Source organism: Eionea flava, from assembly GCF_055393785.1.
Genome location: NZ_AP036018.1, coordinates 2,042,501 through 2,100,171 on the forward strand (window position 1 = coordinate 2,042,501; position 57,671 = coordinate 2,100,171).

Here is a 57,671-nt window from a genome sequence, read left to right on the forward strand (position 1 = left end):
CCATGATCAAACTCTTCAGTTTAATATCATGTTTGATGGCTCGCGCTGCTTTAATTGTTGCAATCTTACGACCACAACCTCAAAGTCAGCACCATCTAATTTTGCTCAATACTAAAACGTAACATCATTTAAATGAATTAATGAGTCACTTGTATTGATAATTTTTTACTTATCATCCACAAGTGCCCACACGCATTGCTTGTTTTATGTTGTTAAATAGCCCGATAACGCGCGGTTATCGGTGTTGCAATCTAGCCACTTGAGCTAGATGCGGGAGGCGAATTATACGCTCCGTTTTGTTTTTGTAAAGCTTTTATTTGATTATTTTTTTGTGCTTCAGCACCTAAAAACTCTCAACCTCACAACAACATTTCCTCGTCGTTCCCGACAAGCGAGGCGCGCATAATACGCTCCTCAGATCATTTGTAAACCCTTAATTTTGTTAAATTTTAAATTAATTTAAATCCAACAAAACAAGTATAAAAAAACACATTACAAACGCTCTTTCTCTGCCATTCCTGACAAGCGAGGCGCGCATTATACGGACTAAACGCATTACCGCAACTCTTTTTTTAAGTTTTAAAAAAATAATTACTTAATCCCTTTAAAACCTCAGAAGTAGACCAGAACCAGTCAACAAAAGCATATGGGGCGAGGGACAACTAGGCGGCATCGAACTCAAAACAAGAGGGAGGGAGTGAAGGCAGGTTAAGCTTAAAAGAAATCAGATAAAACACAAAAAGACTATAGCCTGATATCTCTACAAAATGCCAAGCTATAACCAAACGCAACTAGGGCGACTAATTTTTTTTGAGGCCCGCTTTTGAAAAGAGCCTGCAACCCCAAAGTACCGGACCCGACAATCCATAAATCAAGACAATAGCTAACAAGACCGTTGGTGGATTGCTAGCAATTAGTACAAAGATAAAAATCACTAACAGCAGCACAGCAAAAGGCACCCTCCCCTTGAGGTCTACACCTTTAAAACTATTGTATTTAAAATTAGAGACCATCAACAACCCCAAAAACACCATGCCAACCGCCATAGCAATGGCAAAAACAGGAGCAACAACTGCATCGTGCCAAACCCAAACCACTGAAGCCACAATAGCGGCGGCAGCTGGGCTCGCTAAACCAATAAAGAAGCGATTATCGGTAAATTCTGTTTGCGTATTAAACCTCGCCAGCCTAAGAGCAACACAAGCGACGTACGCAAAAGATGCCGCCCAAGCGAATTTATTATCTAGCGACAACAACCCCCAATTGAGAGCAACGATAGCCGGAGCCACGCCAAATGACACCATATCGGCCAAGCTATCGTATTGAAGACCAAAGGAGCTAGTCGTATTCGTTAGACGCGCGACACGACCATCTAGCCCATCCAAGATCATGGATGCAAAGATGGCGATGGCCGCTGCCTCGAACTGACCCGACATGCTAACAACTATGGCGTAAAAACCACTAAACAACGCACCCGTGGTAAACAGGTTAGGCAATAAATAAATACCTTTATGCCTGACCTTTTTACCGCCTTCCGACACCTCCTCTACGTGCTCATCAATTAACTCGTCAATAATGGGCAAGCTTTCGCGAGCCGATGGGTTGCCTTCTTTTTTATCTTCTTTTGAGGTTGTATTACTCATACGATTATATGACGCTTCCTAAAATAACGAGGGTGTGGCTTGTGCCTTATTTGATTAGCAATGATACGCGATAGTATGGACGTGTAAAGACTTCGACACTTTTCAGAAACGCGCTACATAAAACAAACGACCGTCATGAGACGGAAGCTCGCTAAAGACCACATTATGGTAACGCTGCAGTCATTTGCCGAACAAACCTGCCCTCACCACCAGCCATCAAAGATGTAATCGCACCACCTTCAATTACTAAATTAACCGCAATAACACTTGGTGAAGGTACTGCCATAAAATTGCCCTGCTCTATAACAAACGTTTCTTTGGGCATGCTGAGCCGATCACGCAGCAAGCAAGCCAATGGCCCTGCGGCCATGCCGGTAGCAGCTTCCTCGTTAATACCGTATCGAGGGGCAAACATACGCGCACCCGCATCACGACCGTCTACCTTGGCTTCAGTAGTAAATACGTAGAAACCGATAAGATCATATTTATCAGAAATTGTGCTAATTTGGTCTTGATTAGGCTGTATTTCCGACAAGGTTGCTTCACTATCAACGCTAACAAGAATGAAAGAATTACCGGTATTCACCAACGTGGGGGCCGTTATCAATTGATCTGGCGTAAGCCCGAGTGATGCCAAGATAGCCGCTTGGTCATCTTCGACGTTTTCATAGCGGGGGGCTGATTGCTCCATATAGGCTTGATCTTTTTGAATCAAAATATCGCGCGGTCCGTCAATCGTTTGCTTAGAAGAGCGTCCGGTAAAACCAAGTCCCGTACCGACGAGGCCCTTCTGCGAAAGGTAACTAAATGTGGCGACGGTTGCATGACCACAGTGGGCTATTTGTCGCGTAGGCGTATAAAAATCGAGTGTAAAATCAGCAATAGTTGATTCAGACACAAACGCGGTTTCCGACAAACCGACTTGCTGAGCAATGGATAGCTTATCTTCGTGGTTTAATGTATCTGCATTAAGAACAACCCCTGCGGGGTTACCACCTGTATCGCCGTCAATAAAAGCACTAACAATAGCTACATCTACGCTTTTCTCTCTATTTACCATAATCTTTACCCTCTAACGTTAATTAATGTGAGTAAAACCATGGTAAAACATTCGAGTACACTCTAAGGCAAGCATTTTTTGAAAAGAAATTAATGATTGATCTTTGACCGCAAGGTGCGGAGCTTATTTTGCGTCACCTCAACGTAATGCTTGATATCTTTTTGCTGCTGAAACAATTTCTCTAAGTGCAAATTTAACAGCTCCGTCTGCGCTTCAGTATCTGAATACCGCTCAACTTGCACGTAGCACTTAATCGCATCAAGAGTCATACCTGATTTTTTCAAACACGCAATCCAGTTAAGCAGCTCAAGATCGTCGCTACTGTAATTGCGGTAACCTGCGCTATCTTTTTCCGGCTCTATAAAGCCCAGCTTTTCATAATATCGTAAGGTATACGCGCTCAACCCCGTTTCTTTGCTAACCCGACTAATTTTCATAAATCTCCTCTCTGGAAAATAGCGATTTATGCAAAAATAACGAATGACAATGCATAAAGTAAATCCTTATTTTATTTCATCGAACGCTCAAAAACTAACCCATTGACTGCGGGGATCATGCATACTCGTTATAGATTTATATTATTTACAAGCCCATAACGCAAAAAGCCGAAGACGGTTATCCGCCTTCGGCTTTTTATCGACCCCAACAAAAAGGAATTAGTTTTTGTCTTTGTCGATAATTTTTGAATCGGTGATCCAAGGCATCATTGCACGTAGCTCTGCACCCACTTTTTCAATACCGTGTGCCGCATTGTTACGACGATAAGCCGTCATTGATGGGTAATTAGTTGCGCCTTCGGTGATGAACATTTTTGCGTATTCGCCGTTTTGAATACGCGTTAACGCGTTCTTCATTGCCGCACGTGATTCCGCATTGATGACTTCAGGACCGGTAACGTACTCACCATATTCAGCATTGTTAGAGATTGAGTAGTTCATATCTGCAATACCGCCTTGGTACATTAGATCAACAATCAATTTCAACTCATGCAAACATTCAAAGTAAGCCATTTCTGGAGCGTAACCGCCCTCTACTAATGTGTCGAAGCCGGCTTTTACTAATTCAACCGCGCCACCACAAAGTACTGCTTGCTCACCGAACAAGTCTGTTTCTGTTTCATCTTTAAATGTGGTTTCGATGATACCCGTACGACCACCGCCAACACCTGAAGCGTAAGACAAAGCAACATTTTTTGCTTGGCCCGATGCATCTTGGAATACAGCGATAAGATCAGGAATACCACCACCGTTAACAAATTCGCTACGTACAGTATGACCCGGCGCTTTAGGTGCAATCATGATAACGTCCAAGTCAGCACGTGGTACTACTTGGTTGTAATGAATAGCAAAACCGTGAGCAAACGCTAAAGTTGCACCCTGCTTGATATTTGGCTCAATTTCTTCTCTGTAAAGCTGACCTTGAAATTCGTCAGGCGTTAAGATCATGACTACATCTGCAGAGGCAACAGCAGCAGCCACTTCAGCCACCTTCAAGCCGTGCGCTTGGGCTTTAGCAACCGATGATGAGTTTGCACGTAAACCTACAGTAACATCAACACCGGAGTCTTTTAGGTTACAGGCGTGAGCATGGCCTTGTGAACCATAACCAATAATAGATACTTTTTTGCCCTTGATGATCGATAGATCACAATCTTTATCGTAAAACACTTTCATGCGTTGCCCCTTTAGACATTTGAAGAGAGACTAAAGCACATAAACTTTAGCTCCAGATTTTAATTGGCGAACATTATAGAGAATGCCGACTATTGCGTAAAATGATATATTAGCAAAATACTATTCTTCAAAATGCAATACCAAGTTATCGCACGATCAACAGCACGACTCTCGGAAGCCTCTTATGGATAATCGCCCCTTACAATTATTTTTACACCTATGCGAGACGCTACACTTTGGTCGCACCAGCCAAGCGATGCATATTAGCCCGTCCGCCTTAACTCGCAACATTCAACAGTTAGAAGAATCATTAGGTACACCACTATTTGAACGCGATAACCGATCGGTACAACTCACAAAAGAAGGGCGACTATTTCAGGCTTACGCCAAACAATCGCTCAATTTATGGCAAGGCTTTAAACAATCATTAATGCAAGAAACACAAGAACTTCAAGGTGAAATTAGTATTTACTGCTCGGTCACTGCCAGCTACAGTTTTTTATACACTATTTTGAGCGAATTTCGCAAAGCTCACCCTAAAATAGCAATTACTTTACGTACCGGAGACTCTGAAGATGCCATCAACAATGTACTTAAAGACAGCGATGACCTTGCCATCGGCGCAAGGCCAGACAAACTACCCAACAAGTTAGACTTTAAGCGTATAGCCACATCACCGCTAGTGATGATTGCACCCAACGATGCCGACAATGACAAAGTTTGGGAACGTATGCCGCTAATCGTTTCAGAAAAAGGCTTAATCAGAAAACGAGTAGACACGTGGTTTCAGCAGAAAAACCTCAAGCCAACAATTTATGCGCAAGTATCTGGTAACGAGGCGATTGTGAGCATGGTAAGTTTAGGATTTGGGATAGGCATAGTCCCTAAAATTGTGCTGGATAACAGCCCTCTGGTAAGGCAAGTCAAAGAAGTCGATCACCAACCGCTCTTCACCCCCATTGATGTTGGCTTATGTGCGCAAAAAAAACGTTTACAGAATCCTGTGGTGAAAGCCTTATGGGATTCGTTAACGCCGTAATCCCACAAACGACTTCTTGATTATCTCTTATAGGCTAACGTAATACCGTCAGCCATAGATAACATACTAATATCTACCCGCTGATCCAATTTTATTTTTTTATTCAGTGCCTTAATCGCTTCAACATCGTCAACACTCAGCATTTTTTGCAGTGCATCACTCAATAGAGAAAAATCTATGACCGAGCCAAATAGCAATACATTATCTATTGCAATCAAACCACCAGAGCGTAGCAACTGCAGTGATAACTCGTAATAATGATCATAATTCTTTTTATCTGCATCAATAAATACAAAATCAAATGTACCCCCCTGCCCAGCATCGACTAACGACTGCAACGTATTGAGCGCCGGCGCAATACGCAAATCAATCTTTTCATTCACGCCTGCAGCCTTCCAGTACTTTTGCGCAATTGCCGTCCATTCTTCATTCATATCACACGCTACGGTATAGCTATCATCCGGTAATGCCTGCGCAACACATAATGCGCTGTAGCCCGTATAAACACCAATTTCAATTGTTTTTTTAGCGTCCATTAACTTAACAAGCAAAGCCATTAACTGCCCTTGCTCCGCGGGGATTTGCATAATAGCGGCGGGGTCTTTGGCGGTTTCTATACGCAACTGCTGTAATACGTTGGACTCACGCAAGGAGTTATCCGATATATATTGATTAACATGACTGTCGACGGTTAATTGATCTTTTTTCATTAGCACTCCGTTAATAGATTAAAATAATTATAAATACCACTGAACAACAGCGCTTAAATTGCCTACTTCTAATTCATAGCCTTTATTCACCCACAAATCACCCACCGCAACCAATTCATCATCTGCATAAATTAATGGCACACGATCACGCAGCCATGTTTCTAGTTGATATTCTTGCAATAGCTTTTTCACTGTTTGAGAATGCTGTCGATCTGCTGGGGTGCAGCGTTCACCGCCTTGTCGCCAACGTATCTGATAGGCTTGAGCTGTCAGGCTAATGCCGTTTGATGTCGTTTTTTCATGCGTTTTTTGATATGCACAATCAACATCAGACGGCTTATTAACGACGCGTAACATCCCCGCTCCTTGAAGATCCACATCACTTATTCCATCCCACTCTATTTCTGGCGGCGCAATAAATTTAGGGAGCGCTATCATTAAATATAAGCGGCCAGAGAAATAACGTACCTCGCAACGACCCCAAGAAACACAAGCCTTAGCGGGAGATACTTTACTAGTCACTATCGATGCTTTCAGTTCATCCAATTCGCACGGTGCTTCTGGTAACTCTACATCAAAAAATTGCTGGTTGAGCGCTGATAATTGCTCATTCGTCGGCAAACTAACATCATGCCGCTCGCACCAATAACGCAGCACATTGTTTCTACGCGGCAATGACAAGGCCGCTAACGCCTGAAGATTAACGCTAAATCCTGTGCGTGCTTTTTTTTCATCTACGCGTGAGAAATCTTCCTTGGCAAATTCTGTTAACAACGCTTGCGTCTGTGCCATTGTGATTGCGGTTGTCGACAACTGCGAAACTAACGAAGACCAACGTTGCTGTAAAAGCGGTATGGCTTGGTGACGTAAAAAATTTCGATCATATTGATCATCAACATTGCTATGATCATCCACCCACGTTAATTGATGCTGCTGCGCATACTGCACAATTGCTTGTTGGCTTACTTCCAACAGCGGGCGATATAAAACGGCACAGCCCAGCGCACGACTGGCTGGCATAGCCGCCAAGCCTTTAACGCCCGCACCACGACAGAGCCGAAACAACAGTGTTTCTGCTTGGTCTTGCTGATGATGCCCTAGCACTAAGCAATCACTGGGTTGTAAATAGTCTTCAAAAATCGCATAGCGCGCCGTTCGCGCCGCCGCTTCAATGCCTTGCCCACCATTTTTAATAGCAACGGTTTGACTGTAGTAAGTCACTCCTAATTGCTGTGCAAATTGCTCACAATGTTGCTGCCATTGATCCGCCTGTGGTGATAACTGATGATTAATATGCAAGGCGACAATGGAAGAGATATTAATAGGGATTAAAGACTGACGAGCCGCTGCTACTAAGCCATGCAACAACACACTAGAATCCACGCCACCACTATAGGCAACCACCACTCGCTGAGCAGTCTGCCCTGTGGCTTGTAGTAGTCGGCATTGAGAAATATGCGCTAGAATGGAATTATCAATAGACACGGGTGGCCTCACCTAGTTAAGAACAAACATTTTACGGTATCCCATGACGAAAACCCAATCGACAGATAGCACAGATAAAGAAACAGCCTATGGCGCATGGCCATCAAACATTAGCAGTGAGCAACTCACCACAAACGCTGTACGCCTTGGCGAGCCCTGCTTAGACAATGGCCATTGCTACTGGCTGGAACAGCGCCCTGAAGAACAAGGTCGCTGCGTTGTTGTCTGTCAGCCCGCCGACCTTGAGCAAGCCACTATTGAAATCACTCCAACCTCTATGAGTGTGCGCAGTAAAGTGCACGAATATGGTGGTGGAAGTTATTGTGTAAAAGATGACACCATCTATTTTGTGAACGCTAAAGACCAGCGGGTGTATTCAATGCCTATTGACTTCACCGCTACGACGTCCGAGAGGGAAGCACAAACACCACAAGTGCTATCACCGGAAAACAGCGCACAAGTAGACTATCGTTATGCGGACTTATACATTGACACACACCGACAACAACTCATCGCCGTGTGTGAAATACACCGTCATGGAGAAACACCCAAAGAACCCGAAAACACGATTGTTAGCTTACGGCTAGATGGGTCATCAATTATCGGTTTTAATGTACTAGTATTTGGTAACGACTTTTATTCAAATCCTAGTATTTCTCCCGATCATGAGAAGCTCGCATGGCTAACATGGAACCACCCCGACATGCCGTGGGATAACAGCGAGTGTTGGATTGCTGATTTTACGCATGCGGGCATGCTCAACAAGCATCGTAAAGTCGCAGGGGGAGTATCGAGTCAACATCCATCGGGCGAGTCTGTTTTTCAGCCTCAGTGGTCACCCACTGGAGATTTACTCTTCGTTTCTGATCGCAATAATTGGTGGAATATTTACTCGTACAACACTTACAATAAATACACCGAAACCTTAGTCGATATGCCCGCCGAATTTGCCACACCGCAATGGATTTTTGGGATGTCGACATACGGCTTTCTTAATAGCTATACCTTGTTTTGCACCTATACACAAAAAGGCAAATGGCATTTAGCAACGATTGATTTACTATCGCATACCTTCACCCCACATGACTCCCCTTTTACCGATATTCATGGTATCGCCTGTCAAGATGATAACGACACCGCATTATTTATTGGTGCCAATAGTCAACAAAGTGATGCATTAATTTATTGGACAAAAGAACACTGGCAAATCATTGAAAAAAGTCAGAACGCTACACTACCCAACGGACAGTTATCTTTCCCTGAAAGCATCACATTTGAAAATAGCCAAGGGCAGGAGGTACACGGACTTTATTACCCACCAAAAAACGACCGTGTGAGCTTGCCCAATAATACAGAAAGCAAGCCTCCTCTACTGGTGATGTGTCATGGCGGCCCAACCGGTGCAACCAGTACAGGCTTAAACTTAAAAATTCAATATTGGACAAGTCGCGGATTTAGCGTTTTTGATATTAATTACAGCGGCAGCACAGGATACGGCCGAGATTATCGCCGCCGCCTCTATCAGCAGTGGGGAGTATTGGATGTTGATGATTTATGTAGTGGCGCGCAGTTCTTAATCGACCAAGGCACTGTCGATGCGGATAAAATGGCGATTCGTGGTAGCAGTGCCGGCGGTTACTCCGTACTTGCTGCGCTCACGTTTACGAATACATTTAAAGCTGGCGCCAGCTTATATGGTATTGGTGATTTATCTGCACTGGCCGAGGATACACATAAATTTGAATCGCGCTACTGTGACCAATTGGTCGGTATTTCTCTTGAAAAAGACAAGCTCAGAGAACAATCCCTCTATAACGCACGCTCTCCTCTACAACATATCGAAAAGCTCAATTGCCCCGTCATTTTTTTACAGGGCCTCGACGATAAAGTTGTGCCCCCCAATCAAGCAGAAGCGATGGTGAACGCGCTCTGCGAAAAAAATATTCCCGTCGCTTATGTCACCTTTGAAAACGAAGGGCATGGCTTTCGCCAAGCTCAGAATATCCGCTATGCCATCGATGTAGAATACGCTTTTTACGCTAACATATTCGAGCTACCTATCGATCAATCAAGCATTAGTGTTCCCTTTGTCACAACATTGGTGACGAAAATCGCAACGGATGACAACCACTAATGGGACGCTGGCGACCACCGAGAGAAAAGGGCTCACCGTATATCACGGCCGAAGGCGCTGAACGTCTAAATGCAGAACTCAAACACCTGTGGAAGGTTGAGCGGCCGCAAGTGACGGATGCCGTGCATGAGGCGGCAAAAAATGGTGACCGTTCTGAGAACGGCGATTACATTTACGGAAAAAAACGCTTAAGAGAAATAGATAGCCGCGTACGCTTTTTAACGAAACGCTTAGAAGTGCTAACCATTGTTGATCGTATTCCCGCCGATATAGAGACGGTTTATTTTGGCGCGTGGGTCACGCTGCTAGATGACGATGAAGAAACTCGCCGTTATCAGATTGTGGGGCCGGATGAGTTCGACATTAAGAAAAACAAAGTCAGTATGGATTCTCCTATTGCTAAAGCGTTACTCAAAAAGCAACTCGGTGATGAAGTCACGATTCAAACACCTAACGGCGAGCAGAACTTTCTTATCGAACACATCGATTATGGTCAATCTATCACCCACCAATCAGGTAATAATAATGACGACGAACACACTTAAATTTCACAACTTTAGTAATGGGCCAGATAAAATTGCGCCTTTTTCTCATGCGGTAGAGGTTAATGGCTGGATTGAAGTGACGGGGCAAATGCCTATGGATCCAGAAGACAATAGCCGCCCCATGCCAGAAGGTATTGAAGCACAAACGCACCAAGTAATGAGCAATCTACATAACGTACTCACAAACTTGCAATTGGGCTGGGAACACGTTGTGCGGGCAAGAATTTACTTGACTCATTTTAATCGTGATTATGATGCAATGAATCAGACGTATAAGAGCTACTTCCCTGCGGATCGCTTACCGGCTAGAACATGTGTAGGTACTAATGGCCTAGCAGGCAATGCATTGGTGGAGATAGATTTACAAGTATTTAGACCTGAGAAATAGCTTGATATTCCTCGAACCACTGTGGCTCACAAGCGTCAGGCGCGGCATTCGCATACACGCTATTCAAAATAGCAACCAGACGCTTTGATGAGTAAGTATTAGTAAAATATTTATTCGCATACTGATAGGCTTGCTCCGCGTACTCGGACGCATCTTGATTACTGCGTAAAAAATTAATCGCTTTTTTTACGGCAACATGATCGCCAATAGGCACCGACACGCCATGTACACTATCAACAAAATATTCTTTCACTACTGAGACATCAGAAATTATTTGTGGTTTCTTCATTAGCATCGAGGCCACGATAGTAATATGTCCGGCTCCACGCTCATCATCATTGACAAGTACAACATTAATGACTGCATGTCGCATGCAACTAATACAGGCATCCATATTAAGATCATAATGAAGCTCAACATTATCGGGCACTGAAAATTTCGGTGCATTGTTTTTAGAAGTAATCACAACCCCATCAATATCAAGGCCTTTTATCGCTTCACAAAAAGTATGTATATCCCTATTATTTCTGCCGACAAATGATAAATAAGGTTTATCTTTGCCAGAAAAAAAATCTTCTTTAATCTTCGGTAAATCAAAACCCCAATGTGAAAAAACAAATTTTTTCTGATCTATATCATGCACCTGATGAAAAAGTCTCATTTCTGCCCGTGAATGTGTTACAACCCAATCGGCTTGATTGAATATTTTACTAATCAAACGATTTAAAAGAGTATTGGAAAAACGTAACAATCTCGCACTTTGATTTAAACCATAAATGATATGCTTAACTTTTTTCCCGAATAGAAATAAACGCAGATTAATAGCAAAAGCGAGAAAATACTCAGTCGTTACAATCGCATCATACTTTTTTTGATCGAGAGGAGTGGTCAGTGCAGACAAAAAAACCGATCGCTTACCTTTGTGATTAGGTATAGAACGTGCGGTCACATCAATATTCGACTTTTTTGCTTCTGCATCAAAAAAAGCAGATTTTTTCTCGCCTTTTTTACCTAAATATAAAAACAGTACTTTCATGATTGTCACTTTTGACTGATGGTTATAACTGATATTTACGATAACATACTTAAGGAACTTCTGAATCTGTCTGAGTGAGATTTTCGGTGGAATAAAATGAGTGTATTTGAGACGAATATTGAAGGTAATAGCGAGCTATTGGCGAAATATTCAACGAAAAATACGCTGTGTTAGCCAGCGAAAAACTACGCATGACTTGTTCAGAGGCTCCTTAACTGTATAGCTTTCATACTACAAAACCGACAACAAAGACTCGACAACGTACGGCATATTCGTTTCGCTTAAACCCGCAACACTAATGCGGCTAGAATTAACCATATAAACACTGTGTTGCTGCTTTAAGCGCTGCACCTGCTCGGGTGAAATACCCAAAAATGAAAACATGCCTTTTTCATGTTGAATATAATCGAAACGCGAACCCGCACCCGCCGCCTGCAATTGCTTAACCAAATCGACACGCAGGCCTGAAATACGTTCACGCATAACGGTTAGCTCTGTTTGCCATTGCAGTTTAAGCGCAGAATTTGCCAAAATAATATTGACTAATGCGGCGCCATAATTAGGTGGCATAGAGTAAATACCTCTTGCAATGCTCAACAGTTGCCCCTTACTCGTATCGGCAGCCACCGAATTTTTAGCGATAACCAGCACAACGCCAACGCGCTCACGGTATAAACCAAAATTTTTTGAGCAAGAGCTGGCAATAATCATTTCTGGACACTGTTCAGCAAGGTGTCGCATACCCCACGCATCCTCATCTAAGCCATCACCCAACCCTTGATAAGCCACATCCACAAAAGGAATAGCGCCTTTCGTATTTAAAAAAGTAGCCAATGTACGCCACTGCTCATGATTAAGATCAGCCCCTGATGGGTTATGGCAACAACCGTGTAATAAGACAATATCCCCTTCTTTTATTGCTGACAGGCCTTCCATCATTGCATCAAAATCAATGCCCTGCTTTTCGCCATCATAATAAGGATACTCTTGTAAATGTAAGCCACAACTACCCAACAAAGGAATGTGATTCGCCCATGTCGGAGTAGAAATCCATACTGTCGCCGGTGTTGGCCGCTGCTGGTTACAACGCTGAATTAAATGACCGGCAATATTAAGCGCACCACATCCACCGGGTGCTTGTACACCAACAACGCGCTTATCTCTGATCGCAGGGTGAGATTCTCCCAACAATAAATCGATCATTGCATCATTAAAGCCAACCAAGCCCGCAGGGCTAATATAAGTTTTTGTCGTTTCTTGCTCCAACCAATAGGATTGGGCCGCCTGAACAGCCGACATAATAGGCGTATGGCCTTGCTCATTTTTATAAACACCAGCACCCAAATCGACTTTATTCGGGTTATTGTCTGCATTGCATTCAACAACAAGATTCAAAATAGGGTCTGCAGGCAATGGGTTTAAGACATTAAACATCGTTCGATCACTCATTATTAATACATTGATAAGAATATTTATATTTTAGCAATATATGGAAGCACATAGATAGCTACGGTGATTTGTTCATACTTTGTTAAGAAACGCTTACGTAAGCTCTAACCATAAAAATGTTGGAACCCGCCATTATGTACAACTTATCACGACGCCAGTTTATACAACAAAGTGCTATGGGCTTAGGGGCTATCGGAATAGCGGGCACATCGCCTACTCTTAGTGCGCAATCTTCACGTGGCATTAAAGGCGTCTCTGCACCTGAATTACGAATTGGCCAATGGATTAATGGCGATGGGAAAACGCAAGATGCATTTTCTGTGGCCGCACATAAAGGCAAATGGATTTATCTCAAATGCTTTCAAGAGTGGTGCCCTGCCTGCCATTCCGTTAGTTTTCCTAATCTGCAAAAGTTAGTATCGGCGTTTCCTAATAATGATCTTATTGTTCCTGTCGCCATTCAAACCACATTTGAGGGGTTTTCAAGTAACACTAGCGATGCATTGCGTAAAAATCAGTTACGTTATGAATTAAACATCCCCTTTGGGCATGATCCCGGCAATGTCGATCTTCCCAGAGACAACCCTGCGCGCTATCCCACTACCATGCAATCTTACCGAACGGGGGGCACACCTTGGATTATTGTGATCGACCCTGATGGCATGGTGGTATTTAACGACTTTCATATCGACATGGATAAACTCATCAATTTTTTGCATACGCAGTCTGTTTAGCGTCGTTAATTTTTTGGCTCTCGCCACCCAATCACATACTGACTTAATAATATAGAAGCCATTACTACATCATGAAAAAAAATAAGAAGACTCACAAAAAACATAAAAACACACACAAAAACCTCTACAAGAAATGGAAGAATTTTTTCCAAAAAAGTATTTTCTATATTTTATTACTCAGCTTACTCGCCGGCACTTTTTGGTTTTACATGTCGTTTAATAAAGTGCAATACGACTTATCTGTCGTCGGTAACGGAACCCCTACTGTCGTACAAGTACATGACCAAAACTGCCGTCTATGTCGACAATTAAAAAGCAACCTCGATAGCGTTAAAACAGGCTTTAAGGATAAGATTCAGTTTAAAACAGCGAATATTTTATCGAAGAAGGGAGCTAACTTCGCACAACAATACCAAGTTCCTCACGTCACGCTACTATTTTTTGATAAGCAGGGACGGCGAACAAATACATTACAAGGTGTATCATCAAAAGAAGATATTAGGGTTGCTTTAGAACAACTAGAAAGACAGCGATAGCCAAATATAATCGGCTATCAAAAAACATAAATAGGCACTAAAAAGGGCGTATCGAATAACATTCGGTACGCCCTTAATTGACTCTATCACTCAAAACATTAGTGGCTCACTATAAGCTAAGTACCTTATCGCCACGGCTAATGCCAGAAATACCGGTTCTGACCACTTCTAATACAACCGCCTCACCCACTGCTTGTATAAAAGCTGTCAATTTAGCGTTGTCACCGACTAATTGCACTGTGTAGATATTAGGTGTTACATCAATGATTTGACCACGAAAAATATCAACACTACGCTTGAGCTCTTCTCGCATATTTCCCGTTGCTTTTACTTTAATCATCATCAGCTCACGCTCTACATATGAGCTTTCAGACAATTCGATGAGCTTAATAACATCAACGATCTTATTGAGGTTTTTAGTAATTTGCTCAATTTTTTGATCATTACCCAGCGTGGTAAGCGTTAGACGAGAAATGGTTTCATCTTCCGTTGGCGCTACACTGAGAGATTCAATATTGTATCCACGTTGAGAAAATAACCCAACTACACGAGATAGGGCTCCAGGAGCATTTTCCATTAGGATGGAGATAATACGTTTATTCATGAGGTACGCTCCGTCTTACTTAAAAACATATCGCCAACAGATTGCAGGGGTATTTGCATTGGGTATACGTGTTCATTTTGATCAACATAAATATCCATAAATACCACGCGATCCTTCATAGCAAAACACTCTTCCAGCTTCTGCTCTAACTCTTCACGCTTGGTCACCTTAATGCCGACATGACCATAAGCTTCCGCCAACTTAATAAAATCTGGCAACGAGTCTTCATACAAGGTTTCTGCATAGCGACTTTCGTAATTCATATCTTGCCACTGCCTAACCATACCAAGTGCTTGGTTATTAATATTAATAATTTTAATCGGCAACTTATATTGCGTGCAGGTTGATAATTCTTGAATACACATTTGCACACTACCTTCACCGGTAAAACAAACAACGGTCGCATCAGGATCTGCAAATTGCGCGCCCATCGCGGCAGGAATACCAAAGCCCATGGTGCCCAGTCCACCGGATGTCACCCACTTTCTTGCTTGATCAAACAGGTAGTATTGAGCAGAAAACATTTGGTGTTGCCCCACATCAGTGGTAACAATAGCCTTACCCTGTGTTACTTTGTGAACCGCTTGCACGACTTCTTGAGGCTTCAGCATATCGCCCGACGTATCAAAACGGTTTTTGGTATATAAACCGTGTTTTTCTCGCCAATCGTTAATTTCATCCCACCACGCTTGCAACGCCTCTTGATCGAGTTGTAACTTTGACTGATCCACCGCTTTTATCATGTCAGTTATGACCGATTCAACAGAGCCCACAATGGGGATGTGTGCAGCAATGGTTTTAGAGATAGAAGCAGGATCAATATCAATGTGAATAATTTTTGCATAAGGGCAAAACTTATCTAATGCATTCGTCACACGATCATCAAACCGGGCGCCTACCGCTAAAATAAGATCGCTGTTGTGCATAGCGGTATTCGCTTCGTACGTGCCATGCATGCCGAGCATACCAATAAATTGCTTGTCGGTACTTGGGTAAGCCCCTAAGCCCATTAAAGTACTGGTAATCGGTAAATTAAGTTGTTTAACGAGCTGCGTGACTAACTCAGGGCCTTTGCCAGCAATAGCGCCGCCACCGATATACACCACGGGCTTTTTCGATTCGAGTAAAGCCGCCGCCGCTTTGCGAATTTGTCCACCGTGACCTTTAACATTAGGTGTATAAGAACGAATAGACACTTTTTCTGGAAAAACGTAATCATACAAATGATCGGGGTCTGTCATATCTTTGGGTATGTCGATTACTACCGGCCCAGGTCGACCCGATGCGGCTAAATAATAGGCTTTACGAACAATCGTCGGAATTTCGCTAGGGTCTTGCACCATAAAACTATGTTTTACGATAGGCCGAGAAACCCCCATCATGTCAGTCTCTTGGAAGGCATCTTCACCGATTTTACTACTTGGCACTTGTCCCGAAATAACCACCATCGGAATAGAATCCATATAAGCCGTTGCAATACCGGTAATAGCATTAGTTGCGCCGGGGCCTGATGTCACTAGCACGCTACCGACTTTACCGGTTACTCGTGCATAGCCATCGGCAGCATGTGTTGCTGCTTGTTCATGACGAACTAGGATATGTCGAACATCTTGTTGACGAAAAATAGCATCGTAAATATGTAACGCTGCGCCACCCGGGTAGCCGAATAATAATTCGACACCTTCGTCTTTTAGGGCGCGTAATAATAAATCACCACCTGAAAGCTTTTCCATTAGGAAACCCTCTTAACTCATAAGATAAAATAGAGCATAAGTGCACACTATGCATGCTGAGTTCTGTGGAAGTTAATCCGAAAACAGAAAATCTAGACAAGCGACTAGTGCGAGTGTATTGCTCATAAAATGTTAAATATTCATCAAGCACGATGTGCTGATCAATAGAAGACTACTGGCTACATGAGCACAATAGGCTTGCGGAAAGGGCCTCGAAACTAACCGGTAAGTTAGCCGTCTAGGAGACAAACGTTACAGGCGGTAACCTGTAAAATAAGCCTCATAAACCTTCAGCTTTGAATGGTTTACGCCACATAATTCGACTTGCTCGTTTTATACGTGCGAAATCTATGTCCGTATCGCGGATTATACCGCCATTGATCAAAAATTAACAAGTGTCGCGAAGCAATCAATACCAATAACCAGTATGTACGGATTGGCAGACAGCCTCACTTATGGCGCATTTGATGTGGCAAATGATAGAACAGAAGAGCAAGTTGTTTCTTCAGCAACTCTTGGCAGCAGAGACAGGTTTTTGCTCCTGCAAAACCTGTATTCCCTACTTCCATATAGGTCAAGCTGCACGAAGCTTATAGGATATATTTACAGCGCGCTGCTGAAGAAACAATCTGATTTTTTGTTCGAAATTTTAGAATGCACCACAGATAGCTTTTTATTTTTCAAAATAAATATTCGTCTTATCGTCTAGTAATACCTTAACGGTATCTCCAGTGCCAAACTCGCCCGCTAACAAACATTGAGCTAAGGGGTTTTCTAGCAGCTGTTGAATCGTACGTTTGAGCGGTCTTGCACCGTAAACAGGATCAAAACCGGCATCCGCTAATTTATCCAAAACTTCATTGGTAAGCTGAAGAGTAATACCTCTATCAACTAAACGTCGTTTAAGCCCACTGAGTTGAATTTCTGCAATACCTCGTATTTGCTCTTTAGTGAGCGGATGAAAGACAACCGCTTCGTCTACGCGGTTAATAAACTCTGGTCGAAAATGCTGAACCACCACTTCCATTACTGCAGACTTCATCACATCGTATTTATGCTGATTTTCAACATCGGCTGCTTCTGTCACTTCTCCGGCAAGATCCGGCAAATCAAAACTCACATTATCAAAAGAGCGATTCTGCGCGATTTCTTGAATAGCATCAGAACCAAGATTAGACGTCATTACAATCACGGTATTACGGAAATCAACGGTGCGACCCTGACTATCGGTTAAACGCCCATCTTCTAACACTTGCAAAAGAATGTTAAAGACATCGGGATGGGCTTTTTCAATTTCATCCAACAAAAGCACGGCGTAAGGGCGGCGGCGAACAGCCTCTGTTAAGTAACCACCCTCTTCATAACCAACGTACCCTGGAGGTGCGCCAATAAGCCGAGCCACGGCATGCTTTTCCATAAACTCCGACATATCTAAACGCACCATGGCATCGGGGCTATCGAATAAAAATTCAGCCAGTGTTTTACATAGTTCGGTTTTACCGACACCTGTTGGCCCTAAGAAAAGGAACGAACCATTGGGTCGGTTAGGATCCGACAAGCCTGCGCGTGCACGACGCACCGCATTAGAGACAGCAACAATCGCTTGCTCTTGCCCCATCACATTGCGATGCAGTTCTTCTTCCATACGCAGTAATTTATCGCGTTCACCTTCGAGCATTTTTGATACCGGAATGCCTGTCCATTTAGAAACAACATCGGCAATTTCTTCATCAGTCACTTTGTTGCGTAGTAACTTCGTCTCAGTCATATCCGTTTGATCAGCGGCTTCTAGTTGTTTTTCCAGCTCAGGAATAACCCCATACTGTAGCTGCGAAATACGCTCAAGGTCACCGGCGCGCCTTGCCGCGTCCATATCCACTCGCGCTTGCTCTAATGTTGCTTTTATTTCAACCGTACCATGCAAGGCAACTTTCTCGGTACTCCATATTTCTTCTAAGTCTTGGTATTCTTTTTCGATACCCTCAATGGTTTTATCCATTGTTGCTAAACGTAGACGAGAGGCTTGATCGTCGTCTTTTTTGACGGCTTCGCGTTCAATTTTTAACTGGATAAGTCGGCGCTCTAAACGATCTAAGGCTTCGGGTTTAGAATCAATTTCCATTCGAATGCGGCTGGCTGATTCGTCAATTAAATCAATTGCCTTATCGGGTAATTGCCGATCAGTAATATAACGCTGCGATAATTTAGTTGCCGCGATGATTGCAGCATCGGTAATATCAACACCATGATGCACTTCATAACGCTCTTTTAAGCCACGTAATATAGCAATCGTGTCAGACTCAGATGGCTCCTCAACTAATACTTTTTGAAAGCGGCGTTCGAGCGCGGTATCTTTTTCTATAAATTGGCGATACTCATTCAGCGTCGTAGCACCAACACAATGCAGTTCACCGCGAGCCAGTGCAGGTTTTAGCATATTGCCTGCATCCATTGCGCCATCGGCTTTACCTGCACCGACCATGGTGTGCAGCTCATCAATAAAAATAATGATGCGGCCTTCTTGTTTGGATAATTCGTTAATCACGGCTTTTAAACGCTCTTCAAACTCACCACGAAATTTGGCGCCGGCCAATAATGAGCCCAAGTCGAGAGACAATACGCGCTTTTCTTTTAATCCATCGGGCACTTCACCATTAACGATACGTTGCGCTAAGCCTTCGATAATGGCCGTTTTACCGACTCCTGGCTCACCAATTAATACCGGGTTATTTTTGGTGCGACGCTGTAATACCTGAATCGTTCGACGAATTTCATCATCGCGTCCAATAACAGGATCTAACTTTCCAGCTTCGGCCTGACTGGTTAAATCGACGGTATATTTTTCTAAGGCCTGACGATTTTCTTCGGCATCAGGGTTATCGACGGTTTCACCCCCTCGCACCTTATCAATAGCCTGTTTAACACGCGTAAGGTCTCCATGAGCAAGTAATAATTTACCCAAGCTAGTCGCACCATCTTCCATCGCCACCAATAATAGGCTCTCACTAGAGATGTAAGCATCGCCATTGTCTTGTGACTTTTTATCCGCAAGATTTAACAATCGCCCCATTTCTGGGGACATTTGAATATCACCATTAGGGCTTTGTATTTTCGGCAAAGCATCTAATTGCTTAGCTAACTCATTGCGTAAACCGGCGGTATCAAAGCCGGCTTGTGCCAACAACGGCCTTACTGTGCCACTATGCTGATTAAGCATTGCTGACAACACATGTAAGGGTTCTAGTCGAGAGTGATCACGACCCAATGCTAGGGATTGAGCGTCAGATAATGCTGTTTGCAGTTGGTTAGTTAAACGATCGATGCGCATAACAAAAGTTCTCTATGTTTAATCAAACAAAAAACAGGTTTATTGATACACGTATAACATGTGGGGAGATAAGACTAAATTCAAGCATAGCTCGGAAAAGAAAACATACACTTAAACGTAGCGATACATTAACAATAACGTTTAGGGAGAAGGTAACGATGGTCCAATAAATGTTGCACTTTCTTGAGCAACAATTGTGTCGTCACCGAGTGCGCGCACTGTAAAGCGCACTTGGCTTTTGATGCCTTGCAACTGCTCACGAGGAATGCTCACTCGAACAGGAATCGAAAAAATTTCGCCTTCATCCAACAATATTCTTCTTGGTTTAGACAATACAAAAGGCTGATCCGCATCAATTTCGACGGTATATTCGTGCTCTTGCCGATCCATATTATTAATTTTTATCATATAGACGTTTTGTACTTGACCACTACGGATACGGTACATTTGTGCACCACGGTCACGACTCACATCAATCGTTAATGGTTGTCGATTCGCAACCGTATAGACAAACAAACCACATAAAATGATCAGAATACCGATATAAGCAAATACTCTCGGTCGCAAATATTTTGTATGACCGTTTTCTAATTCATCATCGCTTGTGAAGCGAATTAAGCCTCTTGGGTAATCCATTTTGTCCATGACCGCATTGCAAGCATCAACACATAAACCGCAATTAATACACTCGTACTGCAATCCATCACGAATATCAATATCAACAGGGCACACTTGCACACACCACGAGCAATCAACGCAATCGCCCTGCTCTGTTTCTTCGGGTTGTTTATTATTCGTTAGGGGGGTTTTTGTTACTTTTGTTGTTTTACGAGCACCACGTGGCTCACCTCTGGCAACATCATAATGAACAGCCAACGTGTCTTCGTCATACATAACCGACTGAAACCGTGCATAAGGGCACATATACTTGCACACTTGCTCTCGCAGAAAGCCGGCATTCATATAGGTCATTACGGTAAAAAATAATGTCCAAAATACGGCAGTAAAGCTGTCAAAAACAAGAAAACCTGCATCGTTAAAGTAGGGGACAAAACTCACCAACAATTCGCGAACGGGATAAAAGTAGGCAACAAAAGTAAAGCCTGTAATAAAAGAGATAATAAACCAGAGGAAATACTTACTACTTTTTCGCAATAATTTTTCTAGCGTCCACCGCCCTTGATCTAATTTTATGCGTTTATTACGATCCCCTTCACAAAAGTGCTCGGCCCATATAAACATTAATGTCCATACCGTTTGTGGACAAGTAAAGCCGCACCATACTCGACCTAAAAAAGCGGTCACCGTGAACAAAGCAAACGCAGAAATAATCAGCAACCACGCCAGTAACATACCATCTTGCGGGCCGAACGTGACCCAAAATATATGAAACTGACGAGCTGGAAGGTCAAACAATACCGCAGGCCGAGCATCAATGGTCAACCACGGCAACAGTAAAAAGCCGAGCATTAGCGGCAGGCCGGCATAGCGCCGTAATGATTGGTAAAACCCAGAGATTTTTCGGATGTAGACTTTTTCTTCTGACTCGTAAAGATTAACGTATCGAATAGGCGATGCTTCGCTCGTTTTCTGATCGTCTCTTTTTTCGGTCATAAGCCATCCTACGGAGGTTAAAAAGGAGAGAGCTTAGCCGTTATGATGAATAACGGCATAAAAAACAGCGAACGATTTACGCTCACTGTGTTGGCATTTATTTTTCTAACGATAACTGATAAACATAAGCCGTTAGCAAATGAATTTTATCTTCACGCAATCGATTCTGTTGTGCAGGCATCACACCGTTACGGCCTTGACGCAAGGTTTGACGTATACCTGCCGGGGTTCCCTCATACAACCAAATATCATCGGTTAGGTTAGGCGCACCCATTGCATAATTACCTTTGGCATCACCACCATGGCAAGCCACACAATTGCTCGCATAGATTTTTGCACCCGCCTCAACCAAAGAGGCATCGTGTTCTGCACCAGACAAACTCAGTACATATTGAGTGACCGTATTAATACCTTTTTCACCAAGTACCGTTGACCAGCCCGGCATTGCCGCTTGTCGGCCATTGACCAACGTATGCTTAATATTTTCAGGGGTACCACCGTACAACCAATCATTATCTGTGAGGTTTGGGAAACCCAGCGCACCACCCGCATCGGCACCATGACAAACCGCACAGTTATTGGCATAAATACGCGAAGCCATTTTCATCGCGCGTGGGTCGTCTGCTAGTTCTTCAACCGACATTTCAGAATAGATGCCATAGCTGGTTTCGTGTTGCGCCAGTGCTTTTTGCTGCTGCTCTTCTAATTGTCGAACGCTCGTCCAATGCCCTTCTTCATAGAACGGGAAGTAACCTTTCCAACTACCCAAGCCCGGATATAAAACTAAATAAAGGATGGCAAAAACAAACGTGCCAATAAACAAGTAGAACCACCATTTGGGTAGCGGGTTGTCATACTCTTCAATGCCATCATAAACATGGCCTGTCGTTTTATTTTCTGGATCAGCATCATCTCTTACCGCCACTTTACGGTTCGCGAGCAATACCCACAGGATCAATAATAAATTGGTCACAGTAAGACCGATAATCCACCAACTCCAAAACGTACTCATAATTTATTACCTATTGTCTCTACTCTTTGTAGACTGAAACATGCGCACCTTAGTGGTTTGCACGACTCATTAATTGATTCACTACGCCGTACCGATAATTATTTATCGTCTAATGATCGACTGTGGTTGTCGTCATCAGCAAAAGGTAAGTTTGCCGCATCATCAAATTTCTTTTTACGCGCAGGAGAAAATGCCCACCAAAAAATACCAACGAAAGCGATCATCACCAATACAGTAGATAAACCTCGAATATCATTGATGTCCATTATAATCTCCAGAGTTTATTAGCGTTTTTGCTGCAAGATAGGCAACGTACCTAACTGCTGCAAATAAGCAACGAGCGCATCAATTTCTGTTGTCCCTTTCACCGCTGCTTCTGCACCTTCGATATCAGCATTGGTATAAGGCACACCCACTGTGCGTAAAGCACGCATCTTTTTCGGTGTTTCTTCGCCACTAATTACGGCATCAAATAACCAAGGGAATGAGGGCATGTTTGATGCTGGTACAACATTACGCGGATTATATAAATGGGCTTTATGCCATACATCACTATAACGACCGCCCACACGCGCAAGATCTGGGCCTGTGCGTTTTGAACCCCATAAAAATGGATGCTCATAAACAGACTCACCTGCGACCGAGTAGTGTCCATAACGCTCAACTTCTGCACGTAGCGGTCTCACCATTTGTGTATGACAAACGTGGCACCCTTCGCGAATATAAATGTCACGGCCTTCTAGTTCGACGGCTTTTAATGGTTTTAAGCCTTCAATAGGCGTAGTGGTTTCTTTTAAGAAAAACTGCGGCACGATCTCAACTAAGCCACCAAAGCTAATCGCGATGATAACGAAGAACAACATCAAACCGATGTTCTTTTCTACAATGTCATGATTCTTCACTGTATGATCCTCTTATGCGGCTTGAGTAGATGATGGTGAAATGCTGACGTCTTCAGGTTCTGCGTCACGAACGGTACGGTATGTGTTGTAGGCCATCACTAACATGCCTGACAAGAACAATGCACCACCAATCACCCTTACGATATACCCACCTTGGCTTGCCTGTACGGATTCAATAAAGCTATACGTTAGCGAACCGTCAGCGTTGAATGCACGCCACATAAGGCCTTGCGTAATACCATTAACCCACATCGCGGCGATGTATAGCACCGTACCCGATGTTGCCAGCCAAAAATGTACATTAATTAAATTAACGCGCCACATGGCTTTCTTTCCAAACAAAATAGGAATGAGGTGATAAAGCGAGCCAATAGAAATCATGGCTACCCAGCCCAGTGCACCTGAATGCACATGACCAATAGTCCAATCAGTATTGTGGGACAAGGCATTCACAGTTTTAATCGCCATCATCGGGCCTTCAAACGTCGACATACCATAGAACGACAACGACACTACAAGAAAACGTAAAGTCGGATCAGTACGCAATTTATGCCATGCGCCGGATAAGGTCATAATACCGTTGATCATGCCGCCCCAGCTTGGCGCGAGCAAGATCAATGACATGACCATACCGAGACTTTGTGCCCAATCGGGCAAAGCGGAATAATGTAGATGGTGCGAACCTGCCCAGATATAAAGGGAGATAAGCGCCCAGAAATGAACGATTGATAATTGATAAGAATAAACCGGGCGACCTGCTTGCTTAGGTACGAAGTAATACATCATCCCCAAAAAGCCTGCCGTTAAGAAGAAACCTACCGCATTATGCCCATACCACCATTGGATCATAGCGTCGGCTGCACCGGCATACGCAGAGTATGACTTGGTCAGCGATACAGGAATCGCTGCGCTATTCACGATATGCAATACCGCTACCGTTAAAATAAACCCACCAAAAAACCAGTTAGCCACGTAAATGTGGGAAGTTTTTCGCTTCATAATCGTACCGAAAAACACAACGGCATAGGACACCCATACCAAGGCAATCAGAATATCAATAGGCCACTCTAGTTCGGCGTATTCTTTACTTGAGGTATAGCCCATTGGCAAAGTAATGGCAGCTAAAACAATAACCGCTTGCCAACCCCAAAAGGTAAATGGAATTAACCACCCACCAAAAAGCTTGGTTTGACAGGTACGCTGCACCACGTAATAAGACGTTGCAAATAACGCACAACCTCCAAAGGCAAAAATAACAGCGTTTGTATGCAAAGGGCGTAAACGGCCGAAGTGCGTGTATGGCTGAAATATATCGTTTAAACCGGGCCAAACGAGCTGAGAAGCGAGTAACACCCCGATTCCCATTCCAACGATGCCCCATACAATAGCCATAATCGAGAACTGACGAACAATATGGTAGTTGTAAACGGAACTCGCGTTAGCCGCTGCGATCTGATTACTCATAGAAACTTTCCTAAGTGATTAACCTAATTAGTTAGCCTAGGTGGCTAGAAAGCAAACATCAAAACTGTAAACGGCCAGCACACGCTGCGCCCAAAAGGCGAAGTGCTGGAGGACGTTACAGTGTCATAAGGTGTACAACACCTTTTTGATTAGGATCAAAAAAGGTGATTATCGTTACCCACTCGACAAACCAACACGATTCGCCCATTGATTATAGATCAGACACCATATTTTGCAGCAATACTTGCATTAACATACGCTTCTATAACAATAGAAAAAGTAGTTAACACAAGTAGTGCTAGTCATTACCGAGAAGGCTCCCGGCACACTGGGTAGAGATGATTATCGTCTACCGTTGTTTTATCTCTTCAGGGTAGTGTTTTAAAACCTGAATTTGTCCCGCTTCCGACCAAAAAAGCGGTACATTGAGAAACGCGGGAATTCTACAACAATTTTCTACCTTTGTTGGCAGCAATTCGCAGTCTGAGTGCATTTAATTTGATAAAGCCCGCCGCATCTTTTTGATCATACGCACCGGCATCATCTTCAAAGGTTGCAATGCTTTCATCAAATAGGGTATTTTCTGAACGACGACCAACGGCACTGACTGCCCCTTTATACAACTTAACGCGCACATCACCATTGACCACTTTTTGTGATTCATCGATCATCACCTGGTACATCTCACGCTCAGGGCTCCACCAGTAACCGTTATAGATTAGCTCAGCATATTTAGGCATCAATTCATCTTTTAAATGCGCGACTTCACGATCAAGCGTAATAGACTCTATGGCACGGTGAGCCTTCATCATAATAGTACCGCCTGGGGTTTCATAACAGCCGCGAGACTTCATACCCACATAACGATTTTCTACAATATCGAGTCGACCAACGCCATGAGCACCACCGATTTTATTCAGTGTTTCCAATACCGTTGCTGGTGACATCTCTTCACCATCAATGGCAACAATATCGCCTTGCTCATAACGTAATTCCAAATAAACTGCTTCATCCGGTGCATTTTCAGGCGATACACTCCAACGCCACATATCTTCTTCAGCTTCTGCCCATGGATCTTCTAACATCCCACCTTCGTAAGAAATGTGCAGTAAATTTGCATCCATTGAATAGGGAGATTTTTTCTTACTACTAGAATAATCGACAGGAATATCGTGTTTAGCACAGTAGTCCATCAGCGTCTCGCGCGAGGTAAGATCCCATTCACGCCAAGGGGCAATGACTTCCACGCCCGGCTTCAACGCATAAGCACCTAGCTCAAATCGCACTTGATCGTTACCCTTACCCGTTGCCCCATGAGAAATGGCATCGGCTCCGGTCTCGTTGGCAATCTCAATCATACGCTTAGCAATCAATGGACGCGCAATAGACGTACCTAATAAATACTCGCCCTCATAAATCGCATTAGCGCGAAACATAGGAAAAACATAATCACGCACAAATTCTTCACGTAAATCATCAATATAAATTTCTTTCACGCCTAAGGCTTCTGCTTTTGCTCTGGCGGGCTCAACCTCTTCGCCTTGTCCCAGGTCTGCGGTAAACGTCACGACTTCACATTCATAAGTCTCTTGCAACCAACGCACGATAACTGAAGTATCTAATCCGCCTGAATAAGCCAAAACTACTTTTTTAATAGAAGACATGAATCTCTCCTGAAGACTACACAATAAATGAATGAACGGCTTACAGCATAGGGATAGTATGTTGGCCGCCAAATATAGGGTGGGCTTATGTGCCCAACAGGGCGCGGATTGTAACAGAAAATAGTGAATGGTGAGAAAAGTTATCGCGGGTAATAAGAGGGCAGACTAAGACAGAACCCTAATATATTGTCCTAAGGCTGCTCAGTCGTTTCATTTTCAAGATCATTGCTTACTGGGGTTTCTGTAGAGGCGTTTTCTTGGATGGCTTTAGGCACAGAGGACTCTAACACATTATGAGGAGGCTCTTTACTCAAACGCAGTGTCACACGTCGATTTTTGGCACGCCCTGCCGCTGTCTGGTTTGTCGCTACCTGATAGCGTTCGCCATGCCAGCGAGCGACGATCATATCAACAGGCACCCCCTTCTCAACCAAATAATCCACCACAAGTGACGTTCTATTTTTAGATTTTTCTAAATTATCTGCACGCACGCCAATACTGTCGGTATGGCCGTCGATATATACTGCTTTAACTGCAGGGTCTTCCGCAATATAGTCTGCCACTTGGCGTAAGTACGCACTCACTTTCTGAGTAAGCTCTTCACCTTCATTGTAATAGAGGGAGCGCTTTTCTATTTGAGAGTAATTAACAGGAAGTAAATGACGCAAACAGCCTAAATAGTCTCGATAGGTATCGCCAAAGCCAATACTGGATACAACAACAACCAGTGACTGACTATCACCATACCAAGGCTTACGCACAATATGTAAGTCCATGCCCTTTTGCAATTCAGCGAGCATGCGCTCAGACAGTTTACGCCTGAGTGTTACCGGGGTTTCGCTATGCTTAACACTAACCGCCGCCAGCTTCACTACAGGCTCATTCAGCAACCATGTGGGGGGCTGAGAAATTAAATCGGCTTGCCCTGACTTCATCCGAGGGCTTTGCGACTGTAGGAAAAAGCGTGTGCTCACACCCGCTCTTTGCTCAAATACTGCCGTACCAAAATCGTCAATATTGTGGCTTACCTGACAAGAGAATTTTGAACCTTCAAACACCCAAGAAACGGCATCAATACGTGTCGCATAAGTAATAGAGCTGGCCGCCAATGCAGTAGACGACACGACCACCATACACAGAACACCACCAATACATATAACGTCCTTTATTAAATGACGAATGCTATTGGCAGAATGATTTTTATTAGTTCGGGTATTCATAATAATTTTATCGGCAATAATATCCTGTGCTTTAAGCGCCTTTTTAGGTACGATGCAAATCATTACTTCAATACACTTTACTGAAATAGTAACGAGTAACTATGACCCTAGTTACTTATGAGTATAGTTGAGGCTTTTTGTTATGCACGGCTGCAATGCAGGCAAAACAACCATAACAACTCAAGTATTTTCACTCACCCTATGTATGACTTAGGTCAAACAACTCTTTTAAGGACATGTCGTGTCACACTCAGATCACAATTCGTTGATGGCAGAACGATTTCGCGGGTTTTTACCTGTAGTCATCGATGTTGAAACCGGTGGGTTTAATGCCCATACGGATGCATTACTGGAGGTATCCGCCGCTACACTCACGATGGATGATGAGGGAATATTGAGCATTGATAAGCTCTATGAGTATCATGTCATCCCTTTTGATGGAGCCAACATTGAGCAATCTGCGCTCGACTTTACCGGCATCGATTTAGATAACCCTGACCGCAATGCAATATCTGAAGAAGAGGTGCTGAGCGATCTATTTCGCATTATTCGTAAAGCTATTAAGCGCAATGACTGCTCACGCGCTGTCATGGTTGCACATAACGCACACTTTGATTTAGGTTTTATTAATGCTGCAGCACAACGTTGCGACGCTAAACGCAACCCATTTCATCCATTCTCCTGTATGGATACCGCCACACTTTCAGGCTTAGCTTTTGGGCATACCGTGCTTGCACAAGCTTGCCAGCTCGCTAAGATAGGCTTCAGTAACAAAGAGGCCCATGCTGCTTCATACGATACACGTAAAACAGCGGAGCTATTTTGTATTATTGTTAATCGCTGGCAAGAGCTTGGTGGCTGGCCGCTACGCTAAGCCATCATATAAACAGCCATAAAAAAACCGGATATTATCATCCGGTTTTTTTATGGCTAAACAATGACACGCTCAATATTATGACATTGCACTAAATATTGCCTCACTGTCTAAACCTTGTAGCGCCATAATATCTTTTAAACGCTTAAGTGCTTCCACTTGAATCTGACGTACACGCTCACGAGTAAGGCCAATTTCTCTACCTACTTCTTCTAGCGTACTTGTCTCGTGACCACGCAAACCAAAACGTCGGCATAACACTTCTCGTTGCTTTTCGGTCAATTCAGTTAACCATCCGTCAATGCTCGCACTCATATCACTATCTTGTAGCAAAGATACTGGATCGGAAACATTTTGGTCGGGAATAGTGTCTGATAATGTCTTATCGCCTTGAGGCCCGATATTCACATCAATAGAATTAACACGCTCGTTTAAACCAAGCATCTTTTCTACATCAGCGACAGGCTTATCCAAGAGATGAGCAATTTCTTCTGCAGAGGGTTCGTGATCTAATTTTTGTGACAACTCACGTGCCGCGCGAAGATAAACATTCAGCTCTTTAACAACATGTATCGGCAAACGAATCGTGCGAGTTTGGTTCATGATCGCACGCTCTATCGTTTGTCGTATCCACCATGTCGCATAAGTTGAAAAACGAAAGCCTCTCTCTGGATCAAACTTCTCTACTGCGCGGATTAAACCCAAGTTACCTTCTTCAATCAAATCCAGCAACGCTAGGCCACGATTCACATAACGCCGAGAAATTTTAACCACTAAACGAAGATTACTTTCTATCATGCGTTTGCGTGCGGCTTCATCGCCTTTAAGCGATTTACGTGCAAAAAATACTTCCTCTTCTGCCGAAAGCAATGGAGAGAAACCTATTTCGTTTAAATAGATTTGTGTCGCATCTAGCGTTTTCTGTACATCCGCTTTTTTCTGTATCGATGATTTATCCGATGATGCGCTTGTCGACGATACAGAGTCAGCGTTGGCTGGTGTAGAGCCTGCGCCATCTTCTCCAATGACGTGTAAGTTGGTAATTTCGCTATCCGCTATTGCGGTGATTTCTGCAGTTGTCATTGTATTGTACCCACTTGTGTACAGACTACCGAGGATGTGTCTGCACTTACTTATATTTACTAACACTGAATGTAAAGCCTAATCCAGCTTGCAATCACCATGCTTAACCCTCTCATGTGTTGCAATACCTTCATACTTCGAGGATGACAAACAGCACCCTGATAACGGTGTGTTAAGTGCAGCTTTTATCTTTCTGTCACTTAACTCTGTTATCGGTCAAAGTTAGCAAGAGTTTAGGATTTTCTTTTAGGCAAATATTTTATTGGGTTGACGGATTGACCATTCCGTCTAATCTCAAAATGTAGCTTGTTGATATTCGCTCGAGAACCACTGGAACCAATATCTGCAATATGTTGCCCAAGCTTAACCTTCTGCCCTTCTCTAACTCGTATTCGATCGTTGTGGGCATAAGCACTTAAATAGGTCTCATTATGTTTAATAATGATGAGCTTGCCGTACCCTCGCAATCCGCTACCTGCATAAACAATTGTTCCTGATGCAGCTGCAGTAACAGAATCCCCCTTTTTACCGGCGAGATCAATCCCCTTATTACCCGCCTTAGCAGAAGAAAAGTTAGTGATCACTTTACCTTTGGCCGGCCAGCGCCAATATAACTTTTGGCTACCAGAATTACTTACAGTTACCCTCTTCGATGAAGACGATTTTTTTTCTGCACGCGCGGTTACCGAGGGTGCCTCAGTTGGTTTTTTTACTACTTTTCGTGAAACACTTTGCTTCGGCAATGGTGTAGATGATGTTGTGGGAGCAACAGGAGGGGAAATCACCTTGCCTTTCTTTACATTACTAGCCGATGAACTGTCGATAACTGGAGACACCTTAGTCGATAAACTAAGGACTTGGCCCGGATAAATTAAAAAACGACGATCGATATTATTAGCGATTGCCAATTGACGATAATCAAGTCCATATTTCCAAGCAATAGCAAATAATGTTTCACCACGTTTGACGACATGCTCTGACGCATTAGCGACCGCCGTCACATTTTTACGACTAAGGTCTGACGTGGGAGCGATGTTTTGGGAAAAGATACATGACGAGACAACAATACAGATGGTCAATATAACGAACACCCGAAAGGACAATAAAAGAAACTGTACAAAAGGTGTGGATAATTTATTCAATTCCTGTGTATTCATTTTTATACTCAAATGTACTTAAACATTCCGATTTATGCGAAAACACTCTAAAATTTTTATAAGGAAGCCTACTTTCTCTGGTAAAAATACGCTTTTATAGCGCAAATGTGACACTGATCACACTTATGTGCTCGACTGTGCATGCCTATTGCTTAACCAATCTAGCGAAAAAACAACCAAAAATCCGCCGCTAGCGCACAATAAGGCAATCACAAAAAAAGAAGGACTCGCTGTTAATTCAGTAAAAGTAAAAGGGGAAACATTAGATTGCACTAAAGGAATAAGTTCCCCGTGGCGATTAAGCACACTTTCGTGCACCTCTTTCCAAGGCCATAATACATTTAGCGAACCCACAAGAAAGCCCGTAAGCAGCGCCATCATCAAGTGATAAAAATGCTGCAAAAGATAACTCAGCACATGGCTAAATAACACCAAACCTATCACTGCACCAATTGCAAAACTGGATAACAGCAATACATTGAACTCACTGATAGCTTGAATAACGACGGTATACATCCCCATCAGTAACAAAATAAAGCTACCCGAAATACCGGGGAGAATCATAGCGCAAATTGCAATGGAGCCAGCGAGCAAGAGCATCCACCATGTATCGGGTAGTTGAGCCGGTGTCATCACCGAAATGAGTAAGGCAACACCCGTACCGACAACAACAGCGATAACTTGCGGCAACTGCCACTGCTTAACTTGACGCATTAGATAAACAATCGATGCGAGCACTAGACCAAAAAAGAAAGACCATACAGGAATCGGGTAGACGTCTAAGAGATAATGAATGAGTTTTGCCAAGCTAATAACACTTAATAAAATACCCGCAAACAGTGTCAGTAAAAAACGGCCATCAATCGCTTGCCAAAAAGCACCTACCCCTTCTTTATATAGCAACGTTAGTGTTAGAGGGTGTAAGGTTTTTAGCGCATTAATAAGACGAGTATAAATACCCGTAATAAAAGCAATGGTGCCACCCGAAACGCCGGGCACCACATCAGCCGCTCCCATTAATAATCCTTTAGCAAATAGAAAGAACCAATAAGATGAGGCAGTCGATTGAGAGGAGTTAGATGGTTGCTTCGATGAAAAGCCTTGCTCTGTCACTACCGTGTTACTCCTTGCACTAAAGGAACAAATTTAACAGGTTCGATTTGCTGTTGATGAAATTCATCACTATCTCCCTTACGCAGCACCATCGTCAGCACCTGCTCATACTCGCCAACAGGAATAATGAGCACGCCATCGGGCGCCAACTGCTGTTTCAGCTCTTCAGGAATGCGAGCTGGAGCCGCTGCACTGAGTATGACATTGAAAGGCCCTTGCGATGGCCAGCCAAAACCACCATCGGCATGGTGAAAGCGCACATTATTGATACGTAGTTGGCGGATAATTTGTCGCGCCTTATCTTGCAGAGGCTTAATACGCTCAACACTGTACAACTCCTTAGCAAATGGCGCTAATACCGCGGTTTGATAACCCGAACCGGTACCAATTTCGAGGACTTTGTCGCGAACAGGCGTGGCAGCGATGATCATTTCTGTCATACGCGCAACAATATAAGGCTGAGACAACGTCTGCCCATGCCCGATAGGCAAGGCCGTATCCTCATAAGCGCGATGAGATAAGGCTTCGTCCAAAAATAAGTGTCGAGGCAAATGACGCATCACATCAAGTACTTGTTGATTCACAATGCCCTGATCAATGAGCCGCTGAACCAAACGCTCGCGGGTGCGCTGGGAAGTCATACCGATGCCCTGAAGCCGAAGATTATCTTGTAACGAAGTATTCAAGGGGTTTCCTTATAGTAATTGCGATTGCTCGCCATATAATATCGATATAAACGACTCAATATCGTAGACTTTTCGTAAATAAGGCAAGCCCTTAAATACAAAAAAATCATGATTAAGAGGCTGCTCCATATCAGGCCTAATATACCATAATGTGTGATTATTTATGACGACGCGATCTGGGCGTAACATAAAACGTACGAAAGAGATTTATCAACTAATTTTGCTGGCGCGGATCAATACAAGTAGCTACTTCTGCCAGCACCGACGTAGCGAATGTGCCCGTCGGCAAAGAAAACGACAGCAATAAACTCTCTTCTTTCCAATGAATTTCAAAACCGCGAGGAACAAGCACAAGCGCACGCCTTTCTTGTTGTAATCCTAGATACTCCAACTTTTCACACCACGGCAATAACGAGTGCAATGCCTCTTGCTCATAGTCTAGGGCTGCTCCCTGCGCTGGTGATCGCCCTCTTCCCCACAGTGGTCCTGTTGGGTAATCGCCCTCGACAACATCACCATCTACCGTCTGATTCCATTGCTGATGCCGAACCCTGTAAGCTAATAGCGTGTTGAAAATATAAGAACGCGCGGCGGATAAGATCATTGATCGCTGTTTTCTTGGTGGGGAGATCCCCTCTAGCAACCATTGATTAGCCAACACCAAATTATTCGCCCCCCGGCCAAAGCGTTGCTCACCAAAATAATTGGGCACTCCTAACGAGAGACGGCGCTTTAGCTCTGTCAAAACAGTCTTTTTTTCTGCCTCTGAAAGAAAGCCTGCAGGATTGCTCACATCGTGTAACGCAATACAAAAGCGATTACTTTCGTGATCACCCAAGCGAAGTTTTTTGTGATGGTTTTTGATCGATAAAATACGTACCCCTTCCATACGAAACGCCGCCCAGTCGGTAATTAGCGGGGTAACCGTGGAGTCTGCTTCTTGTCGGTGCTTAGCAATGGGCGGGCAATAGATACTAGCCCATTGACGAGTTACTGCATGGCGATCTTTGCGCCCACAATAACCAATATCACGTTCACTCACCTGAGCATGTTCGGCCAGTGCTGCAATGACCCAATGTGTATTATGACCTGTTTTTTCAAACTCAATACATTGATGTTCGCCACTGCCAGATAGCTCAAAGCCCAATTGTTCTTCAACATAAAAGTCTTGAGGGGACTGGCGAAACTGTGCCGAAAGCGATAACGACGGATAAACGGTAGGGAAATTAATAGCGAAAGCAGAACTCATAATATAGCGCTTAGCAATACATCGTTAGACAGAAATGTGTGGAAAATCATTGATTAAGCAGTACTTAGTCACCAAAGTCATCAAACCCCAACAGGACGACGGCCTGCGCAGCAATACCTTCTTTACGGCCTGTAAAACCTAAATGTTCGGTTGTTGTAGCTTTAACATTCACACATTGTTTATGCACTTGTAAGTCTGCGGCAATATGAACGCGCATATTATCAATATAGGGAGCCATTTTCGGCGCTTGTGCGACGATAGTCATATCGGCATTAATCAATTGATAATGCAGCGAGCGAATTTTAGCGTATACCAACCGCAGTAAGGTACGGCTGTCGGCACCTTTATAAGCAGGGTCGGTATCGGGAAAATGATGACCAATATCACCCAAACCACAAGCACCTAATAATGCATCACATAAAGCATGAATGAGTACGTCGCCATCAGAATGAGCAACCAAGCCCCTATCGTAAGGGATCATGACGCCACCAATAACAACATTCTTAATGCCTTGCTGACCATTGTCAAAGGCATGAACATCGTAACCTTGACCTATTCGAATATCCATTACACCTCGCTCCCGTACGGTAAGGCCTTTTGATGAGTAAGTACTCTACCAAGGCCGTATTTCTTTATTTATTATTTTAAAAGCTACCTGTGGTGCATTCTGAGCTAAATTGCATTCATAGAACAGAAAAGCAGGTTATATCTTCAGCAATTCTTGGCAGCAGGGACAGGTTTTTTCTCCTGCAAAACCTGCATTCCCTACTTCCATGTAGGTCAAGCTGACACGAAGCTTATAGGATATATTTAAAGCGTGTTGCTGAAGATATAACCTGTTTTTTGTTCGAAATTTTAGAATGCACCACGAGTAAAGCTCTTTTATTGTACTTTAATGAGAATGATCATTTTTATCGTCGTAAAACAGCAACTAAATGCATCGTTTTTCCAAAGTTACTGTGAGCTATTACGCTGATATATAGCTTCGGCTACGACAAGATCGTCGGACTGAGTAATTTTAATATTATCACGGCGACCTTCGACTATAGTAACCGAATAACCCGCCTGCTCCAACGCCGACGCTTCATCGGTAATCACAGACTGCTGTTTTAAACCTTCGGATAGCGCTGAATATAATAACTGATAGCGAAACATTTGCGGCGTTTGCGCCTGCCACATATCACGTCTATCAACCGTAGCCGTAATATCATTATTTGCATTCACTGACTTTAATGTATCACTACAACGCACCGCCAAAATACCACCGACCGCATGTGTAGCCGTACCATTGTATAAATGACGAATGGTCTCTAAATGTATGCAAGGGCGTGCCGCATCATGCACTAATACCCATTGGCACTCTGACACTTTGTTTCGCAAAAAGTCCAAACCCGCTAATACCGACTGACTACGCTCAGCGCCACCGACCACCGTATGAATACGCGGATCATTAGCAATAGGCAACGATGACCAATGCGTATCTTCGGGGTGAATAGCCACCACAATTCCTTTGACACATTCAAACTTCAGCAATACTGACAAGGTAGTTTCTATAATGGTCGAATCTAAAAAAGGCAAATATTGCTTTGGAATATTTGCACCCATACGCTGACCAATACCCGCCGCGGGGACAACAAACCATACGTCATGATCAGGTACAGATGCGGAGGCTTTATCTTTCGTTGGTTTAAGGTCAGACACAATACCGTTCTTTTTTATTTTTATTATTTAGGTGTACGTTGCTGAGGCTCGACCATCATAAAAAACGTTTCGTTTTCTTTAATCATGCCCATTTGTTCCCGCGCACGCTCTTCGATGACATCAACACCGGATTTTAACGCCGCCACCTCTAAAGCAAGTACGGCATTGCGCTCACGCAGGCGATTATTTTCTGCCTGCTGCTGTTCTATTTGTGCCTTTAATAAAGCGCGATGAGATAGGCTACCTTCACTAAACCAAAGACGATATTGCAGCCCTCCCAAAATAGCCAGCAGCACAACAATCAACCACTTCATCACATTCTCCCGCGCAACTTATCCCGCACAATTTATACCGTATGCTTAGGCTAAGTGCGCGCTATGCACACTTGCACGTTCAATGAATCACTTTTTAAATTCAGCCATGCCGCGATAAGGCGCAGAACCTTTAAGCTCAGATTCAATAACCAATAAACGATTATATTTAGCGACACGATCCGAGCGACACAAAGAACCTGTTTTAATCTGTCCAGCGGATGTGGCTACAGCTAGGTCGGCGATTGTAGTATCTTCTGTTTCACCTGAACGGTGTGATATTACCGCGGTATAGCCTGCATCTTTCGCCATTTTGATAGCCGCCAATGTTTCTGTCAGCGTTCCGATTTGGTTTAATTTAATCAGGATAGAGTTAGCAATATCTTTATCAATACCTTCTTGTAAAATTTTAGTATTCGTTACAAAGAGGTCATCACCCACCAATTGGATTTTATCACCAAGAATTTCTGTTTGATATTTCCAGCCATCCCAGTCTGATTCATCTAAACCATCTTCGATAGAAATAATGGGGTATTCCTCACAAAGCGCTGCCAAATAATCACTAAAACCCTCAGAGGAAAAGACCTTACCTTCGCCTTTTAAGTTGTACTGACCATTTTCATAAAACTCTGACGCCGCACAATCCAATGCTAAGGTTACATCTTTACCGAGTTCGTAACCGGCTTGCGCAATCGCGTCTTTGATCACGGCCACTGCATCTGCATTAGAGGCTAGATTAGGTGCAAAACCGCCTTCATCACCCACCGCTGTGTTTAAGCCCTGACTAGATAAAACTTTTTTGAGCGCATGAAAAATTTCTGCACCGACTTGCAGTGCCTCAGCAAATGTTTTTGCCGCGACAGGCTGCACCATAAACTCTTGAATATCGACATTATTATCGGCGTGCTCACCACCATTTAAAATATTCATCATGGGTACAGGCATCGTGTATTGAGCCGGCGTGCCATTAAGATCTGCTATGTGTTGATATAGTGGGATATTTTTTGCATTCGCGGCTGCTTTTGCCGCCGCAAGCGATACGGCCAAAATAGCATTAGCGCCAAAAGTGGCTTTATTTTCTGTGCCATCTGCATCAATCATTGCCTGATCAATCGCTTTCTGATCACTTGCGTCTTTACCGGTTAAGAGTGTATTAATTGTTGTATTAATATGATTAACCGCTGTCAACACGCCTTTACCCAAGTAACGACCTTTGTCGCCATCGCGTAATTCCAGTGCTTCACGCGAACCTGTCGATGCGCCTGATGGCGCACATGCCGAACCCACGGCACCGCATTCTAAAATAACGTTAGCAGATACTGTTGGGTTACCACGAGAATCTAAAACTTCAAGGGCGTTAATGTTAACAATTTTACTCACTGGGTTTTCTCCGGCCGTAGGCAATACAAGTTAGGAAATAGTTAATTCGGGTAAAGATTTGACCACATCATCAATGGCTTTCATGTGGCGTAAAAAAGGAACCAATTGGTCTAATGGTAAAGCACTGGGGCCATCGCATTTTGCATTATCTGGATCGGGGTGCGCTTCTAAAAACAAGCCCGCTAAGCCCACAGCCAAACCTGCACGACCAAGCTCAGCGACTTGGTGACGACGACCGCCCGATGCCGCACCCATAGGATCACGACATTGTAGGGCATGAGTCACATCAAAAATTAGCGGCGCACCATTACTCACGTCTTTCATCGTACGAAAGCCCAAGGTATCAACCACGAGATTATCGTAACCAAAGCAGCTGCCACGCTCACATAACATGATCTTTTCATTGCCGCATTCGCGAAATTTATCCACGATATTTTTCATCTGGGCAGCACTTAAAAACTGCGGCTTTTTAATATTAATCACCGCATCTGTTTTTGCCATCGCTTCAACAAGATCTGTTTGGCGTGCCAAAAAAGCTGGTAATTGAATAATGTCACACACATCAGCCACGGGCTGGGCTTGCTCAATTTCATGCACATCGGTAATCACCGGCACATTAAAAGTGGCTTTAATTTCTTCGAAGATTTTTAATCCTTCATCAAGGCCTGGTCCACGGTAAGAATGAATTGACGAACGATTAGCTTTATCAAATGAGGCCTTAAAGACGTAAGGAATACCGAGCTGCTCAGTTGCTACTACATAAGCTTCGGCGACTTGCATCGCCAAATCACGAGATTCTAATACATTCATCCCACCTAGCAACACAAACGGTTTATTATTGGCAATATCCACCGACACTACTGATAACGTCTTCGATGGAATAGCTGAGATATTGTTAATTGGATTCTCCACTAATTAGAGTTCCTTAATCATATAAATAATCGTGTTTCAATAATAATTAATGAGCAACGCCCGCATGGTCTAAGGCCGCATTAACGAAGCTAGTAAACAATGGGTGCCCATCACGAGGGTTAGACGTAAACTCAGGATGAAATTGACAAGCGACAAACCATGGATGATCCGGTAGCTCAACCACTTCAACCAAGCTATCGTCAGACGACCAACCACTCACGCGCATCCCCGCTTCTTGTAACTTTTCTAGGTAGTGATTATTAAACTCATAGCGATGACGATGACGTTCAACAATAGTTAACGATTCGTAAATATCTGCCGCTTTCGATTCTTTAACCAAGTGACAATCTTGCGCACCCAAGCGCATAGTACCACCTAAGTCTGACTGCTCTGATCGCTTCACGATAGAACCATCCGCTTCCGTCCACTCTGTGATCAAACCAATAATTGGGTTAGCCGTTTCTTGGTCGAACTCCGTACTATTAGCATCGGCAAGCCCTAGGACGTTACGAGCAAATTCAATGACCGCTGACTGCATACCCAAACAAATACCCAAATAAGGGATCTTATTTTCACGAGCATAACGTACAGCGGTTAACTTACCTTCTAAGCCGCGGCTACCAAAGCCACCAGGCACCAATATCGCATCAGCTGTCTCAAGAATGCCTACGCCCTGCTCTTCAACATCTTCTGCATTGATATAAAGCACATTTATTTTGGTGCGCGTGTGAATACCTGCATGACTTAGCGCTTCATTTAGCGACTTATAAGCATCTAATAACTCCATGTATTTACCTACCATGGCAATAGTTACTTCATGCTGGGGGTTTAATTTACCATCAACAACCGTATCCCACTCGGACAAATCTGCTTCCGGCGCGTCGATTCCAAATTTATTCAACACAATAGTATCTAAACCGTGCTCCATTAAGAGGCGAGGAATAGAATAAATCGACTTGGCGTCGGCCAACGGCACAACAGCACCTTGCTCTACGTTAGTAAACAGGGCTATTTTGCGACAAGAATCTTCATCGATGGCAATTTCTGAACGGCATAGTAAGACATCAGGCTGCAGGCCGATAGAGCGCAACTCTTTAACTGAATGCTGGGTCGGCTTAGTCTTTGTTTCGCCAGCAGTGGCGATATAAGGCACCAGAGTCAAATGCATTAATTGAGCACGGGACGAGCCGAACTCAAACTTAAGTTGGCGAATAGCTTCCAAGAAAGGCTGAGATTCAATATCCCCTACGGTGCCACCCACCTCAACCAACGCAATATCATAACCTTCGGCACCGGCAATAACACGGCGCTTAATCTCATCGGTAATATGAGGAATAACTTGTACGGTACCACCCAAATAATCGCCACGACGCTCTTTCCGAATGACCGTCTCGTAAACACGCCCGGTTGTAAAGTTATTACGCTTTGACATTTTGGCACGAGTAAAACGCTCGTAATGACCTAAATCAAGGTCGGTCTCTGCACCGTCTTCGGTTACAAACACTTCTCCGTGCTGAAAAGGGCTCATTGTGCCCGGATCAAAGTTAATATAAGGATCGAGTTTTAAAATAGTAACTTTTAGCCCTCTGGCCTCAAGAATAGCGGCTAGTGAGGCAGAGGCAATGCCTTTACCCAAAGAAGAAACAACACCACCGGTGACAAAGATAAATCGCGTCATGTAATACCTAACAAACGAAAATGAGCCTAGACATACTATTTATAGGCTAAAAAATGGAGCCGCCAGAAGGCAACTGAGATGGGACGTCAGGTTACCAGAAACCCTTTTCTGTCTCAACGTAAAAAGCGCCCAATACCCTATTGCATTATGAGAGAATCATAGCTCCAGACACCGCAGTAACTCGCTTTTCCCCATATTTGATCTATTCTAAAAGTAAGGTAACTATTCAGCAAAGCCAGTAACCGTTCAGATTGCGTTCAAATTTGTGCAGGACAAAGCGAAAAATGTGAGTTTACACCTGCAAATAATCGTTTTTTAACACGGTCATGCGTAAGTTTGAACGTATGCTGAATAGTTACAAAGAAAGATAGGCCGATATTAACGCCATCGGTGAAGACAAACGAGGGGAGTCACCCCCTATACAGTACGGTCAATAACATTTGTGAGCCCAAACATCCTCATCGCACTCTTAATTAATCTTGGCATCATCCTTGTTGTTTCATGGGTGTTTGGGCTGATATTTATCTTTCGTTTAGCGGAAGAAAAAAACGCTTTAGCTGAACAACTCAAAAACAGTGGGCCTGCCGCCCCCACTAAAGCAATCAAGACCTTCGATGCTGACGCACCCATCGATTATGCATCGCTACTCGAACAAATGGCGTTTGAGATAAAAGAAAAAGAAGATCGCATTGCTGCACTCATGGCAATTAAAGAGAATCAACTAGCCGCTAAAGAACAATTACAAAATTCAAACGATGATGAGTCTATCGGCCTTTATCTGGCACAACTAGAAAAAGACTTCGAAGAAACTGAAAAAATCATTCTTGCACTTCAAAAAGATTTAGATAACAGTCAGCTTGCCATGAAAAATATGGAAGAGCAGCTCGCCGATGAAGAGACGTATCAATTACGTATATCTATTTTGGAAAAAACCGAAAGAAGAATGCGCGATGAAAACAAAAAACTACGTAATACCGGCACCCAACTGGCTGAAAAATTAGACACTCGCAACAAGCAAGTCAACAAACTCAAAGAAGATAATAAAAAACTACAAAAATCATTGGCATCGCTATCCAGTGCATCTCAAGAGCAATTAGCGGTCATTAAAAAACTTCACGCACAGATTGATCGTGCAGAAAAATTAGAAATTTATCAGCGGGGTCTTATTGAAAAACTAGAAGGAAAACTCACTACAGAAAAAGGCAACGATAACGACCAAGAGAAAGTTGATCAAATGGAACATGAACTCACGCGACTAAAAGACACACTAAAACAAACGTTAATCGAAAAAGAATTTATCGAAGAACATATGCTTGAACTTGATGAGTCTCTCGAAAAAGCAAAAGAAACCGAAGAGGCTTTAGCTAGAGCGCAGGAAGAGATTGCCAACTTAGAAGAGAAGTTTCCAGAATACGAGCCGCCTGCGACACCACAAGACGTTATTGAGGAATCTCGTCAAGAAGATAATGATGACAATAATGCCATCATTAAACACCCGCCTTTCACCACAGAAATTCCTGAATTAATGGAAGTCATGGAAAACAATCGTCTATTCGGTTCGCTAATGGAATTTTGGGCCACACTTGATGCTCCACCACTGAATTTTGTTCGAAGTGAGGGCATACCCGTACCATTAATTCCTGACTGGGTATCCATCACAATTGGCGATAACGATTACCTCGTATTACTCACTGTAGATCCAGAGCTGGTAAAAACACTAACAACGTCTATATTTTCTAATGAGCAAGAAGCAAAAGGCGACAGTGAGCAACGCGATACCCGCGGTGAACTTTGTAACGTCATTGCCGGCACAATAGCCACCGAAATGGACAATAACTTCCCCGTAAGCACACCGGAGCATATTGACCAAAAAACGGCGAAACAGCAATTAGTCGAATCAACACTTGTCGCAGAAATGCTGGCTATCGCACAAGATAAACCGATATATGTTGCATTAATGATTCCGAAAAAATAAATGAAAATACTTATTGTAGATGACAGCCGCGCTATGCAGACCATTGTTCGACGAGGGATCGAACAGCTAGGCTATGGCCATTTAGAACTAAAAGCAGCGAACAACGGCAAAGAAGCGTTAGACACGATTCGAGTATGGGAGCCAGATTTTGTTATCTCTGACTGGCACATGCCAGAAATGAACGGACTTGATTTGCTCAACGCCATTGCAAGAGAAATGCTAGGCATTCACGTTGGTTTGGTAACAACAGAAAGCTCCGAAGAGCGTTTAGAAGAAGCACGAAAAGCAGGTGCCAAGTTTATCGTACAAAAACCTTTCGACACCCAAACATTGCACGAAGCTTTACTACCTATTATTCAAGGCAGCATTGAAGGCGAAGAAGCAATAGAGCGTCACGATGCCACTGAAGAAACAAGTTCTGAACATATTCTATTGCCCAGCATCCAGCAATTATCCAGCAAACTCAACTCACTCGCCACATGCAATATACAACTCCAAAAAACCATTCCGTTAGTGCTTAACCCACGTAAATTTCCTTATTTATTGGGTTTGTATGGCGACAAAGAAAAACAATCTGTTCACGCCATTGCCATCGCAGACAATAATGCGGTGTGTATATTAGGCGCACTGCAAAATAACATTACACAAGAAGACGTGCATATATCATTAGCCGACAAAGTGCTTAGCAAACGCATTATGGATGATAGCAAAGAAACGTTTTCCCAACTTGAAACTTTATTACACAATACAGAAAAAGACGAAACACTCGTATTACGCAGCACCAATGTTATGCGTAAAGAAAACCCTAACATTCAAAAATTACTCACGAAATCAGATCACCGACTTGACGTAACCATAGCGATGAAAGATTATGGCGTGGGCAACCTTACTCTTCTGGTGTCGTGAGCATACGTATCTTCGCCGCTATTTTTCGCCACTCTCTCCCCTGAATGTCTTGCTTGCTCACCATATAACTAGCACCGACAAAAGGCACATTACTTAACGACAAATACTCATTAATATTATGCGCGTTAATACCTCCTGTAGGGCAAAATTTCACGTGAGAAAACGGCGATGCAAAAGCAGAAATAGCAACAGCACCACCCATTGCTTGAGCAGGAAAAAACTTCATCAAGTGGTAGCCTTTTTCTGCCAGTAGCATAACCTCTGATGCGGTAGCAGCACCGGGAAGCAAAGGGATTTGGTAATGATCTGCCGCCGCAATCAAATCATCCGTACACCCTGGAGACACCACAAATTGAGCGCCCGCCAACTGTGCTTGCTGTAATTGCATGCGGTTCAACACTGTTCCCGCGGCAATGGTTGCACCATCTACCGCAGCCATTGCCTCGATAACCGCCAATGCATTAGGTGTTCGTAGTGTCACTTCAATAACTGGCGCGCCTGCCTCCACCAAAGTGAGGGCTAATGTACGTGCAATACGCACATCATCTACCGACAACACCGGCAAAACAGGTATTGATTGCATATATTGAAGAATATGACGAGACGCTTCTGATGGTGTCATGACTGCTGACCGGTGCATTCACTCGATTCCGAAAAAAGATTGATTAACTGTGCAGTCTCAAACAATGGCAAACCAACAACCGATGAATAACTCCCACTAATTTCTTCCACAAACACAGCACCGCGCCCCTGAATACCATATCCCCCTGCCTTATCTTGTGGCTCACCCGTCTGCCAATATAGCCGAGCTTCACTTTCAGTTATCGGGCGAAAGCGCACCGTTGTCGTATTCAAGCGTGTCGCTATCGTCTTACCCCGCACAAGACTCACCGCCGTCATCACTTCATGCGTATTACCCGACAGCTGCAGTAACATTTCAACGCCATGTTGTTCAGAACAAGGCTTTTCTAGTACCTTATCATTAAGAACGACTATCGTATCCGCCCCCAAAACCAACCCTTCTGGCTGATATTGAACACCCGCCTTGGCTTTTTCGAGTGACAAGCGCTGAACATACTCAGCGGGAGTCTCGTGCTGCAGACGTAACTCTTCAACATCAACCGACAATACCTCATAAGATATGCCAATTTGCTCTAATAGCTCTCGCCGACGCGGCGACTGTGACGCCAAATAAATCCGCATAAAACATTACCTCTTTTACCATGTCATTCAATCATTATTCATTCTACTTATCGAACAATATTGATGAAGTTTTTAAATAAACAGTAACGCTATTCATTTTAATCCGCAAGAAACCACTTATGACCTATAAAAACAAAAACGACTCGCAAAAGCGAGCCGTTTCTATTAATCATTGAGGATATCAAAACTTTTTATAGTATTAGTTAGCAGTCACATTGACTGTTCGCGTATAGGTTCCTCCATTTTCTGACCACACTCTAAAGGTGACACTTTTGCTGCCGGAATTGGTGGCTCGGAGCGTCCAGTCTGCCTTGCGAGTATCACCCTCAACGATATTGCCTAAGCTAAACTCATCATCACTAAAGTCCATACTAATACCATCTTCACGTACCGTAGACACGCCTACAAGTTGTAAGCCTGTTGAGATGCTGCTGATTTCAATATGCGTTGCTGAAGCGATGTAAGAGTCAACACCCACCGATGTACTCACGGTAAAGTTACTACCTACGCTTGGCGTACTGGTGCTAGCGGTTGCTGTCATGCTCATACCCGGTGTTGGGTCACCTCGGATCACTTTTGCAACGAGCGCAGCGGGTAAACCTGAGCTTGGCGCATCCCAATTAATAATCTTTAGGCGATAGATGCCTGCCGAAGGATTGTTAATAATAAGATACTCTACGTTATCATCATAAGACTGCGAAGCCCATTCACCACATTGCCCCCTACTATCTGGAGAGCAATCAGCACCTCTATCGACCCATAAATCCAAGTCATACTCAACCGCTTGACTAGCACCGGCGCTAGCAGCGTCTTCATCCCATGTCATAACCACAACCAAACGATCTGTACCTGAAGGTACATCAATATCACGATACCCCCAATTACTATCAGTAATCGTTCGAGTTGAGCGATACCCTGACCATCCTCCCGAACCCGAGCGCGCCCAATGAGACATATACGTTGATACACGCCCCATCCCATAAGTGTTGCGCCCCCCATTACTGTTATTACTTGGCGTGTCATCATCATTATGCAAAATACTTGATGCCATCAAATGCGCACGCATTAAATGCGGCCTATTTTCAAAAATAGCATAGTGTTGCTGTACAGTGGCCGCAATACCCGTCACGTGTGGCGCAGCCATACTGGTGCCTGTCATATTGCGGTAACCATTACTCGTTCCAGCATTCACCGAACGAATTGACGTACCCGTAGCCACCACGTTTGGCTTCATACGACCATCGCCTGTAGGGCCACGACTACTACTCGCATTGACATCACCGATACTTTGAAAACCCTCCACCTGTACATTACCCACAGCAAGAGCGTTTTTGGCGTCCGCTGGACTAGGAATAGTACTCGCACCTGAACCGCTATTACCGGCTGATATTACATACAACTGACGGTGATCCCATGTATTCGCATCCAGCTTACGCGAAAGGGTACCGGTACCATTACCACCCAAAGCACTCGTACCTAAACTGGCATTAATGATATGCGGGCGCGGGCTATCGCAGTTACTGGCATTGGCCATAAAATCAAAACCATTACTCACCCAAGATGACGTAGGAAAACTGTTTGTACTATCAAGCACTTTGGCCGCACGAATCCTCTGATCGCCGCGACTACCCACTCCAGTAGCAACGCCTCGATTACGAGAGTTACCAATACCTGAACCCATAATAGTACCTAGCACATGAGTGCCGTGATCATGCTGATCATTCCATACACCAGCGGTATCGCTCGTATAGTTTGCACCGCAACCATTTTTATTCATATCGACATGCGTGGTTGCCGCAGCACCACCAAGCATAAAACCACTATCCATAATGCCAACAATAGTGTTACTACCGTCAAAGTTAGTGCCAGCGCCACCAGTACGAATATAGTCAACACCCATGACCGACATACTCTCTTCGTGGTGTCCAGAACCAGATTCATCCAGCTCAACAAACTTCACATAATCTTGCTCGATTAACCACCCAATTTGCTTAGGGTTAAGGGCAGCATGATAAGCGCCAGTACGTTGATCAAAACGCCCGAGTATAATGTCTGCTTTTTTCAACAACGCTGTACTTTGCTTCTGAAACGTCACATCAAATACATTAATAAACACGGGCAGAACATCCACCTGATCCGACAGCTGCTTAAATACACGAGCTAAATTTTGACTCAACTTTTGTTCTGGCTGTGAATACCCAATCCACTTAACGTAGTCTAGCGACATCACCTGACGAAGCACTTTTTGGCTACGCGGTATCTTTACCGCATACATATCGCTATGAACATCTAAAATCTGCAACCCAATACGAGCTAATTGTTTTTCTGCCTTCGCACTAAGGTATTCGTCTAAATACAAAAAACCATAGGTATGCTCATAACCTGATGGACGAGAAATAGCTTCCAATAGGCGTTTATCAATACCCGGGGCAGGCTGAAAGCTAAATGAAGAAAAACTCAACGACAATTCGGTACTGGGCTTTTGTGGCGTTTTACTTAACTCACTAAGTGCTTTAAACGTAGCGCGCTTTAAGCGTTGCGGCTCGACATTAATATCAACAAATTTATCTGCATCATCTTGATACGCCTTCGCACCTTTGGGCGGAATAATAGAAGATGCCGGTATAGCGCTTGGCACTTCTACAGATTTAGCCTGAGAGCTCAACACTTTTACTTCACGATCACGCTCACCTAGTTTTACCGCTTCAATAGCCTGAGCAAAAAAATCGGTCTTATTTAAAGAGTCTTTTTGTCGACTGACAATGCCTTGTGCTTTATTAAACGCTACAACATTCTCTGCTTCTGGAATCTCCGAAGTACTGGGGGAAGAATTATTGGAATTTGAGCACGCCGACAATGTGAGAGTCGCGGCGACAGGAAGTAAAAATATTTTTTTAGCCAAAAAATAACGTAGGGGGTTCATATAATCATTCTCCTTATGAATCATATTAGATATGGGGACTTGCAGCGCAGCTATCCTACGCTTCTGCTTTTCAACTGAAAAGTATTCGCACGCGAATGGCACACAAAGCTACAACTTTTTGGCAATAGTGTGACGAAGTGCAAAATACGATTAAATATTTAAGCGCACACATCGATAGCATAAGGAACCTACAAATACGTCTGAGTGAAATTTTCGGTGAGATAAAAACATGCTATTTAAGAAAAGTTTCAACAAAGAATGGGGCGTTTTTAGCCCGCGAAAAATCACGCATCAATTATTCAGAGGCCACAGAAATAATGTATTACGGGCAACACTTCACTAGCTCGTTCGTTATGCAGCCTTAAGAGCCTACTCCTCTGGTAGCTTCCATTTTAATTTTCTCTCAATGGCCGTGATCATCAAACTAGCAATATCTTGTTCTGTTGCCGCTTCAATCCCTTCCAAGCCTGGAGAAGAGTTTACCTCAAGTAATAACGGCCCTTTATTCGAGCGAATAATATCGACACCCGCTACAGACAAGCCCATAACTTTAGCCGCTTTAATTGCCAAACTCCTTTCTTCTTTTGTCACTTTGACAATTTTTGCGGAACCTCCTTGATGGATATTAGCTCTAAATTCTCCCGGTGCTGCTGTGCGCTCAATTGCCGCTACAACCTTTCCGTTAATAACAAAGCAACGTAAGTCTTTACCTTGCGCTTCTTTTACAAACTCCTGAACTAACAAGTTAGCTTTTAATGATTTAAATGCATTAATAACGGACTCAGCCGCTTTGCGAGTTTCCGCTAACACCACACCTCTACCTTGAGTACCTTCCAAAAGTTTTACAATTAAAGGAGCGCCGCCAACCATATCAATCAAATCGTTGGTATCAACGGGTGAATTTGCAAAACCCGATGTAGGAATATCCAAACCAGACTCCTGTAATAGCTGCAAAGAAAATAACTTATCTCGCGACTGACTAATTGCAGCAGAACCATTTAATGCAAAAATCCCCAAACTTTCGAAATGCCTTGTTAGCGCACAACCATAAAAAGTCATGCTAGGTCTAATTCGCGGAATAACGGCATCGACATCATTAAGAATTCTCCCACCTCTATAGTGCACCTCAGGCGTTTCAACATCTAGCTTCATATAACATTGCTTGATATTAAAAAACTCAACCTCATGGCCTCGAGCAAGCCCAGCCTCCATAATACGCTGATTACTATATAGCTCGGGATTACTCGCTAAAATACCAATTTTTAGCCCCGAAGGTTTAACCAGTTTTTTTCCGTAAAGCGTTTTGATTTCTTCGGCTGTTTTATCTCCCAAGATAAAACTCGCTGCAGGATCAACAAGCATACGGTTTTGCATTGCCTCTCTTCCCAGCAGCATTCGGTATCCCATCGAATCGCGATTAGTTAATGTCACTTCAATATCAAAAACATGCTGACCAATTTCCATGGGCACTTTAATCACATAACGCTTTTCCGACGTGCCAGATGAGCTTTTCACCATACGCCTATCAACAATTGGCGCCTCACACCGAATGGCAGTTTTACGATTTAACTGTAAAGGATGAATTTCAAAACTCACCCATGTTTGCATATCGCGCGTAAAGGTACGGATATCAAATGCATGAATAGATGATGTTTTAGCACCAGAATCCACTCGCGCCTTGATAGCAGAGATTCCCAAACTAGAAAATGCGCACCACTCTTCACTACCGACAATAATTTTTTCATTAAGCATACTAAAGCCTTCCCGTAAGGGACTGGTTCTGCAAAGGAAGATAGATGGAAAACAGACGTGTCAATCACAAAAAAAAATGGCTGACAGGAGTGAACCTCAAGAATCCTCACAAATCAAAGCAGAAGGTTGTTATTGCTTACGCGCCTCTGAATCGTGAGAAAACGCTTGGGCTAGATATTCATAAATTCTCTAAAAAGGTCAAATTTCGGCGCAGATTCTATGCCGTTTTTTAGGCGCTGCCAACTATTTTTTAGGAGCACCTGAAAAACAAAAACCCTGAAGGCGTTAACCTTCAGGGTTTTATGGATTTTATGCTTGGCGCAAAAAAATTACATCATGCCGCCCATACCACCCATGCCGCCCATGCCGCCCATGTCTGGCATAGCTGGTGCGCCGCCTTCTTCTGGAGCATCGGCAACCATTGCTTCGGTGGTTAGCATTAAGCCTGCGATAGAACCCGCTGCTTGGATAGCAGTACGCGTTACTTTCGCTGGATCAAGAATACCCATAGCTAACATATCACCGTACTCGCCTGAGCCTGCGTTAAAGCCGTAGTTGCCTTCGCCTTTTTTCACTTGGTCGGCGATAACAGAGGCTTCTTCACCAGCGTTAGTTACGATTTGGCGAAGTGGAGATTCCATTGCACGTAATGCGATAGCTACACCTGCGGTTTGCTCATCGTTGTCGCCCGTTAAGTCAGCAATAGCCGCAGCTGCACGAATTAATGCCGTGCCGCCACCAGGAACAACGCCTTCTTCAACCGCTGCGCGTGTTGCGTGAAGTGCATCTTCAACGCGTGCCTTTTTCTCTTTCATTTCAACTTCGGTTGCTGCACCAACTTTAATAACCGCAACACCACCAGCTAACTTAGCGACGCGTTCTTGCAGCTTTTCTTTATCGTAATCAGACGAGGTTTCTTCAATTTGCGCACGAATTTGAGCAACACGAGATTGAATCGCAGCCGCATCGCCAGCACCATCAACAATCACGCTGTTTTCTTTGCTCATAGTTACGCGCTTAGCGGTACCTAAATGCTCTAGCGTAGTTTCTTCTAGGTTTAAACCTACTTCTTCAGAAATCACCGTACCACCCGTTAAGATAGCAATGTCTTCTAGCATCGCTTTGCGACGATCACCGAAACCTGGCGCTTTACAAGCGGCCACTTTTACAATGCCACGCATGTTGTTGATAACCAGCGTAGCTAACGCTTCACCTTCAACATCTTCAGCAACAATAACCAATGGCTTGCCTGCTTTTGCGACTGATTCTAGTACCGGTAACAACTCACGGATATTAGAGATTTTTTTATCAACCAACAAAATAAATGGGCTTTCTGATTCAACCATCATATTGTCTTGGTTGGTCACAAAATAAGGTGATAGGTAGCCACGGTCGAATTGCATACCTTCTACAACGTCTAATTCGTTATCGAAGCTGTTACCTTCTTCAACGGTAATCACACCTTCTTTACCAACTTTTTCCATCGCTTCAGCAATGATAGAGCCAACAGCTTCGTCACTGTTCGCAGAAATAGTGCCAACCTGTGCGATTGACTTAGTATCAGTACAAGGCTGAGAAATACTATGAATATGTGCAACGGCTGCAGCAACTGCTTTGTCGATGCCGCGCTTAAGATCCATTGGGTTCATACCCGCCGCAATAGATTTTAGGCCTTCATTGACAAATGATTGCGCTAATACAGTTGCTGTTGTTGTACCATCACCCGCATCGTCAGATGCTTTAGACGCTACTTCTTTAACCATTTGCGCGCCCATGTTTTCGAACTTGTCTTTTAGCTCGATTTCTTTCGCAACAGACACACCATCTTTAGTAACGGTTGGTGCACCAAATGATTTATCTAAAACAACGTTACGACCCTTAGGGCCTAGCGTAATTTTTACCGCGTCGGCGAGTACGTTAACACCGGCTAACATTTTTTGACGGGCGTTATCCCCAAATTGAACTTCTTTAGCTGCCATGATTTTTTACCTTGCAATTAATCTTTGTTTAAAAAAATAAATGTATGGAAGAAAAAATTAATAACCTTACTTTTCAACCACTGCCTTAATGTCTGATTCGCTTAAGATAACTAATTCTTCACCGTCAACATCAATAGTGTCGCTACCTGCATATTTACCAAATACCACAACGTCACCCACTTTAACGTCAACAGGGCGCACATCACCGCTATCAAGTACGCGGCCGTTACCTACTGCAAGCACTTCGCCTTGATTAGGCTTTTCTTTTGCCGAACTAGTTAACACAATGCCACCCGCAGAGGTCGCCTCTTCTTCTTGGCGACGAACCACTACGCGGTCATGTAAAGGACGAATATTCATTATTACTCTCTCCGATTGTCTCAATTAAGTATTGTTATTAATCACACACCCCGCCTAGTATTTACACCGGACGTGGCTTACAAAATTAGTGAGCTTTATTACAGCTCGCTAATCAGATGGGGTTACTCACATTCATTTCAAGTGATTACACGAGATTTTTATGGTTTATTTAGATTCTTGATTTGAATTGAGCAATTATTGATCAGGTTTTATTTTTTTATGGTGATCTGAGGATTCGCTCGCCACATACTCACCCTCAATAATATCAACTTGAGACGAACTAGCTCGACCAGAAGAAGAGGAATAATGATGAGTTTCAGAATAGTTAAATGACTGGTTTTGCGCCTTAGATTGAGAAAACAAGCCGCTTGATATATTTTTAGCAAAAGCACCAATAATAATGGTACGTATACCGGGCGTGAGACAAGCAAAACCCACAACATCGGTCACAAAACCCGGCGTTAATAATAAAGCACCACCGACCGCAAAAAATAAACCATCTGCCATTTCACGAGCAGGTAATGAGCCAGCCTGCATTTTAGAGCGAGCCTTGAGTAAAGTGGCCGCCCCCTGATAGCGCAATAATCCCACTCCGATAAAAGCCGTCAATAGTACTAAACCAATGGTGGGAATAGCGCCAATATGCTGCCCCACTGTGATTAACAGCCACATTTCAATAATGGGAATAACAATAAATAATAAAAACAGTACTCTCAAATCAATCTCCTTGATACATCAGTCGCGAAACTCAACACGCCAACTTACGCAAAATATGGCACCAAATACATAGATTACAAGGCTACATACCAAAGACTATGAAAACCATGTAAAACGTTACGAAAGACGCCTTTGCAAAAATAGAATTAACATGACAACTGGAATGCCAATAATGGCGGTCATTAAAAAGAACGTGGAGTAACCCACACTCTCAACCAAAGTACCCGAATACCCTCCAAGCAACTTAGGAAACAAGGTCATCATTGAACTGAAAATTGCATACTGCGTTGCGGTAAATTCAATGGACGTTAAACTGGATAACCAAGCGACAAACGCGGCGACGGCTAAACCTGCACTTAAATTATCAATCGCAATCACAACACTTAACGCAGTAATAGTTGGTTCTGCCGTCGATAACCACATAAAAGTAATATTCGTTAATGCGGACAAAATCGCGCCGAGCAATAACACCTTCATGACCCCCATGCGCAAAGCTAAAAAACCACCCAAAAAACTACCAGCAATAGTCATTAACAAACCAAATACTTTGGTCACACTAGCAATATCGGTTTTGCTATAACCCAGATCTTGATAAAACACATTGGCGATCACACCCATAATAATATCGGAGATGCGATAAAAACCAATCAATAACAATACCCATAAAGCGAGTTTTCCGTAACGCAGAAAAAAATCTTTAATCGGGGATAAATAACTTTCTACCACCATCGTTTTATCTACGACACCCAACGTCGCGCCACTAAAACCGATGGCTATGGCTACGCTTAAGGCAAGCAATAATTTTGCCGCAGCCAATAAAAAGTTAATGACGCTACCTAAATAACCACTTATGCCATGATCAATCACTGGAAACCAAAAAAATACGCTCACCAATGCGGCAATCGACAATAAAAATATGACGAAAAATCGTAGATACGAGTCTGTACTATAAGGATATTGCTCACTCTGTTGTTGTGAACGAGGCTCGGCAATCAATAAAGTGGTGACAACCCCTATCAACATACAAGCAGACATAATACAATAGGTATACTGCCATGCACTATACGCATAAGCTCCGGAGCGACTACCAAAAAAATCGGCTAAATATAAACTACCTGCACCAGCAACCACCATACCGATACGATAACCAGCAATATAACTAGACGACAATAACGCTTGATCTTTTGCATCCGCACACTCAATACGATATGCATCAATAACCACATCTTGTGTGGCTGAAGAAAACCCCAAAGCCACTGCCGCCCATGCCATCGCCGATAAACCATCAATAGGATCAACACTAGCCATAGTCATAATCGAAGCGATGACAGCGAACTGTGCTAACAATAACCAACTACGACGACGACCTAACAATTGACTCGCTACAGGCAGCGGTAATTTATCAATAATTGGAGCCCAAATAAACTTAAAGGAATAGCCCAAAGCCGCCCAACTAAAATACGTCACCGCTGATGTTGATACGCCAGCCTCACCTAACCATAAAGATAAGGTAGAAAAAATTAATAATATGGGTAAGCCAGCAGAAAAACCTAGCAAGGATAAAATGATGAGTTTTTTTAGTGGAAAATTATCATTATGCAGGATATGAAATAAGGAGTTATTCATGGAGAATATTAATCTCTAAAATTAGTAAACTGCAACGGCATATCAAGCTCTTCTTCTCTTAGCATCGCCATTACTGCTTGCAAGTCATCACGTTTTTTACCGGTTACTCGCACCTGATCGCCTTGTATTTGCGATTGCACTTTCAGCTTTTTATCTTTAATTATTTTTACAATTTTTTTAGCCAGCAATGATTCTAAACCCGTACGTACGGTTATCTCTTGCTTTACCTGCTTGCCCAATGGCGTAAAATCGGCCACATCTAAACATTTAATGTCTAGCTTATTCTTCACCATGGTCGACTGTAAAATATCCAGCATTTGCTGGAGCTGAAAATCGACATCCGCCCATAGGGTCACGACAAATTCTTTACGTTCAAATTTAGCATCGACACCACGAAAATCAAAACGTGTATCGAGTACACGATTAGCTTGATCGACGGTATTAGTCAGTACATGTTTATCAACTTCAGAAACAATATCGAAAGCTGGCATAAAAACTCCTAAGAAATGACAGATTAATAACTTATTGATACCCGTGGTGCATTCTGAGCTAAATTGCACTCATAGAACAGAAAAACAAGCTATCGATGTTTATCGTTATTCACTTATAGCCGTTAATAAGCCACGAAAACGTGGCCAATCAAATGCCTCACCGGGATCGGATTTTCGCCCCGGCGCTATATCACTATGCCCGACTATTCGATCAATCGCCATGGCGGGATAGGCTTGCATCAAAGCACGAGCAACATCTGCGAGTATGGCATATTGTTGATCGGTATAAGGTAGCTCATCGGTTCCTTCTAGCTCAATACCCACCGAAAAATCATTACATTCTTCTCGCCCATCAAAACATGAGCGCCCAGCATGCCATGCTCGCTGAGTAAAAGGCACAAACTGAATGATCTCGCCTAAGCGGGTGATTAGTAGATGAGCCGACACACATACGCCGTCAATCGACGTAAAATAGGGGTGATCGCCAATAGGGAGTTGATTCGTAAAAAATTGCTCGATATAGCCGTTGCCAAATTGTCCGGGCGGCAAGCTAATATTGTGAACCACCAGCAAATCAATGATTGTATCGCTAGGGCGCTCGTTATAATTAGGAGATACCACATGACGAACACGCGCATCGGCATTCGATAACCAACCTTCGTTGATTGCCAACAAGGGCTTCGATGTTGATTGCTCATTGCTTAACACGGTTGTAGAACCCATTCCAAATAAACCCTATGATACCGCTTAACGAATAATCCTGATAGGTTGGTGATCGACGGGGAAGTCATGCCGCTTTTATCATAGCCATCACAGTGAATAGATTTCGGTTTTCACCAGAACGACTGAATCAGTAATATGAGACACACCCATGCAAAATGATACACCCGACGCCACCCAATCGATGGGCAAAACCATGATGATTCTCGCATGGGTAGTCGCATTGGGCTTATTAATCTTTTTCTTTAGCCAGTGGGAGAAAAAAGCTTACAACCCTAACCAGAACCCCGACAGCCAACAATCCCCCACACAAAACCAAGTGATACTAAAGCGCAACCGGTTTAACCACTACGTTACGCAGGGCAAAATTAATGGCGAAGAAGTCACCTTTTTATTAGACACCGGCGCAACCGATGTGGTGATCCCTGAGGTTATTGCTCGCCGCCTAGGGCTAACGAAAGGCGCGGAACAGCGCGCCAGCACCGCGAATGGTATTATTACCGTTTATAATACACGGCTAGATCAACTCACTATTGGGCATATTGTATTGCGCGACGTAAACGCCAGCATTAACCCCGCCATGAGTAACGACTCGATTCTTTTAGGTATGAGCGCCCTCAAAAAAGTCGAATTTACTCAAAGAGGCGACACACTCACCCTTCGGCAATATCGCTAAAAGTTAACGTTTACAACAAATCCACTATATAATTCGCAACCTATTGATACGCCCCCTAGATCGGGAGCACCCTTACTAAAAGCGAATAGCAATAAAGCGGATTTTTTATATGCCCACCATTAACGACTCATTACAAAACGACATTCGCCGTGCTGTTAGCCATGCACTTGCCGAAGATATAGGTGAAGGAATAGACAGCGGCGATATTACTGCCGAGCTAATACCCGCTACACAAACGGCACAAGCCACCATCATCACCCGTGATGATGCCATCATGGCAGGGCAAGCATGGGTGAACGAAGTATTTGCCCAGTTCGACCCACAAGTACTGATTACTTGGCATGCCAACGATGGCGATGCGATTAGCGCCAACTCCACCCTATTTACCCTAACCGGCTCTGCACGTAGCCTACTCACCGGTGAGCGTACCGCACTGAATTTTTTACAGCTATTATCTGGCGTTGCCACCACCAGCCAACACTATGCCGATAAAGTCAAGCACACCGCGGTTACCTTACTTGATACCCGAAAAACCATCCCCGGTTTACGTACCGCCCAAAAATACGCCGTCACCTGTGGCGGCTGCCAGAACCATCGTATCGGCTTATTCGATGCCTTTTTAATCAAAGAAAACCACATCGCTGCCTGCGGCGGTATCACCCCCGCTATTCACACCGCCAAAACCAACCACCCGGATAAACCCGTAGAGGTAGAAACCGAAAACCTAGACGAATTTAGAGAAGCCCTAGATGCTGGCGCCGATATTATTATGCTGGATAATTTTTCGTTAGAAGATATGCGAACGGCAGTGGCGGAGAATAAAAAGTATGCCGGAAAGACAAAACTAGAAGCATCGGGGGGGATTACTGAAACGACATTAGTGGCGATTGCGGAAACGGGGGTGGATTATATTTCTATTGGGGCATTGACGAAGGATTGTAAGGCGGTGGATTTGTCGATGCGGTTAGCTTAATCAATAAGCAGCCCTCTAAACTAGCGACAGCTAGTAGGTACTAGATTTGAGGGCACAGTACCAAATAACTCTGGCTCAGGCAGCCCTTGACTAATCTGACTATAATCTCCCGTAGTCGATATACAGGCCCAACGAACAAAACCCGTGACATTACCCGCTATGATGGCTTGTCTTACAGGTAGATACGCCCCTCCCGATAAGAGATACGGAGTGTAAATGATAGTGTTAGAGTTATTATCGAAGGAACCCACATTGTTTTCATTCAGTGTCATTACTAAATTATCATTCTCATCAAATAATAATGAGCGAACATACTTACTAGATGCACCATTGCCATTGAGGCGAGCATTCCAATTTGCCATCATCGCATTCAAACCAGCAACGCTATTCAAATCAGCAACACCCATTACAAGGTGTGCCTCAAGAGTGAGCAAAGTTCCCTCTGTAATGCGTGAGCGCACTTGACTTTCAACGTAGCTTGGATAGGCAAACATTGAAATTATACCAATAATCAAAAGGACAAACATTAACTCCAACAAGGAAAAACCGTACTGCTTAACATTTAATTTATTATTTATAAGAAGCATTTCTATCTCCGAGATAATTAACCGTTATTCGGACAGCACCAAAAAGTTATTGAAAAGGATTCACGTTAATATAGCGATTCACCTGCCCCGACTCTACATTGATTAAAGCAACCCATGCACCAAACCGATGAGTAACAGGTAACCATACAACCTCTGATTGATGACTAACCCTAGATACCTCTCTAAGCAACCCATCAAGTACCTGCTCTTGATCAGGCCTTTGAGCTTTATAGGTATTAATAATCGACAATAACCGCTCAACAGGATAGGCACTCTTCACTAGCTCACCAGCATTGCACGGCCGAAAGTACTTGGGCATATGCTGCACATCATACCCCGAAAACAGCAAATGATTAGTTTCTTCTGGAGTTTGAGGGCGATTTGAACAAATACTCCTTGGACCAAAATGAGGTAACACCTTGTACTCCAGCAATGAAGACTTAGCAAGCCTTTCTGCATCAAAATCACCCGCAACAACGACCTCTAAGCGATCTTTGACAAAAACGACATAAACAGGCCGAGACTCAGACAAGGTATATAATCCGTAAAGTAATACACCCACTTGCAGCAAAGTAATAATAATATAGTCAAAAAGCAGCTCCTTTTGTGACTTTAGCGGATTATAAATCACCAAAGTAATAAGAGGCCCTAAACAAAAATCTACGA

Annotated in this window: 52 protein-coding genes, 1 rRNA gene and 1 pseudogene (2 of these 54 running past the window's edge); 11 read left to right on the top strand and 43 right to left on the bottom strand. The window is 43.5% G+C overall.

Translation table 11 applies throughout. From position 1 onward, the window contains the following. The 5 genes from ACZ5O6_RS08910 to ilvC all read right to left on the bottom strand — a co-directional run. Window positions 1-22, bottom strand: a 16S ribosomal RNA gene (locus ACZ5O6_RS08910) (it extends 1,512 nt beyond the left edge of the window). A gap of 778 nt (window positions 23-800) precedes the next feature. Then, entirely contained in the window at window positions 801-1,643 is an 843-nt protein-coding gene (gene pssA, locus ACZ5O6_RS08915; protein WP_447091907.1) for a CDP-diacylglycerol--serine O-phosphatidyltransferase, read from the bottom strand. Between the two features lie 163 nt (window positions 1,644-1,806). After that, complete coding sequence (locus ACZ5O6_RS08920; protein ID WP_447091906.1) at window positions 1,807-2,703, bottom strand: PhzF family phenazine biosynthesis protein; 897 nt, start codon at window positions 2,701-2,703, stop codon at window positions 1,807-1,809. Between the two features lie 89 nt (window positions 2,704-2,792). Then, window positions 2,793-3,140, bottom strand: a complete 348-nt coding sequence (locus ACZ5O6_RS08925) for a MerR family transcriptional regulator (RefSeq protein WP_447091905.1) — start codon at window positions 3,138-3,140, stop codon at window positions 2,793-2,795. A 219-nt stretch (window positions 3,141-3,359) separates the two neighbouring features. Beyond that, entirely contained in the window at window positions 3,360-4,376 is a 1,017-nt protein-coding gene (gene ilvC, locus ACZ5O6_RS08930; protein ID WP_447091904.1) for a ketol-acid reductoisomerase, read from the bottom strand. Between the two features lie 184 nt (window positions 4,377-4,560). On the opposite strand from ilvC, the gene ilvY reads away from it, so the two are divergent. Continuing rightward, complete coding sequence (gene ilvY / locus ACZ5O6_RS08935; protein ID WP_447091903.1) at window positions 4,561-5,415, top strand: HTH-type transcriptional activator IlvY; 855 nt, start codon at window positions 4,561-4,563, stop codon at window positions 5,413-5,415. 20 nt (window positions 5,416-5,435) lie between these two features. Here the strand turns inward: ilvY and ACZ5O6_RS08940 are convergent, their stop codons facing one another. Both ACZ5O6_RS08940 and tilS read right to left on the bottom strand, forming a co-directional pair. Further along, window positions 5,436-6,125 carry a class I SAM-dependent methyltransferase gene (locus ACZ5O6_RS08940; RefSeq protein ID WP_447091902.1) on the bottom strand — a complete coding sequence of 230 codons (690 nt, stop codon included), beginning with the start codon at window positions 6,123-6,125 and terminating at the stop codon, window positions 5,436-5,438. A gap of 27 nt (window positions 6,126-6,152) precedes the next feature. Beyond that, window positions 6,153-7,610 (bottom strand): tRNA lysidine(34) synthetase TilS, encoded by a 1,458-nt coding sequence (tilS, locus tag ACZ5O6_RS08945; RefSeq protein WP_447091901.1) that lies wholly within the window; start codon window positions 7,608-7,610, stop codon window positions 6,153-6,155. Between the two features lie 43 nt (window positions 7,611-7,653). Between tilS and ACZ5O6_RS08950 the strand changes: the two genes are divergently transcribed. Genes ACZ5O6_RS08950 through ACZ5O6_RS08960 form a run of 3 tightly spaced genes read left to right on the top strand, consistent with a single transcriptional unit; the run spans window position 7,654 to window position 10,677 of the window. Beyond that, complete coding sequence (locus ACZ5O6_RS08950; RefSeq protein WP_447091900.1) at window positions 7,654-9,744, top strand: S9 family peptidase; 2,091 nt, start codon at window positions 7,654-7,656, stop codon at window positions 9,742-9,744. Next, window positions 9,744-10,289, top strand: a complete 546-nt coding sequence (gene greB, locus ACZ5O6_RS08955; protein WP_447091899.1) for a transcription elongation factor GreB — start codon at window positions 9,744-9,746, stop codon at window positions 10,287-10,289. The genes ACZ5O6_RS08950 and greB overlap by 1 nt, the downstream gene beginning before the upstream one ends. Continuing rightward, complete coding sequence (locus tag ACZ5O6_RS08960) at window positions 10,270-10,677, top strand: RidA family protein (RefSeq protein ID WP_447091898.1); 408 nt, start codon at window positions 10,270-10,272, stop codon at window positions 10,675-10,677. Before greB ends, ACZ5O6_RS08960 begins: the two co-directional genes overlap by 20 nt. Here the strand turns inward: ACZ5O6_RS08960 and ACZ5O6_RS08965 are convergent. After that, a complete protein-coding gene (locus ACZ5O6_RS08965; protein ID WP_447091897.1) occupies window positions 10,661-11,713 on the bottom strand; it encodes a glycosyltransferase family protein in 1,053 nt (350 codons plus the stop codon). The two genes, ACZ5O6_RS08960 and ACZ5O6_RS08965, sit on opposite strands and share 17 nt — an antisense overlap. A gap of 231 nt (window positions 11,714-11,944) precedes the next feature. Beyond that, window positions 11,945-13,147, bottom strand: coding sequence for an amino acid aminotransferase (locus ACZ5O6_RS08970; RefSeq protein ID WP_447091896.1), 1,203 nt, complete (start codon window positions 13,145-13,147; stop codon window positions 11,945-11,947). Window positions 13,148-13,296: 149 nt separating this feature from the next. On the opposite strand from ACZ5O6_RS08970, the gene ACZ5O6_RS08975 reads away from it, so the two are divergent. After that, window positions 13,297-13,896, top strand: a complete 600-nt coding sequence (locus ACZ5O6_RS08975) for a peroxiredoxin family protein (protein ID WP_447091895.1) — start codon at window positions 13,297-13,299, stop codon at window positions 13,894-13,896. Between the two features lie 209 nt (window positions 13,897-14,105). Further along, window positions 14,106-14,432: a thioredoxin family protein gene (locus tag ACZ5O6_RS08980; protein ID WP_447091894.1), complete on the top strand. Its 327-nt coding sequence runs from the start codon at window positions 14,106-14,108 to the stop codon at window positions 14,430-14,432. A 109-nt stretch (window positions 14,433-14,541) separates the two neighbouring features. Here the strand turns inward: ACZ5O6_RS08980 and ilvN are convergent, their stop codons facing one another. The 10 genes from ilvN to ACZ5O6_RS09030 form a co-directional block, all read right to left on the bottom strand. Then, window positions 14,542-15,036: an acetolactate synthase small subunit gene (ilvN, locus tag ACZ5O6_RS08985; RefSeq protein ID WP_447091893.1), complete on the bottom strand. Its 495-nt coding sequence runs from the start codon at window positions 15,034-15,036 to the stop codon at window positions 14,542-14,544. Further along, complete coding sequence (locus ACZ5O6_RS08990; RefSeq protein ID WP_447091892.1) at window positions 15,033-16,769, bottom strand: acetolactate synthase 3 large subunit; 1,737 nt, start codon at window positions 16,767-16,769, stop codon at window positions 15,033-15,035. Before ACZ5O6_RS08990 ends, ilvN begins: the two co-directional genes overlap by 4 nt. Before the next feature lie 673 nt (window positions 16,770-17,442). Then, entirely contained in the window at window positions 17,443-20,097 is a 2,655-nt protein-coding gene (gene clpB, locus ACZ5O6_RS08995) for an ATP-dependent chaperone ClpB (RefSeq protein WP_447091891.1), read from the bottom strand. Between the two features lie 141 nt (window positions 20,098-20,238). Beyond that, window positions 20,239-21,711 carry a cytochrome c oxidase accessory protein CcoG gene (gene ccoG, locus ACZ5O6_RS09000; RefSeq protein WP_447091890.1) on the bottom strand — a complete coding sequence of 491 codons (1,473 nt, stop codon included), beginning with the start codon at window positions 21,709-21,711 and terminating at the stop codon, window positions 20,239-20,241. Between the two features lie 97 nt (window positions 21,712-21,808). Continuing rightward, entirely contained in the window at window positions 21,809-22,723 is a 915-nt protein-coding gene (gene ccoP / locus ACZ5O6_RS09005; protein WP_447091889.1) for a cytochrome-c oxidase, cbb3-type subunit III, read from the bottom strand. A gap of 98 nt (window positions 22,724-22,821) precedes the next feature. Beyond that, window positions 22,822-22,989 (bottom strand): cbb3-type cytochrome oxidase subunit 3, encoded by a 168-nt coding sequence (locus ACZ5O6_RS09010; RefSeq protein WP_447091888.1) that lies wholly within the window; start codon window positions 22,987-22,989, stop codon window positions 22,822-22,824. Between the two features lie 18 nt (window positions 22,990-23,007). Then, the gene (ccoO, locus tag ACZ5O6_RS09015; RefSeq protein ID WP_447091887.1) at window positions 23,008-23,625 is read right to left on the bottom strand and encodes a cytochrome-c oxidase, cbb3-type subunit II; all 618 of its coding nucleotides are present in this window, start codon (window positions 23,623-23,625) and stop codon (window positions 23,008-23,010) included. A gap of 12 nt (window positions 23,626-23,637) precedes the next feature. Further along, the gene (ccoN, locus tag ACZ5O6_RS09020) at window positions 23,638-25,089 is read right to left on the bottom strand and encodes a cytochrome-c oxidase, cbb3-type subunit I (protein WP_447091886.1); all 1,452 of its coding nucleotides are present in this window, start codon (window positions 25,087-25,089) and stop codon (window positions 23,638-23,640) included. 443 nt (window positions 25,090-25,532) lie between these two features. Next, window positions 25,533-26,753 carry an argininosuccinate synthase gene (locus ACZ5O6_RS09025; protein WP_447091885.1) on the bottom strand — a complete coding sequence of 407 codons (1,221 nt, stop codon included), beginning with the start codon at window positions 26,751-26,753 and terminating at the stop codon, window positions 25,533-25,535. A gap of 191 nt (window positions 26,754-26,944) precedes the next feature. Continuing rightward, the gene (locus ACZ5O6_RS09030; protein ID WP_447091884.1) at window positions 26,945-28,036 is read right to left on the bottom strand and encodes a flagellar protein MotY; all 1,092 of its coding nucleotides are present in this window, start codon (window positions 28,034-28,036) and stop codon (window positions 26,945-26,947) included. Between the two features lie 205 nt (window positions 28,037-28,241). Between ACZ5O6_RS09030 and rnt the strand changes: the two genes are divergently transcribed. Next, window positions 28,242-28,847 carry a ribonuclease T gene (gene rnt, locus ACZ5O6_RS09035; protein WP_447091918.1) on the top strand — a complete coding sequence of 202 codons (606 nt, stop codon included), beginning with the start codon at window positions 28,242-28,244 and terminating at the stop codon, window positions 28,845-28,847. 78 nt (window positions 28,848-28,925) lie between these two features. Here rnt and rpoS read toward each other — a convergent pair whose 3' ends face one another. From rpoS to ACZ5O6_RS09090, 11 genes are all read right to left on the bottom strand, one after another. Beyond that, window positions 28,926-29,930 carry an RNA polymerase sigma factor RpoS gene (rpoS, locus tag ACZ5O6_RS09040; RefSeq protein WP_447091883.1) on the bottom strand — a complete coding sequence of 335 codons (1,005 nt, stop codon included), beginning with the start codon at window positions 29,928-29,930 and terminating at the stop codon, window positions 28,926-28,928. Window positions 29,931-30,163: 233 nt separating this feature from the next. Beyond that, complete coding sequence (locus ACZ5O6_RS09045) at window positions 30,164-31,087, bottom strand: peptidoglycan DD-metalloendopeptidase family protein (protein ID WP_447091882.1); 924 nt, start codon at window positions 31,085-31,087, stop codon at window positions 30,164-30,166. Window positions 31,088-31,210: 123 nt separating this feature from the next. Next, the gene (locus ACZ5O6_RS09050) at window positions 31,211-32,200 is read right to left on the bottom strand and encodes a DUF368 domain-containing protein (RefSeq protein WP_447091881.1); all 990 of its coding nucleotides are present in this window, start codon (window positions 32,198-32,200) and stop codon (window positions 31,211-31,213) included. After that, the gene (locus tag ACZ5O6_RS09055) at window positions 32,200-32,841 is read right to left on the bottom strand and encodes a protein-L-isoaspartate(D-aspartate) O-methyltransferase (protein ID WP_447091917.1); all 642 of its coding nucleotides are present in this window, start codon (window positions 32,839-32,841) and stop codon (window positions 32,200-32,202) included. Before ACZ5O6_RS09055 ends, ACZ5O6_RS09050 begins: the two co-directional genes overlap by 1 nt. A 259-nt stretch (window positions 32,842-33,100) precedes the next feature. Beyond that, window positions 33,101-34,135, bottom strand: a complete 1,035-nt coding sequence (gene truD, locus ACZ5O6_RS09060) for a tRNA pseudouridine(13) synthase TruD (RefSeq protein WP_447091879.1) — start codon at window positions 34,133-34,135, stop codon at window positions 33,101-33,103. Window positions 34,136-34,199: 64 nt separating this feature from the next. Then, a complete protein-coding gene (ispF, locus tag ACZ5O6_RS09065; RefSeq protein WP_447091916.1) occupies window positions 34,200-34,697 on the bottom strand; it encodes a 2-C-methyl-D-erythritol 2,4-cyclodiphosphate synthase in 498 nt (165 codons plus the stop codon). A 392-nt stretch (window positions 34,698-35,089) separates the two neighbouring features. Beyond that, window positions 35,090-35,836 carry a 2-C-methyl-D-erythritol 4-phosphate cytidylyltransferase gene (gene ispD, locus ACZ5O6_RS09070; RefSeq protein ID WP_447091878.1) on the bottom strand — a complete coding sequence of 249 codons (747 nt, stop codon included), beginning with the start codon at window positions 35,834-35,836 and terminating at the stop codon, window positions 35,090-35,092. 23 nt (window positions 35,837-35,859) lie between these two features. Then, on the bottom strand, window positions 35,860-36,150 hold the full coding sequence (gene ftsB, locus ACZ5O6_RS09075; RefSeq protein WP_447091877.1) for a cell division protein FtsB: 291 nt from the start codon (window positions 36,148-36,150) through the stop codon (window positions 35,860-35,862). A gap of 87 nt (window positions 36,151-36,237) precedes the next feature. Further along, entirely contained in the window at window positions 36,238-37,527 is a 1,290-nt protein-coding gene (gene eno, locus ACZ5O6_RS09080) for a phosphopyruvate hydratase (protein ID WP_447091876.1), read from the bottom strand. 30 nt (window positions 37,528-37,557) lie between these two features. Further along, window positions 37,558-38,409 (bottom strand): 3-deoxy-8-phosphooctulonate synthase, encoded by an 852-nt coding sequence (gene kdsA / locus ACZ5O6_RS09085; protein ID WP_447091915.1) that lies wholly within the window; start codon window positions 38,407-38,409, stop codon window positions 37,558-37,560. Between the two features lie 76 nt (window positions 38,410-38,485). Next, entirely contained in the window at window positions 38,486-40,117 is a 1,632-nt protein-coding gene (locus tag ACZ5O6_RS09090; RefSeq protein WP_447091875.1) for a CTP synthase, read from the bottom strand. Between the two features lie 442 nt (window positions 40,118-40,559). Here ACZ5O6_RS09090 and ACZ5O6_RS09095 point away from each other — a divergent pair, with 442 nt between their 5' ends. Together ACZ5O6_RS09095 and ACZ5O6_RS09100 are read left to right on the top strand one after the other, a co-directional pair. Then, complete coding sequence (locus tag ACZ5O6_RS09095; RefSeq protein WP_447091874.1) at window positions 40,560-42,092, top strand: chemotaxis protein CheX; 1,533 nt, start codon at window positions 40,560-40,562, stop codon at window positions 42,090-42,092. Continuing rightward, window positions 42,093-42,998 carry a response regulator gene (locus ACZ5O6_RS09100; RefSeq protein WP_447091873.1) on the top strand — a complete coding sequence of 302 codons (906 nt, stop codon included), beginning with the start codon at window positions 42,093-42,095 and terminating at the stop codon, window positions 42,996-42,998. It begins immediately after the preceding gene. On the opposite strand, the gene eda is transcribed toward ACZ5O6_RS09100, so the two are convergent. From eda to ampD, 11 genes and pseudogenes are all read right to left on the bottom strand, one after another. After that, window positions 42,979-43,620 (bottom strand): bifunctional 4-hydroxy-2-oxoglutarate aldolase/2-dehydro-3-deoxy-phosphogluconate aldolase, encoded by a 642-nt coding sequence (gene eda / locus ACZ5O6_RS09105; RefSeq protein WP_447091872.1) that lies wholly within the window; start codon window positions 43,618-43,620, stop codon window positions 42,979-42,981. The two genes, ACZ5O6_RS09100 and eda, sit on opposite strands and share 20 nt — an antisense overlap. Next, on the bottom strand, window positions 43,617-44,201 hold the full coding sequence (locus ACZ5O6_RS09110; protein ID WP_447091871.1) for a Maf family protein: 585 nt from the start codon (window positions 44,199-44,201) through the stop codon (window positions 43,617-43,619). The genes eda and ACZ5O6_RS09110 overlap by 4 nt, the downstream gene beginning before the upstream one ends. A gap of 199 nt (window positions 44,202-44,400) precedes the next feature. Further along, window positions 44,401-47,124 carry a S8 family serine peptidase gene (locus ACZ5O6_RS09115; RefSeq protein ID WP_447091870.1) on the bottom strand — a complete coding sequence of 908 codons (2,724 nt, stop codon included), beginning with the start codon at window positions 47,122-47,124 and terminating at the stop codon, window positions 44,401-44,403. A gap of 369 nt (window positions 47,125-47,493) precedes the next feature. Further along, window positions 47,494-48,408, bottom strand: a complete 915-nt coding sequence (gene rimK, locus ACZ5O6_RS09120; protein ID WP_447091914.1) for a 30S ribosomal protein S6--L-glutamate ligase — start codon at window positions 48,406-48,408, stop codon at window positions 47,494-47,496. Between the two features lie 60 nt (window positions 48,409-48,468). Then, window positions 48,469-48,876 (bottom strand): annotated as a pseudogene (locus tag ACZ5O6_RS09125) (ATP-dependent zinc protease family protein); the annotation flags it as partial. A gap of 329 nt (window positions 48,877-49,205) precedes the next feature. After that, a complete protein-coding gene (gene groL / locus ACZ5O6_RS09130; RefSeq protein ID WP_447091869.1) occupies window positions 49,206-50,855 on the bottom strand; it encodes a chaperonin GroEL in 1,650 nt (549 codons plus the stop codon). Window positions 50,856-50,921: 66 nt separating this feature from the next. Then, on the bottom strand, window positions 50,922-51,215 hold the full coding sequence (locus ACZ5O6_RS09135; RefSeq protein ID WP_447091868.1) for a co-chaperone GroES: 294 nt from the start codon (window positions 51,213-51,215) through the stop codon (window positions 50,922-50,924). A gap of 195 nt (window positions 51,216-51,410) precedes the next feature. Continuing rightward, window positions 51,411-51,932 carry an FxsA family protein gene (locus tag ACZ5O6_RS09140; RefSeq protein WP_447091867.1) on the bottom strand — a complete coding sequence of 174 codons (522 nt, stop codon included), beginning with the start codon at window positions 51,930-51,932 and terminating at the stop codon, window positions 51,411-51,413. Window positions 51,933-52,049: 117 nt separating this feature from the next. Beyond that, on the bottom strand, window positions 52,050-53,558 hold the full coding sequence (locus tag ACZ5O6_RS09145) for an AmpG family muropeptide MFS transporter (protein ID WP_447091866.1): 1,509 nt from the start codon (window positions 53,556-53,558) through the stop codon (window positions 52,050-52,052). An 8-nt stretch (window positions 53,559-53,566) separates the two neighbouring features. Next, entirely contained in the window at window positions 53,567-54,049 is a 483-nt protein-coding gene (locus ACZ5O6_RS09150; RefSeq protein WP_447091865.1) for a YajQ family cyclic di-GMP-binding protein, read from the bottom strand. Window positions 54,050-54,154: 105 nt separating this feature from the next. Continuing rightward, window positions 54,155-54,772, bottom strand: coding sequence for a 1,6-anhydro-N-acetylmuramyl-L-alanine amidase AmpD (gene ampD / locus ACZ5O6_RS09155; protein WP_447091864.1), 618 nt, complete (start codon window positions 54,770-54,772; stop codon window positions 54,155-54,157). Between the two features lie 148 nt (window positions 54,773-54,920). Here ampD and ACZ5O6_RS09160 point away from each other — a divergent pair, with 148 nt between their 5' ends. Continuing rightward, window positions 54,921-55,445 (top strand): retropepsin-like aspartic protease family protein, encoded by a 525-nt coding sequence (locus ACZ5O6_RS09160; RefSeq protein ID WP_447091863.1) that lies wholly within the window; start codon window positions 54,921-54,923, stop codon window positions 55,443-55,445. Between the two features lie 109 nt (window positions 55,446-55,554). Continuing rightward, the gene (gene nadC / locus ACZ5O6_RS09165) at window positions 55,555-56,418 is read left to right on the top strand and encodes a carboxylating nicotinate-nucleotide diphosphorylase (RefSeq protein WP_447091862.1); all 864 of its coding nucleotides are present in this window, start codon (window positions 55,555-55,557) and stop codon (window positions 56,416-56,418) included. A gap of 20 nt (window positions 56,419-56,438) precedes the next feature. Here nadC and ACZ5O6_RS09170 read toward each other — a convergent pair whose 3' ends face one another. Both ACZ5O6_RS09170 and ACZ5O6_RS09175 read right to left on the bottom strand, forming a co-directional pair. Next, window positions 56,439-57,005 carry a pilin gene (locus ACZ5O6_RS09170; RefSeq protein ID WP_447091861.1) on the bottom strand — a complete coding sequence of 189 codons (567 nt, stop codon included), beginning with the start codon at window positions 57,003-57,005 and terminating at the stop codon, window positions 56,439-56,441. 46 nt (window positions 57,006-57,051) lie between these two features. After that, window positions 57,052-57,671, bottom strand: partial view of a hypothetical protein gene (locus ACZ5O6_RS09175; RefSeq protein WP_464283503.1) — the 3' portion only. Its footprint extends 175 nt past the window's final position; only the last 620 of its 795 coding nucleotides appear in the window; its start codon lies off the right edge, out of view; it ends in the stop codon at window positions 57,052-57,054.

What these genes read in the sequence shown, in the direction of transcription:
- ccoG (WP_447091890.1), bottom strand. Translation starts at nt 21,711, where the DNA reads ATGACCGAAAAAAGAGACGATCAGAAAACGAGCGAAGCATCGCCTATT.
- ilvN (WP_447091893.1), bottom strand. Translation starts at nt 15,036, where the DNA reads ATGAATAAACGTATTATCTCCATCCTAATGGAAAATGCTCCTGGAGCC.
- ilvC (WP_447091904.1), bottom strand. Translation starts at nt 4,376, where the DNA reads ATGAAAGTGTTTTACGATAAAGATTGTGATCTATCGATCATCAAGGGC.
- ACZ5O6_RS09150 (WP_447091865.1), bottom strand. Translation starts at nt 54,049, where the DNA reads ATGCCAGCTTTCGATATTGTTTCTGAAGTTGATAAACATGTACTGACT.
- ACZ5O6_RS08975 (WP_447091895.1), top strand. Translation starts at nt 13,297, where the DNA reads ATGTACAACTTATCACGACGCCAGTTTATACAACAAAGTGCTATGGGC.
- ACZ5O6_RS08980 (WP_447091894.1), top strand. Translation starts at nt 14,106, where the DNA reads ATGTCGTTTAATAAAGTGCAATACGACTTATCTGTCGTCGGTAACGGA.
- ACZ5O6_RS08965 (WP_447091897.1), bottom strand. Translation starts at nt 11,713, where the DNA reads ATGAAAGTACTGTTTTTATATTTAGGTAAAAAAGGCGAGAAAAAATCT.
- nadC (WP_447091862.1), top strand. Translation starts at nt 55,555, where the DNA reads ATGCCCACCATTAACGACTCATTACAAAACGACATTCGCCGTGCTGTT.
- clpB (WP_447091891.1), bottom strand. Translation starts at nt 20,097, where the DNA reads ATGCGCATCGATCGTTTAACTAACCAACTGCAAACAGCATTATCTGAC.
- ACZ5O6_RS08950 (WP_447091900.1), top strand. Translation starts at nt 7,654, where the DNA reads ATGACGAAAACCCAATCGACAGATAGCACAGATAAAGAAACAGCCTAT.
- groL (WP_447091869.1), bottom strand. Translation starts at nt 50,855, where the DNA reads ATGGCAGCTAAAGAAGTTCAATTTGGGGATAACGCCCGTCAAAAAATG.
- ACZ5O6_RS09030 (WP_447091884.1), bottom strand. Translation starts at nt 28,036, where the DNA reads ATGATTTGCATCGTACCTAAAAAGGCGCTTAAAGCACAGGATATTATT.
- ACZ5O6_RS09090 (WP_447091875.1), bottom strand. Translation starts at nt 40,117, where the DNA reads ATGACGCGATTTATCTTTGTCACCGGTGGTGTTGTTTCTTCTTTGGGT.
- eda (WP_447091872.1), bottom strand. Translation starts at nt 43,620, where the DNA reads ATGACACCATCAGAAGCGTCTCGTCATATTCTTCAATATATGCAATCA.
- rpoS (WP_447091883.1), bottom strand. Translation starts at nt 29,930, where the DNA reads ATGACAACTGCAGAAATCACCGCAATAGCGGATAGCGAAATTACCAAC.
- ftsB (WP_447091877.1), bottom strand. Translation starts at nt 36,150, where the DNA reads ATGAAGTGGTTGATTGTTGTGCTGCTGGCTATTTTGGGAGGGCTGCAA.
- truD (WP_447091879.1), bottom strand. Translation starts at nt 34,135, where the DNA reads ATGAGTTCTGCTTTCGCTATTAATTTCCCTACCGTTTATCCGTCGTTA.
- pssA (WP_447091907.1), bottom strand. Translation starts at nt 1,643, where the DNA reads ATGAGTAATACAACCTCAAAAGAAGATAAAAAAGAAGGCAACCCATCG.
- ACZ5O6_RS09115 (WP_447091870.1), bottom strand. Translation starts at nt 47,124, where the DNA reads ATGAACCCCCTACGTTATTTTTTGGCTAAAAAAATATTTTTACTTCCT.
- ACZ5O6_RS08920 (WP_447091906.1), bottom strand. Translation starts at nt 2,703, where the DNA reads ATGGTAAATAGAGAGAAAAGCGTAGATGTAGCTATTGTTAGTGCTTTT.
- rnt (WP_447091918.1), top strand. Translation starts at nt 28,242, where the DNA reads ATGGCAGAACGATTTCGCGGGTTTTTACCTGTAGTCATCGATGTTGAA.
- ACZ5O6_RS08940 (WP_447091902.1), bottom strand. Translation starts at nt 6,125, where the DNA reads ATGAAAAAAGATCAATTAACCGTCGACAGTCATGTTAATCAATATATA.
- ilvY (WP_447091903.1), top strand. Translation starts at nt 4,561, where the DNA reads ATGGATAATCGCCCCTTACAATTATTTTTACACCTATGCGAGACGCTA.
- ACZ5O6_RS09055 (WP_447091917.1), bottom strand. Translation starts at nt 32,841, where the DNA reads ATGACTTCCCAGCGCACCCGCGAGCGTTTGGTTCAGCGGCTCATTGAT.
- ACZ5O6_RS09170 (WP_447091861.1), bottom strand. Translation starts at nt 57,005, where the DNA reads ATGCTTCTTATAAATAATAAATTAAATGTTAAGCAGTACGGTTTTTCC.
- greB (WP_447091899.1), top strand. Translation starts at nt 9,744, where the DNA reads ATGGGACGCTGGCGACCACCGAGAGAAAAGGGCTCACCGTATATCACG.
- ACZ5O6_RS09010 (WP_447091888.1), bottom strand. Translation starts at nt 22,989, where the DNA reads ATGGACATCAATGATATTCGAGGTTTATCTACTGTATTGGTGATGATC.
- ACZ5O6_RS09100 (WP_447091873.1), top strand. Translation starts at nt 42,093, where the DNA reads ATGAAAATACTTATTGTAGATGACAGCCGCGCTATGCAGACCATTGTT.
- ACZ5O6_RS08990 (WP_447091892.1), bottom strand. Translation starts at nt 16,769, where the DNA reads ATGGAAAAGCTTTCAGGTGGTGATTTATTATTACGCGCCCTAAAAGAC.
- ACZ5O6_RS08960 (WP_447091898.1), top strand. Translation starts at nt 10,270, where the DNA reads ATGACGACGAACACACTTAAATTTCACAACTTTAGTAATGGGCCAGAT.
- ACZ5O6_RS08925 (WP_447091905.1), bottom strand. Translation starts at nt 3,140, where the DNA reads ATGAAAATTAGTCGGGTTAGCAAAGAAACGGGGTTGAGCGCGTATACC.
- ccoP (WP_447091889.1), bottom strand. Translation starts at nt 22,723, where the DNA reads ATGAGTACGTTTTGGAGTTGGTGGATTATCGGTCTTACTGTGACCAAT.
- ACZ5O6_RS09110 (WP_447091871.1), bottom strand. Translation starts at nt 44,201, where the DNA reads ATGCGGATTTATTTGGCGTCACAGTCGCCGCGTCGGCGAGAGCTATTA.
- ACZ5O6_RS09025 (WP_447091885.1), bottom strand. Translation starts at nt 26,753, where the DNA reads ATGTCTTCTATTAAAAAAGTAGTTTTGGCTTATTCAGGCGGATTAGAT.
- ACZ5O6_RS08970 (WP_447091896.1), bottom strand. Translation starts at nt 13,147, where the DNA reads ATGTTTAATGTCTTAAACCCATTGCCTGCAGACCCTATTTTGAATCTT.
- ccoN (WP_447091886.1), bottom strand. Translation starts at nt 25,089, where the DNA reads ATGAGTAATCAGATCGCAGCGGCTAACGCGAGTTCCGTTTACAACTAC.
- ACZ5O6_RS09045 (WP_447091882.1), bottom strand. Translation starts at nt 31,087, where the DNA reads ATGAATACACAGGAATTGAATAAATTATCCACACCTTTTGTACAGTTT.
- ampD (WP_447091864.1), bottom strand. Translation starts at nt 54,772, where the DNA reads ATGGGTTCTACAACCGTGTTAAGCAATGAGCAATCAACATCGAAGCCC.
- ACZ5O6_RS09135 (WP_447091868.1), bottom strand. Translation starts at nt 51,215, where the DNA reads ATGAATATTCGTCCTTTACATGACCGCGTAGTGGTTCGTCGCCAAGAA.
- ACZ5O6_RS09145 (WP_447091866.1), bottom strand. Translation starts at nt 53,558, where the DNA reads ATGAATAACTCCTTATTTCATATCCTGCATAATGATAATTTTCCACTA.
- ACZ5O6_RS09160 (WP_447091863.1), top strand. Translation starts at nt 54,921, where the DNA reads ATGCAAAATGATACACCCGACGCCACCCAATCGATGGGCAAAACCATG.